The organism is Massilia endophytica (genome assembly GCF_021165955.1).
GTDB lineage: Bacteria > Pseudomonadota > Gammaproteobacteria > Burkholderiales > Burkholderiaceae_D > Rugamonas > Rugamonas endophytica.
Map to the genome: position 1 here is coordinate 171488 of NZ_CP088952.1, position 56072 is coordinate 227559.

54 protein-coding genes and 1 riboswitch (2 of these 55 running past the window's edge) are annotated in these 56072 nt (G+C 64.7%); of the genes, 40 read left to right on the forward strand and 14 right to left on the reverse strand.

Features of this window, described 5'->3' with window-relative positions; translation table 11 throughout:
- A protein-coding gene (locus LSQ66_RS00815) for a methyl-accepting chemotaxis protein (RefSeq protein WP_231767928.1) crosses the window boundary here: on the forward strand, nt 1–899 show its 3' portion. 691 nt of this gene lie to the left of the window's left edge; the window shows 899 of its 1590 coding nt (coding positions 692–1590); its start codon lies beyond the left edge, outside the window; its stop codon occupies nt 897–899.
- A gap of 1 nt (nt 900) precedes the next feature.
- Here the strand turns inward: LSQ66_RS00815 and LSQ66_RS00820 are convergent, their stop codons facing one another.
- The 3 genes from LSQ66_RS00820 to LSQ66_RS00830 form a co-directional block, all read right to left on the reverse strand.
- Nucleotides 901–1317, reverse strand: coding sequence for a DUF3597 domain-containing protein (locus LSQ66_RS00820; RefSeq protein ID WP_231767929.1), 417 nt, complete (start codon nt 1315–1317; stop codon nt 901–903).
- A 73-nt stretch (nt 1318–1390) separates the two neighbouring features.
- A complete protein-coding gene (locus LSQ66_RS00825; RefSeq protein WP_231767930.1) occupies nt 1391–4960 on the reverse strand; it encodes an ABC transporter permease/M1 family aminopeptidase in 3570 nt (1189 codons plus the stop codon).
- Nucleotides 4961–4970: 10 nt separating this feature from the next.
- On the reverse strand, nt 4971–5864 hold the full coding sequence (locus tag LSQ66_RS00830; protein ID WP_231767931.1) for an ABC transporter ATP-binding protein: 894 nt from the start codon (nt 5862–5864) through the stop codon (nt 4971–4973).
- A 297-nt stretch (nt 5865–6161) separates the two neighbouring features.
- Between LSQ66_RS00830 and LSQ66_RS00835 the strand changes: the two genes are divergently transcribed.
- From LSQ66_RS00835 to LSQ66_RS00860, 6 genes are all read left to right on the forward strand, one after another.
- Nucleotides 6162–6614 carry a hypothetical protein gene (locus LSQ66_RS00835; RefSeq protein ID WP_231767932.1) on the forward strand — a complete coding sequence of 151 codons (453 nt, stop codon included), beginning with the start codon at nt 6162–6164 and terminating at the stop codon, nt 6612–6614.
- A gap of 45 nt (nt 6615–6659) precedes the next feature.
- On the forward strand, nt 6660–7301 hold the full coding sequence (gene coq7 / locus LSQ66_RS00840; RefSeq protein ID WP_231767933.1) for a 2-polyprenyl-3-methyl-6-methoxy-1,4-benzoquinone monooxygenase: 642 nt from the start codon (nt 6660–6662) through the stop codon (nt 7299–7301).
- A gap of 63 nt (nt 7302–7364) precedes the next feature.
- Nucleotides 7365–8435 carry a non-hydrolyzing UDP-N-acetylglucosamine 2-epimerase gene (gene wecB, locus LSQ66_RS00845; RefSeq protein WP_231767934.1) on the forward strand — a complete coding sequence of 357 codons (1071 nt, stop codon included), beginning with the start codon at nt 7365–7367 and terminating at the stop codon, nt 8433–8435.
- A 75-nt stretch (nt 8436–8510) separates the two neighbouring features.
- On the forward strand, nt 8511–9506 hold the full coding sequence (locus LSQ66_RS00850) for a hypothetical protein (RefSeq protein WP_231767935.1): 996 nt from the start codon (nt 8511–8513) through the stop codon (nt 9504–9506).
- 2 nt (nt 9507–9508) lie between these two features.
- Entirely contained in the window at nt 9509–10504 is a 996-nt protein-coding gene (locus tag LSQ66_RS00855; RefSeq protein WP_231767936.1) for a hypothetical protein, read from the forward strand.
- 102 nt (nt 10505–10606) lie between these two features.
- The gene (locus tag LSQ66_RS00860; protein WP_231767937.1) at nt 10607–11023 is read left to right on the forward strand and encodes a hypothetical protein; all 417 of its coding nucleotides are present in this window, start codon (nt 10607–10609) and stop codon (nt 11021–11023) included.
- A gap of 54 nt (nt 11024–11077) precedes the next feature.
- Here LSQ66_RS00860 and LSQ66_RS00865 read toward each other — a convergent pair whose 3' ends face one another.
- Genes LSQ66_RS00865 through LSQ66_RS00880 form a run of 4 tightly spaced genes read right to left on the reverse strand, consistent with a single transcriptional unit; the run spans nt 11078 to nt 14900 of the window.
- Nucleotides 11078–11500 (reverse strand): OsmC family protein, encoded by a 423-nt coding sequence (locus LSQ66_RS00865; protein WP_231767938.1) that lies wholly within the window; start codon nt 11498–11500, stop codon nt 11078–11080.
- A gap of 56 nt (nt 11501–11556) precedes the next feature.
- Nucleotides 11557–12741, reverse strand: coding sequence for an ABC transporter permease (locus LSQ66_RS00870; RefSeq protein WP_231767939.1), 1185 nt, complete (start codon nt 12739–12741; stop codon nt 11557–11559).
- Complete coding sequence (locus LSQ66_RS00875; RefSeq protein WP_231767940.1) at nt 12738–13472, reverse strand: ABC transporter ATP-binding protein; 735 nt, start codon at nt 13470–13472, stop codon at nt 12738–12740. Before LSQ66_RS00875 ends, LSQ66_RS00870 begins: the two co-directional genes overlap by 4 nt.
- Before the next feature lie 12 nt (nt 13473–13484).
- Nucleotides 13485–14900 carry an alpha/beta fold hydrolase gene (locus tag LSQ66_RS00880; RefSeq protein ID WP_231767941.1) on the reverse strand — a complete coding sequence of 472 codons (1416 nt, stop codon included), beginning with the start codon at nt 14898–14900 and terminating at the stop codon, nt 13485–13487.
- 220 nt (nt 14901–15120) lie between these two features.
- Here LSQ66_RS00880 and rplM point away from each other — a divergent pair, with 220 nt between their 5' ends.
- From rplM to erpA, 5 genes are all read left to right on the forward strand, one after another.
- Nucleotides 15121–15549: a 50S ribosomal protein L13 gene (gene rplM, locus LSQ66_RS00885; RefSeq protein WP_231767942.1), complete on the forward strand. Its 429-nt coding sequence runs from the start codon at nt 15121–15123 to the stop codon at nt 15547–15549.
- Nucleotides 15550–15558: 9 nt separating this feature from the next.
- Nucleotides 15559–15951, forward strand: coding sequence for a 30S ribosomal protein S9 (rpsI, locus tag LSQ66_RS00890; protein WP_107140763.1), 393 nt, complete (start codon nt 15559–15561; stop codon nt 15949–15951).
- A 148-nt stretch (nt 15952–16099) separates the two neighbouring features.
- Complete coding sequence (argC, locus tag LSQ66_RS00895) at nt 16100–17137, forward strand: N-acetyl-gamma-glutamyl-phosphate reductase (protein WP_231767943.1); 1038 nt, start codon at nt 16100–16102, stop codon at nt 17135–17137.
- A gap of 10 nt (nt 17138–17147) precedes the next feature.
- The gene (locus LSQ66_RS00900) at nt 17148–17831 is read left to right on the forward strand and encodes a DUF6776 family protein (RefSeq protein WP_231767944.1); all 684 of its coding nucleotides are present in this window, start codon (nt 17148–17150) and stop codon (nt 17829–17831) included.
- Nucleotides 17832–17944: 113 nt separating this feature from the next.
- Nucleotides 17945–18307, forward strand: a complete 363-nt coding sequence (gene erpA, locus LSQ66_RS00905) for an iron-sulfur cluster insertion protein ErpA (protein WP_231767945.1) — start codon at nt 17945–17947, stop codon at nt 18305–18307.
- A gap of 185 nt (nt 18308–18492) precedes the next feature.
- On the opposite strand, the gene LSQ66_RS00910 is transcribed toward erpA, so the two are convergent.
- Together LSQ66_RS00910 and LSQ66_RS00915 are read right to left on the reverse strand one after the other, a co-directional pair.
- Nucleotides 18493–19593 carry an anhydro-N-acetylmuramic acid kinase gene (locus tag LSQ66_RS00910; RefSeq protein WP_231767946.1) on the reverse strand — a complete coding sequence of 367 codons (1101 nt, stop codon included), beginning with the start codon at nt 19591–19593 and terminating at the stop codon, nt 18493–18495.
- A 162-nt stretch (nt 19594–19755) separates the two neighbouring features.
- Nucleotides 19756–21141, reverse strand: coding sequence for a M23 family metallopeptidase (locus LSQ66_RS00915; RefSeq protein ID WP_231767947.1), 1386 nt, complete (start codon nt 21139–21141; stop codon nt 19756–19758).
- A gap of 146 nt (nt 21142–21287) precedes the next feature.
- Here LSQ66_RS00915 and tyrS point away from each other — a divergent pair, with 146 nt between their 5' ends.
- From tyrS to LSQ66_RS00975, 12 genes are all read left to right on the forward strand, one after another.
- Nucleotides 21288–22544 (forward strand): tyrosine--tRNA ligase, encoded by a 1257-nt coding sequence (tyrS, locus tag LSQ66_RS00920; RefSeq protein WP_231767948.1) that lies wholly within the window; start codon nt 21288–21290, stop codon nt 22542–22544.
- Nucleotides 22541–22996 (forward strand): D-aminoacyl-tRNA deacylase, encoded by a 456-nt coding sequence (gene dtd, locus LSQ66_RS00925; protein ID WP_231767949.1) that lies wholly within the window; start codon nt 22541–22543, stop codon nt 22994–22996. The genes tyrS and dtd overlap by 4 nt, the downstream gene beginning before the upstream one ends.
- On the forward strand, nt 22993–23616 hold the full coding sequence (locus LSQ66_RS00930) for a YbhB/YbcL family Raf kinase inhibitor-like protein (protein WP_231767950.1): 624 nt from the start codon (nt 22993–22995) through the stop codon (nt 23614–23616). Before dtd ends, LSQ66_RS00930 begins: the two co-directional genes overlap by 4 nt.
- Nucleotides 23616–24257 (forward strand): histidine phosphatase family protein, encoded by a 642-nt coding sequence (locus LSQ66_RS00935; protein WP_231767951.1) that lies wholly within the window; start codon nt 23616–23618, stop codon nt 24255–24257. Before LSQ66_RS00930 ends, LSQ66_RS00935 begins: the two co-directional genes overlap by 1 nt.
- 149 nt (nt 24258–24406) lie before the next feature.
- Nucleotides 24407–25423 (forward strand): tRNA dihydrouridine synthase DusB, encoded by a 1017-nt coding sequence (dusB, locus tag LSQ66_RS00940; protein ID WP_231767952.1) that lies wholly within the window; start codon nt 24407–24409, stop codon nt 25421–25423.
- Between the two features lie 43 nt (nt 25424–25466).
- Complete coding sequence (locus tag LSQ66_RS00945; RefSeq protein ID WP_231767953.1) at nt 25467–25700, forward strand: helix-turn-helix domain-containing protein; 234 nt, start codon at nt 25467–25469, stop codon at nt 25698–25700.
- A gap of 93 nt (nt 25701–25793) precedes the next feature.
- Nucleotides 25794–27380, forward strand: a complete 1587-nt coding sequence (purH, locus tag LSQ66_RS00950; RefSeq protein WP_231767954.1) for a bifunctional phosphoribosylaminoimidazolecarboxamide formyltransferase/IMP cyclohydrolase — start codon at nt 25794–25796, stop codon at nt 27378–27380.
- Nucleotides 27381–27502: 122 nt separating this feature from the next.
- Nucleotides 27503–28039: a crossover junction endodeoxyribonuclease RuvC gene (gene ruvC, locus LSQ66_RS00955; protein ID WP_231767955.1), complete on the forward strand. Its 537-nt coding sequence runs from the start codon at nt 27503–27505 to the stop codon at nt 28037–28039.
- A 27-nt stretch (nt 28040–28066) separates the two neighbouring features.
- Entirely contained in the window at nt 28067–28642 is a 576-nt protein-coding gene (gene ruvA / locus LSQ66_RS00960; protein ID WP_231767956.1) for a Holliday junction branch migration protein RuvA, read from the forward strand.
- A gap of 37 nt (nt 28643–28679) precedes the next feature.
- Nucleotides 28680–29135, forward strand: a complete 456-nt coding sequence (locus LSQ66_RS00965; RefSeq protein ID WP_231767957.1) for a YciI family protein — start codon at nt 28680–28682, stop codon at nt 29133–29135.
- A gap of 25 nt (nt 29136–29160) precedes the next feature.
- Complete coding sequence (gene ruvB, locus LSQ66_RS00970) at nt 29161–30213, forward strand: Holliday junction branch migration DNA helicase RuvB (RefSeq protein WP_231767958.1); 1053 nt, start codon at nt 29161–29163, stop codon at nt 30211–30213.
- Nucleotides 30204–30962: a glutaminyl-peptide cyclotransferase gene (locus tag LSQ66_RS00975; protein ID WP_231767959.1), complete on the forward strand. Its 759-nt coding sequence runs from the start codon at nt 30204–30206 to the stop codon at nt 30960–30962. Before ruvB ends, LSQ66_RS00975 begins: the two co-directional genes overlap by 10 nt.
- Here the strand turns inward: LSQ66_RS00975 and LSQ66_RS00980 are convergent, their stop codons facing one another.
- The gene (locus tag LSQ66_RS00980; protein ID WP_231767960.1) at nt 30963–31694 is read right to left on the reverse strand and encodes a substrate-binding periplasmic protein; all 732 of its coding nucleotides are present in this window, start codon (nt 31692–31694) and stop codon (nt 30963–30965) included.
- Between the two features lie 216 nt (nt 31695–31910).
- Between LSQ66_RS00980 and LSQ66_RS00985 the strand changes: the two genes are divergently transcribed.
- The 3 genes from LSQ66_RS00985 (at nt 31911) to LSQ66_RS00995 (ending at nt 34682) form a co-directional block, all read left to right on the forward strand.
- On the forward strand, nt 31911–32609 hold the full coding sequence (locus LSQ66_RS00985; protein ID WP_231767961.1) for a hypothetical protein: 699 nt from the start codon (nt 31911–31913) through the stop codon (nt 32607–32609).
- A 922-nt stretch (nt 32610–33531) separates the two neighbouring features.
- Entirely contained in the window at nt 33532–33864 is a 333-nt protein-coding gene (locus LSQ66_RS00990; protein ID WP_267871889.1) for a transposase, read from the forward strand.
- Nucleotides 33861–34682 (forward strand): IS3 family transposase, encoded by an 822-nt coding sequence (locus LSQ66_RS00995; RefSeq protein ID WP_231766975.1) that lies wholly within the window; start codon nt 33861–33863, stop codon nt 34680–34682. The genes LSQ66_RS00990 and LSQ66_RS00995 overlap by 4 nt, the downstream gene beginning before the upstream one ends.
- A gap of 86 nt (nt 34683–34768) precedes the next feature.
- Here LSQ66_RS00995 and LSQ66_RS01000 read toward each other — a convergent pair whose 3' ends face one another.
- Nucleotides 34769–35206, reverse strand: a complete 438-nt coding sequence (locus LSQ66_RS01000; protein WP_231767962.1) for a DUF2147 domain-containing protein — start codon at nt 35204–35206, stop codon at nt 34769–34771.
- Nucleotides 35207–35498: 292 nt separating this feature from the next.
- On the opposite strand from LSQ66_RS01000, the gene LSQ66_RS01005 reads away from it, so the two are divergent.
- Nucleotides 35499–36092, forward strand: a complete 594-nt coding sequence (locus tag LSQ66_RS01005) for a hypothetical protein (RefSeq protein WP_231767963.1) — start codon at nt 35499–35501, stop codon at nt 36090–36092.
- On the opposite strand, the gene LSQ66_RS01010 is transcribed toward LSQ66_RS01005, so the two are convergent.
- Nucleotides 36037–38838, reverse strand: a complete 2802-nt coding sequence (locus LSQ66_RS01010; RefSeq protein WP_231767964.1) for a valine--tRNA ligase — start codon at nt 38836–38838, stop codon at nt 36037–36039. The two genes, LSQ66_RS01005 and LSQ66_RS01010, sit on opposite strands and share 56 nt — an antisense overlap.
- A 159-nt stretch (nt 38839–38997) precedes the next feature.
- Between LSQ66_RS01010 and LSQ66_RS01015 the strand changes: the two genes are divergently transcribed.
- Entirely contained in the window at nt 38998–40455 is a 1458-nt protein-coding gene (locus tag LSQ66_RS01015) for a DUF4214 domain-containing protein (protein ID WP_231767965.1), read from the forward strand.
- Here LSQ66_RS01015 and LSQ66_RS01020 read toward each other — a convergent pair.
- Nucleotides 40437–41093: a hypothetical protein gene (locus tag LSQ66_RS01020; protein WP_231767966.1), complete on the reverse strand. Its 657-nt coding sequence runs from the start codon at nt 41091–41093 to the stop codon at nt 40437–40439. The genes LSQ66_RS01015 and LSQ66_RS01020 overlap by 19 nt on opposite strands.
- A gap of 88 nt (nt 41094–41181) precedes the next feature.
- A riboswitch (TPP riboswitch) is annotated at nt 41182–41284 on the forward strand.
- A 77-nt stretch (nt 41285–41361) separates the two neighbouring features.
- On the opposite strand from LSQ66_RS01020, the gene thiC reads away from it, so the two are divergent.
- The 11 genes from thiC (at nt 41362) to LSQ66_RS01075 (ending at nt 55130) form a co-directional block, all read left to right on the forward strand.
- A complete protein-coding gene (thiC, locus tag LSQ66_RS01025) occupies nt 41362–43242 on the forward strand; it encodes a phosphomethylpyrimidine synthase ThiC (protein WP_231767967.1) in 1881 nt (626 codons plus the stop codon).
- Between the two features lie 10 nt (nt 43243–43252).
- The gene (gene thiS, locus LSQ66_RS01030; protein WP_231767968.1) at nt 43253–43456 is read left to right on the forward strand and encodes a sulfur carrier protein ThiS; all 204 of its coding nucleotides are present in this window, start codon (nt 43253–43255) and stop codon (nt 43454–43456) included.
- A gap of 15 nt (nt 43457–43471) precedes the next feature.
- On the forward strand, nt 43472–44257 hold the full coding sequence (locus LSQ66_RS01035; protein ID WP_231767969.1) for a thiazole synthase: 786 nt from the start codon (nt 43472–43474) through the stop codon (nt 44255–44257).
- A complete protein-coding gene (gene thiD / locus LSQ66_RS01040) occupies nt 44254–45003 on the forward strand; it encodes a bifunctional hydroxymethylpyrimidine kinase/phosphomethylpyrimidine kinase (protein WP_231767970.1) in 750 nt (249 codons plus the stop codon). The genes LSQ66_RS01035 and thiD overlap by 4 nt, the downstream gene beginning before the upstream one ends.
- 10 nt (nt 45004–45013) lie before the next feature.
- On the forward strand, nt 45014–45628 hold the full coding sequence (gene thiE / locus LSQ66_RS01045; RefSeq protein WP_231767971.1) for a thiamine phosphate synthase: 615 nt from the start codon (nt 45014–45016) through the stop codon (nt 45626–45628).
- Between the two features lie 67 nt (nt 45629–45695).
- Complete coding sequence (locus tag LSQ66_RS01050) at nt 45696–46325, forward strand: ANTAR domain-containing response regulator (protein WP_231767972.1); 630 nt, start codon at nt 45696–45698, stop codon at nt 46323–46325.
- A gap of 176 nt (nt 46326–46501) precedes the next feature.
- Nucleotides 46502–46924, forward strand: coding sequence for a response regulator (locus LSQ66_RS01055; RefSeq protein ID WP_231767973.1), 423 nt, complete (start codon nt 46502–46504; stop codon nt 46922–46924).
- A 69-nt stretch (nt 46925–46993) separates the two neighbouring features.
- Nucleotides 46994–48100: an S-(hydroxymethyl)glutathione dehydrogenase/class III alcohol dehydrogenase gene (locus tag LSQ66_RS01060; protein WP_231767974.1), complete on the forward strand. Its 1107-nt coding sequence runs from the start codon at nt 46994–46996 to the stop codon at nt 48098–48100.
- A gap of 318 nt (nt 48101–48418) precedes the next feature.
- The gene (locus LSQ66_RS01065) at nt 48419–50683 is read left to right on the forward strand and encodes a M56 family metallopeptidase (protein ID WP_231767975.1); all 2265 of its coding nucleotides are present in this window, start codon (nt 48419–48421) and stop codon (nt 50681–50683) included.
- Between the two features lie 122 nt (nt 50684–50805).
- Nucleotides 50806–52038, forward strand: a complete 1233-nt coding sequence (locus tag LSQ66_RS01070) for an ATP-binding protein (RefSeq protein ID WP_231767976.1) — start codon at nt 50806–50808, stop codon at nt 52036–52038.
- A complete protein-coding gene (locus LSQ66_RS01075; RefSeq protein ID WP_231767977.1) occupies nt 52035–55130 on the forward strand; it encodes a tetratricopeptide repeat protein in 3096 nt (1031 codons plus the stop codon). The genes LSQ66_RS01070 and LSQ66_RS01075 overlap by 4 nt, the downstream gene beginning before the upstream one ends.
- On the opposite strand, the gene LSQ66_RS01080 is transcribed toward LSQ66_RS01075, so the two are convergent.
- Nucleotides 55120–56072, reverse strand: partial view of a UvrD-helicase domain-containing protein gene (locus tag LSQ66_RS01080; protein ID WP_231767978.1) — the final stretch only. The gene runs 1351 nt beyond the window's last position; only the last 953 of its 2304 coding nucleotides appear in the window; its start codon lies beyond the right edge, outside the window; its stop codon occupies nt 55120–55122. The genes LSQ66_RS01075 and LSQ66_RS01080 overlap by 11 nt on opposite strands.

The following is a 56072-nucleotide window of genomic DNA, read 5'->3' on the forward strand; positions in this document are numbered from 1 at the left end:
TGCGCAGCGAGATCGTGGCAACGAGCCGCGACGAAACGGGCCGCCTGCTGCGCGCCCTGCGCACCATGAACGACGGGCTGGCCCGCGTGGTGGGCGAAGTGCGCAACACCACCGAGAGCATCAGCACCGCCTCGGCGCAGATCGCCGCGGGGAATATGGACCTGTCATCGCGCACCGAGCAGCAGGCGGGCGCGCTGGAGGAAACTGCGTCCTCGATGGAAGAGCTGACCTCCACCGTGAAACAGAACGCGGACAATGCGCGCCAGGCCAACAAGCTGGCGGAGCAGGCTTCCGAAGTGGCCGTGCGCGGCGGCGACGTGGTGGGGCTGGTGGTGCAGACCATGGAATCCATCGATGCTTCCGCGCGCAAGATCGTGGACATCATTTCCGTGATCGACGGCATCGCCTTCCAGACCAATATCCTTGCGCTGAACGCGGCGGTGGAAGCGGCGCGCGCCGGGGAGCAGGGCCGTGGCTTTGCCGTGGTGGCCTCCGAGGTGCGCAACCTGGCGCAGCGCAGCGCGGCGGCAGCGAAGGAGATCAAGGTGCTGATCAACGACTCGGTCGAGAAGGTGGGCGCGGGCAGCAAGCTGGTGGAGCAGGCCGGGTTCACGATGGGCGAAGTGGTGGACAGCATTCACCGCGTGACCGATATCGTGGGCGAGATCACCACCGCCAGCGTGGAGCAGAGCGGCGGCATCGAGCAGGTGAACCAGGCCATCGCCGACATGGATGGCGTGACGCAGCAGAACGCGGCGCTGGTGGAGGAGGCGGCGGCCGCTGCGGCCTCGCTCCAGGACCAGGCGGAATCGCTGGCGCGCATCGTCAGCGTATTCAAGCTGGCGGATGCGGCGCCACGCATTGCGCGCAACGCCGCGCCGCTTCGCCTGGCGGCGTAAGCTAGTCCTTCAAATCCGCAGGAACCTTGCCGCCATTGGCGGCAAGCTTGTTCATCACCTGCCGGTGCAGCCAGATATTCATCTTGGCCGAATCTCCCATATCCCCCGTGTAGTGCAGTTCCTGGGCCAGCTCCTTGCGTGCCTGCAGGCTGCTGTCCAGGTCCAGCAATTTCATCAGGTCGACAATCGAGGTGCGCCAGTTCAGCGGCTGGCCTGCCTGCTGGGCCTTGGCGTTGAGAATGGCTTCCACGTCCACCTGTTCCATGGCGGAAGGAGGCGTGGAGGGCGATGGCGCCGGGCCGGCAGGCGCGGGGGCTGCCGCCGCTGGCGCAGGCTGGGGCGCGGGAGCCTGCGTTTGCGCCACCGCGGGATGCGAAGAAGGGAAGATCTTCCGGAAGATATTGCTCAGAATGCCCATGCTGTTCTCCTGTTCGGTCATCAGGAGAACAGCTTAGGCGTCCCCGGCGGAACGCTCTGTACGCGGCCTAACGCTATTCGACCTTGATCATGTTGTCGTTCGGCTTGCGGTCGATCAGCTTGTTGTCCGGATCGATGCCCGCCTTGGCGGGACGGCCGTTCACCACCAGGGTGTAAGTGCTTTCCTTCTGCGAGATCAGCTTGCGCTCGCGCAGCAGGGGCCTGCCATCCTTGTCGTCCACGCCGATGTCGATCAGGTCCTTCATCGGCACTTCCTGTTCCGCCCCCAGCTCGTCCGCGCGCAGCTTGGAGGCATGGACTGTCAGCGTGATCTCGTACTTGCCGTCGCCGCGCTTGCGGGAGGTGGCGGACAGCGCCCGGTTATCGTGCAGCACGATGCTGTTGAACAGATCATCGATCAGGTAGGCCTGCTCCGGCGGCGTGACCTTGCGCAGGGCATCCACCAGCACTGTCACGCTCGGATACGGGCCGGTGCTGTAGGAGTAGCGTTTCAGCAGCTCGTTCAGCACCGTGTTGATCTTTCCTTCGCCGATGATGTCCTGCAGCAGGTACATGGCCAGGCTGCCCTTGCGGTAGTGGATGTAGCTCTGGTCTTCATTGTCCGCCAGCGGCAGTTCCTTCTTGTTCTCCACCGCGCGGCCCATCAGGTACATCTCCAGGTCGTAGCGCAGGAAGCGGCGCATGCGATCGGGGCCGAAGGTCTTCTTCATCACCATCAGCGCCGAGTATTCGGACAGGGTTTCGCTGAGCACCGTGGCGCCGCGCGTGTTCCCGCCCACCAGCTGGTGGCCCCACCACTGGTGCGCCACTTCATGCGCCGCCACGTAGTAGGGATAGTCGATATCCTTCGCGTCCTTGTCGTCCACCTTGGCGATGAAGCCCATCGCTTCCGAGAAGGGAATGGTGTTGGGGTAGGACTGGGCGTACTTGCGGTAGCGCGGGAACTCCACGATACGCACGATCTTGTGCTGGTAGGGACCGAAGTTCTTGCTGTAGTAGTCCAGCGAATTGCGCACGCCGGCCATCATGCGGTCCAGGTTGTACTCGTGGCCGGGGTGGTAGTAGATCTCCACGCCGACGTCCTGCCACCAGTCGTGCTTCACTGCGTAGCGGGCGGACTGGAAGGCGTAGAAGTTCAGGATGGGCTTGTCCATCCTGTAGTGGAAGTAGCGGCGGCCGTTGCGGGTCCATTCGCCTTCCAGCGTCCCCGGCGCCACGGCGATCTGGTCGGGGCTCGTGCTCACGGTGGCGTCGAAGGTCACCCAGTCCGCGTCCGTGCCCAGGAAGTTGTTGGCCAGGCCCTTGGGGTCGTCGCGGCCCAGCATGCGCTCCTTCGCGGGCAGGTTGTGGCGCTTGCGGTCGCGCGGGTCGCGCAGTTCGGCGTCCTCCTGGTAGCCGATGTGCGGCAGCACGGAGCTGTTGAAGAAGGTGCCGTTGGCGATGACGGGCGTATCCTTGCCCAGGCCCAGGATGCCCTTCGGGGTATAGGAGATGTCGAATTCCATCGGCAGCTTCGCGCCCGGCGCCAGCGGCGTGGCCAGGGTGTAGCTGTAGAAGCCCAGTTCCTTGTCGTTCAGCGAAAGGCGGGTCTTCGCGCCGAAGCGCAGCGGGCGCATGTCGGCGTCCGGATCCTGGCGCACGTAGATGGTGCTCACCGGCTTGCCGCTGCGGTTCTCCAGCAGGTAGCGCCCGCGCACCGCCAGGCTGCGCTGCTCGGGCATGATGTCCACGTTCAGCTTCACATCCGCGATGCGGGGCTGGGCCACGTCCGCCACGGCCTTGTACTTGCGCTCGTAGTCGGCGCGCAGGGCATCGCGGCGGAAGGTGGACTTGTATTCGTTGGCGATATTGAGGTTGTAGTACACCACGCCGCCCGCGCCCAGCACGAACAGCAGGCCGATGCCGAAGCTGGCCAGCACGGGAGCGGTGAGGGCGTGGCGCGCCAGTTGCAGGCGGGTGCGCCACTCGCTGTTGGCGCCGCGCGGCCAGAAGATATTGGACAGCACCACCAGCATCAGGGCCGCGCCGCCCCAGTAGAGCTCATACCAGCGTTCGCGCAGCAGGTAGTGGCCGTAGCCGTTCATGTCCGAGTAATGCAGCGGCGGCGTGACGGCGTACATGACCAGCGGATGATCCAGGCCGCGCGTGGCCAGCGTGATGGTCACCCCGTAGTAGATGATCATGATGAAGTAGGCCAGGTACTTCTGGTTGACCAGCACCTGCACGGCGATCGCCAGCACGGCAATCTGCATGTAGTAGGGCAGGTGGATCAGGAACAGCGTCTGCAGATAGAGTTCCGGCTGCAGGTTGAAGTAGCCGCGGAAGACCTGGATCGACATCCCGCACAGCATCACCACCACCATCAGCAGGGCCTGCACGCCGATCAGGGCGAAGAGCTTGGCCAGCAGCGGCAGCCAGCTCGGGACAGGCATCGCATCCAGCATGAGGGCCATCCGGTGCTCGCGCTCGCGCCACACGAGCTCTCCGGCATAGAAGGTGGTAATGGCCAGCATGAAGAGGGCGAAGGTTTCGCTCACCAGCTCCAGCACCTTGTAGGTGACGGGATAGGTCACGGTGCCGAACATGGAGCCCATGTCGAGCGAGCTCACATACATGATGAGCACACCGGCCAGCACCAGCACCACGAAGTACACGTTCTTGACGGTTTCGCGCAGGTTCAGCCACACCTGCGTAAGAAGCAGGGCGCCCAGGCTGCGGCGCTGGAAGTCCGGCTCCTCGGTGGTGTCGGCGGCGGCGGCCGTCATGCGCAGCGGGACCTCGCCTTCGCCCAGGGCGGCATGCACGCCGCTGTCGATGGTGCCCACGAAGTGGAAGCGCCAGTAGCCCAGGAGCAGCGCCACCAGCGCGATCGAGGACCAGATCAGGCGGTTCAGCAGGTAGACGCCTTCCGGCAGCACGAGCCGGGCGTTGCGCTCGGCGATGGGCCAGTATTCCGTGAGGCGGATGGCGGCGGCATTGCCGAAGGGGTCGATCAGGGCCGCCAGGGTCTTGAAGTCCAGGTCGCGCGCCAGGCTGGGGGCGGCGATATAGCCGATCAGCATGACCACGCTGCTCACGTACACCGGCAGCATGCGGCGCGTGAGCGCGGCCAGCACGAAGAAGATGGAGCCGAAGATGAAGAGGTTCGGCAGGATCGTGATCAGGTAGGGAATGGCATAGGCCTCCAGCACCAGGGGGCCGATGCGTTCGGGGTCGATGCCCGGCAGCCAGGCGCCCAGCATGGCGCCGAAGATCACGCTGGAGAACACGAAGGCCAGCACGGCCCAGGCGCCGAGGAAGCGGCCCAGCATGTACTGGTACTTGCGTATGGGGGCGCTGAAGAAGAAGTGGTGCATGTCGTACTCGAAGTCCTGCTGGACCGAGCGCCCCATCATGGCGGCGACGACAATCACGCCAACGCTGGCGATATAGCTCACGGTGAACATCACCGAGCGCGGGGAATTGATCAGGATCTTGCTGCCGAAGACAACGTAGACTTCCTTGAACACGCCGCCCGCCGCGGCCATCCACAGCATGGTGAGGCCGAAGAAGAGGGCGAAATAAACCCAGGTCGAGAGCAGCTTGAGCCGCTGCCGCGCTTCGAACAGTGCGATGGCGAACATGGGGCGCCTCTCAGTCGCAGTTGTCGGAAGGGTTGTGGCGGCCGGTGATGGTGGCGAAGTACGCGTCCTCCAGGTCGCCGATCGCTTCCTCGAAGCCGTCGCCCGGATCGTGGTCGCTGTAGACGTGGATCAGGGTGCGGCCCGACAGCAGGCGGGTGGAGATGACGTTGTGGCGCTGCTGGAAGGCGGACAGCTCCCTCTTGTCCACGAAGCGCGCCCAGATCTTGCAGCTCACATCGTCGATCAGCTGCTGGGTGGAGCCCGTGAGCAGCAGGTGGCCCTTGTTGATGATGGCCATGTTCGAACAGAGGTCCGCCACGTCGCTCACGATGTGGGTGGACAGGATCACCGTGCGCTCGTCGCCGATTTCCGACAGCAGGTTGTGGAAGCGTACGCGTTCCTGCGGGTCCAGGCCCGCCGTGGGCTCGTCCACGATGATCAGCTTCGGGTCGCCGAGCAGGGCCTGGGCGATGCCGAAGCGCTGGCGCATGCCGCCCGAGAAGGTGCCAAGGCGCTGGTTGCGCACGTCGAAGAGATTGGTCTGCTGGAGCAGGCCGTCCACCACCTCGCGGCGGCGGGCGCGGTTGGACAGGCCCTTGAGCACCGCAAAGTGGTCCAGCATTTCATAGGCCGTGACCTTGGGGTAGACGCCGAAGTCCTGCGGCAGGTAGCCGAGGATGCGGCGCACTTCGTCCTTTTCGTCCAGCACGTCCAGGTCGCCGAAGAAGACCGAACCGGTGTCGCATTCCTGCAGCGTTGCCAGCGTCCGCATCAGGGTGGACTTGCCCGCCCCGTTCGGACCCAGCAGGCCGAACATCCCTCCCGGGATGGTCAGCGAAATATTGTCCAGAGCCACCACGCCATTGGCGTAGGTCTTGGACAAGTTGCGGATGCGTAATTCCATGCTTACTCCTGAATCTTTCGTGTTGCGGTGCAGCATGGGGCGCTCCGGCGCCCGCCATCACTGCTCTTTTCACATGATGGCATTGTATTGAATGCGCGACACATCGGTTGCCGCATTGCGATAGTCGGCAAAATCCCTGCGCCAGAGTGCGCAATCCGGGGAACGGAGCGTCGGCTTCGGGCAGGGGAAAATGGCGGCATTGGCGGGCTGGGCTGTTGGAAAGGTTTCAAGGGTAACAAGGTCGCTTGCGGGGCGCAAGGCGCAAAACTACGCAGTCATGCGCTATAGTGTTTCCCCATGAACCAGGAAAATGGCAAATTGGATACGGTGCTGCAGGAACAGATCCTGGCGGTGACGCGTTGCGGTCTTAGCAAGAGCGAGGCTACGGGCTTCTTCCGCACGGCCCTGGGCCTGTGCTACCTGGCCGGCCTGATGACCAAGGAAACCCTGGACTTCAAGAAGCTGGACAAGGAATTCAACAAGTTCATCTACCGCTCCATCGGGCCGGGGCACAGCATCACCAGCATCCTGCAGTACATGAGCGGGGAGCGGGTGATCAAGGTGGTGGAGTCGGAACGCTTCCTGCGCGCCTTCGGCGACTATTGCCCCCACGTCCCGGTGGAGTCCATTCCTTTCCTCCTGGGCCTAAACCTGGGCGTGGCCAAGGATCTTTCGGGCATCGACGTGCGCGGCCCGGTGGCCGACTGGATCGAAAAGCAGCGTATCCGGCGCGAGGAAGCGGGTGGCTAGGCCTATAATCATGGTTAACTGAACAAGATTTCGCAGGCAGACACCATGAGCAGCAAGCACCACAACCCCATCGACCGTTTCATCGCCAGCGCCGACAAGGCCCTGCGCGTGATCTCCGGCGTGGCCTCGGCCTCGCGCCCCACGCCCGCCTGCCATATCCCGGACACCGAAATGACCGAGGCCGAAATGAAGCACAGCGCTGGCCTCATGCGGGTGGACCATGTGGGCGAGGTGATGGCGCAGGCCCTGTACAACTCCCAGGCCCGTTTCGCCAGGACCGAGGAAGTGCGGGCCCAGTTCGAGCGCGCCAGCCGCGAAGAGGAAGACCATCTCGCCTGGACCGCCGAACGCCTGAAGGAGCTGAACTCGCAGACCAGCATTCTGGCGCCCCTGTTCTACGCCGGAGCCTATGCGCTGGGCGTGGCGGCGGCGAAGATGGGCGACGCCACCAGCCTTGGCTTCGTGGTGGAGACCGAACGCCAGGTGGAGAAGCACCTGGACGGCCACCTCCTGAGTCTTCCGCCCAACGACGCGCGCTCGCGCGCCATCGTGGAGCAGATGCGCATCGACGAAATCGCCCACGGCAAGGCGGCGCAGGACATGGGTGCTACGCAGACGCCGATGCCGGTGCAGCTGGCGATGAAGGCCATGTCCAGGGTGATGACCACCACCACGTACCACATCTGATCTTCCTCACGGTCCCGCCGCGCGGGATGTGCTCAGATAACCCGTTACACAGGGAGATCTGTCATGCCCATCCTCTACCTGGTGGCGGGCGCCCGCCCCAACTTCATGAAGATCGCACCGATCGTGCGCGCCCTGCATGCGCACGGGAGGCTCGATTTCCGCATCGTCCACACCGGCCAGCACTATGACCGCGAGATGAACGAGGTCTTCTTCGAAGAACTCGGCATCCCCGCGCCGGACGTGTTCATGGGCGCGGGCGGCGGCAGCCACGCGCAGCAGACCGCGCGCATCATGGTCGCATTCGAGGAGCTGTGCACCGCCACGCGGCCGGACGCCGTGCTCGTGGTGGGCGACGTCGATTCCACGCTGGCCTGCGCCATCACGGCGAAAAAGCTGCGCATTCCGGTCGCCCATGTGGAGGCGGGCCTGCGCAGCGGCGACATGGGCATGCCGGAAGAGATCAACCGCCTCGCCACGGACAGCATTTCGGACTGGTTCTTCGCCACCGAGCCCAGCGCCGTGGGCCATCTGCGGCGCGAGGGCAAGCCGCGCTCCGCGATCCATTACGTGGGCCACGTCATGGCGGACAATGTGCTGTACCAGGCTTCGAAGCTGCCGCCGGGCGGGCCATCGGAGCGCTACGGCGTGGTGACCCTGCACCGCCCCGCGAACGTGGACGACGAGGCGGTGCTCTCGCGCCTGGCCTCAGTGCTGCGCGAAGTGTCGGGACGGCTGCCGCTGTTCTTCCCGGTGCATCCGCGCACGCGCGCCAGGCTGGAGCAGTTCCGCATCGACCTGGGGCCGCGCGTCTGGCTCACCGCTCCCCAGCCGTATATGGCCTTCCTCCAGCAGTGGCGGCACGCGGTGCTGGTGCTCACCGATTCGGGAGGGCTGCAGGAGGAAACGACGGTGCTGGGCGTGCCCTGCATCACCCTGCGCGACAGCACGGAGCGTCCCGTAACGGTGGAAGAAGGCAGCAATGTACTCGCGGGCACCGATCCCACGGCCATCTTTGCCGCCGTGGACAAGGTGCTGCGCGGAGAGGGCAAACGTGGCCGCCGCCCCGCCCTGTGGGACGGCCGCGCGGCGCAGCGCATTGTGGAGATACTCGTAAGGGGGCTTGTGGATTGTTGAGTGAATATTCAAGGATTCAAAGAACTACCTGCGCGCAGTAACATTTCTCGAAGGCCAAATATTTAGGGAGGATAAATGAGAGCGAACATTTCTTTACTGCTGGAGTGTTTTTTGCTAGTTACTTCTCCACATGTTCTTGCCGATAATATGTTGACTCGGGACCAAATTCTTATAAATGGCGGGTCGCGAACATCAACCAACGGCAGATACACTCTCATTATGCAGAATGACGGTAGCTTAGTCATGTACCGATCCGATGGATCGGTTCGTTACTCCATGGAAAAATATGGCTACTATGCCAAAATGCGATCAGATGGGAATTTTGTTGAACTAAACCGTAATAATGCAATAATTTGGCAAACCAAGACTAACAATGGATTAAACAATTTTTTGCTGGTTCAAGATGACGGTAACTTAGTTGTCTATACACCAGGTCCTAGTTCCTGGGCGGTCTGGAGCATTGGCGTAGATCCTGGGCCGAATGACCCAAAGGCAATAGGTGATATCGTAGGCCGTGATCTCGCGTTCACGGGGGCTGGATATCTGGGACACGTGGCACTGTGGGACGGGGGGCAGATCGCGCAAGCGGTTTTGCCCAGCTCCGGGAACAATGCCATTCATTACACTACACTTACTGCATTCAAAAACACGCCGACAAGCACAGGCGGCATTGCTGCTTACTGGGGAACGGCTCGAACGCCGATTGCCGATGGAATCGTCCAGTCTTGTTACTCGCCGACATTTTGCGACTATTGGTGGCCGAACGCCACAACCGAAACAACCACCGCTCGCGTAGCAGTGGCCAAACGCGCGCGACAGGCATATTTGATCGGTGCCGATTACACCTCGACCGCGTATTGGATTTCGGCGCTACCTCGGAGGCCGACGGCACCTGCCCAGCGAGGCCAATATCGTTGTGACACCTTTGTCGTGGATATGTTGAAAGAGAGCCGACAGAATGCTTCGCGTTTTCCTACAGCGGAGCAGCAATTGTGGGCCCAGCGCTGGTCTACGCTAACTGAGACTATTACGCCCGGCACGACTTTCAACAAAATTAAAGCTTGGGAGTGAAAATGGAGAACAAATATTTGCTTCGTTGGATAAGAATTCCCGTGCTCGTGGGCACAGTCTTGTCGGTGCAACTTGGGGTAGCTGCAGATAGGACTGCTGCGCAGGCTCTAAGTGAATACCAAAACCTTCGGCAGAGCACTGCGATTGAACGGCTGTCACTGCTAGGAGAGGCTCGTCAACGCGGACTGGAGAGGAACAAGGGTCACGTCCGTGACTTGCTCGCAATGTTGAAGCGCTCGCAAACGGAGGAGGAAAGCGCAGCCCTGATAGGGTTGCTTCAAGGTCAATACAAAATCGGTGATCAGGATGAGGTCAATACCGAAATCGCACAAGCGTTGAAGACGTACGCCAACTCGCCCGTCAAACGGGTGGCGGCCGCAGCCACTTTTGCATATTCAAGACTAGGATACTTCTTGGACACAGAGGATGTTCTGTTAGCCGCACTTAACCGCCGGGTGTTCGATAACAATGACTACTTCGGGGAACTTGCGCATGTGGGGTGGTTGGCGGAGCCTCGTGCTGCGAGCGCCATATTTGAGCGCATTGGCAGGTCAAAAAACCGATATGCTCTCCAAATCCTTGCTAGCACTTTCCAGGAAGGTAGTAGTGCCTTGAAAATTGATAGGGCAGCATTGACTGCTGCCCGAGAAGCGCTGCTGAAAGCGCCTCCCAAATTCAATCCTGCAGTTGGCGAATTTAGTATCGCAGACTCTCTTGAGTACACAGACTGGTTATTTGCTGTAGCACAGCTCAATTCTCGGGTTGATGGCACGGCCGTGGCGACAACCTTGACCGAGCACATACCGCAGATGAGTGGGAAAAAGATCCTCGCTCTCATGATTACCGACGAGGGACGTGCTTATGCCAAAGAATTTTCTCCATCTACCATTGCACAGATGAGAACTGAGGTCGACCAGTTGCTCATGCACCAGCCTTATCCACGCAATCAGGATGTAAGCCGGATCGCGAATGAGGTGCTATCCTATTTGGTACCTTAGCGGGAACTTCCTGCCGCCTCTGCTGGCGTGATATCGGGGCGGAAGGGCGTCGTCAGGCATCCTTGCTGTTCTCACTAGGGAAGCGACCACGGTAGAGTCTCTATGCTGTCATTCCTGATACTTGAGTTCGGAAGCATCGTCGTGGTTTGGCTATGGGCGATCACCAACATGGATGGCGGCTTATGGCCGTTTGTGTTGGTTGTGGTCAGTGCGATAAACATCGCGGTGGCCGCTATACTCACGTTTCTTCACAAGCGTTTTGATACTTCGCAAACGCATTTGGCTCTTTATACTGGCGCAGCCACATTTGTTCTGACGGCTGTTCAAAGTATTGGCGCTGCTCGAAATCTTATCCCCTCATTTGAAGCTGTCCTACCTGGATCACTTCTCGACATTGCGAGCTGTGACGCAGCATTGCCAACTCTGTACGTTGCAATATGTGTGGGATATTTTCTGCTCGCTGGCTCGTGGCCCCGACAAGGCAGCAAGACTGACGACGAGCACACTGCAAGAACGTAAGCTGTACTTTTCGGTGTCAGACTGTCGTCTCTGCATGGATCTCGTCACAGGTGTTTAGACCTCGATGATCTCGAAGCTGTGCGTGATCTCGGCCGTCTTCGCCATCATGATGCTGGCGGAGCAGTATTTGTCGTGAGAGAGCGTGATGGCGCGATCCACGGTGGCGGGCTTGAGGCCCTTGCCGGATACGATGAAGTGGAAGTTAATCCTGGTGAACACCTTGGGATCGGTGGCGGCGCGGTCAGCCTGCAGCGTCACTTCGCAGCCGCGCACGTCTTCCCGGCCGCGCTTCAGAATGAGCACCACGTCATAGGCCGTGCAGCCGCCCGTCCCGAGCAGCACCATCTCCATCGGGCGCGGGGCCAGATTGTGGCCGCCGCCTTCCGGCGCGCCGTCCATCATCACCATGTGGCCGGACCCGGTCTGGGCCCGGAAGCTCATGCCCGAAGGGCCGTTCCAGCTGACTTTCACTTCCATTGCATTCTCCGTATTGCGTCTGTCGGTCCATTGTAAAGGAGCAGGAAAGAACCTGCTCAGACCGACATCATGTAGCGTTCGGATTTCATGCGCCGCTCGGTGAACCAGACGAAGGCGAGGGCCAGGGCCAGGCTGCTGGCGAAGGTGAGCACGAAGGGCAGCGGACCCACCGCCTGGCCCTTGGCCAGCTCGCGCAGCAGGTTCTGGTGCCCCATCACGGGCACCAGGTACATCCAGTTCGCCGTGTTCAGGTTCAGCATGGGCACCACGATCACGGGAATCATGGGAATGAGCAGCGCGAAGCTGGCCGTGGTCTGGGCTTCCTTGAAGGACTTGGCGTTGATGGCCAGCGCGATCAGGATGGCGGAGGCCAGCAGGGGCAGGGACACCGATGCCGCGCACACGGCGGCCAGGTCGATCCACGACATGCGCCAGGACATGCCGATCTCCTCCAGCGGCAGCCACTTCAGCGTGCCGTGGGCGATGCACAGCTCCAGCACGAGGCCTGCGAGGGCGAGCGCCGCCGCGGCCAGCCACTTTCCGGCGATGAGATCGAGGGGCCGCGCGGGCTGGGCCAGCAGCACCTCCAGCGAGCGGCGTTCGCGTTCGCCTGCCGTGCTGTCGAGCGCCGTGCTGAGGGCGAAGAAGAAGGCGGGCACGAAGAACATGCCCAGCATGCCGCCGATAACGCTGGCCGAACGCGCGGCGCTGGTGCCGGTATCGAACTTCTGCAGCCGCACAGGCGCCAGGGTCACGGGCGATACGCCGTGCGCCAGCAGGCGCGCGCTGGCGATAGTGGTGCTGTAGTTCTGCAGCACGTGCTCGATGTCGTCGATGCGGCGGCGGTTTTCGCTGGAGGAGTCGTACCACAGGTCGACGCGCGCCGGGCGCATGCTGCGGTAGTTCTCGGTGAATTCATCGCTGATGCCCAGCACCGCCGCCACCTTCTGCTTGCGCAGCAGCTCGGCGATCTCCTCCTCCGGCATCGCCTTCGATTCGGTAATGGTGATGTTAGCCTGCTTCAGCTGCGCCATGAGGGTGGGCGCCTGCGCGGCGCCGATCACGGTGAGCTGGATGCCTTCACGCTCGGGCTTGAGCGCCTTGTGGATCTGCTGCTGCAGGATGCCGCCCACCAGAAGGGGATAGAGCAGCACGAACATGGCCAGCATGCCCACGGCGCGCCTGTCGCGCAGGGTTTCGCGCAGCTCCTTTGCCATCACCACCCAGAACACGGGCTTCATACGGAAATCCCTTCTTCAGTACCTACCAGTTTGACGAATGCATCTTCCAGGCTGGCGATGCCGGTGCGTTCGCACAGCGATTGCGGCGTGCCCTGCGCCACGGTGACGCCGTTGGCGATCACGATCACGTCGTCGCAGGAGTGGGTGACCTCCTGCATCACGTGGGTGGCCATGATGACGCAGCAGCCGTCCTCGCGCAGCGCCGCCAGGGCCTTGCGCAGGGCGCGCGTGCTCATCACGTCCAGTCCCCGGCTCGGTTCGTCGAGCAGCAGGTTGCGGGGACGGTGCAGCAGGGTGCGCGCCAGCGCGACCTTGATGCGCTGGCCCTGCGAGAAGCCCTTGCCGCGGCGGTCGATGATGTCCTGCAGGGAGAGCAGTTCCGTCACCTCCTCGGTGCGCTGGCGGATGGCGCGCTTGTCCATGCCGTTCAACTGGCCGAAGTAGTCCAGGTATTCGCGCGTGCTGAGGCGCTCGTAAAGCCCGAACTGGTCCGTGAGGAAGCCGATGTTGCGGCGCACGGCCATCGGGTCCTTGCCCGGGTCCACGCCATCGACCAGGATGCTGCCGTGGTCGCGGTGCATCAGGCCAACCAGAAGGCGCAGCAAGGTGGTCTTGCCTGCGCCGTTGGGGCCGAGCAGGGCGGTCACCTGGCCGTCGCGCGCCGTGAAACTGGCGCCGCCAAGCGCCTGCACCGGGCCGAAATGTTTTTTGACGTCGTGAGCTTCGATCATGGCTTTGCGGTCTCAGGGTTGCGGGCCAGCGCTGTCGAGCTGGAAGGTGGGGGCGGGAATTTCCTTGATGCAGGCGGCGGCCAGCGGCTTGGCCGGCGCATCGAGGAACTCGCGCATCAGGCGTGGCACGCAGCCCAGCATGGACACGATATGTCCGCCGTTCTGCACCACGATGTGCTGGGCGGCCTGCATCGATTTGCCGGCCGCTTCGGCGCGGCGCGGCGGCGTCACCGGGTCCTGGGCGCCGGAGAGCATCAGCACCGGCGCGGCGATGGGCGCCGCCTGCTGCGGCGCGATGGGCTTCACCTTCATCAGGGGACACATCTTGGCCAGCTGCTGCGCCTGCGGTGAGCCCATGAAGGAGCCTTTCGCGTCTTCGTCCTGCAGCTGCTGCGTCATGCGCGGGAAGTCCTCGGCGCAGATCACGGAGAGATAGAGGGGGCCGGACATGGTGCCGTCCACAGAATAGTCGCTGTCACGGTTGCTGCGCGCGACGAAGGGCTGCCAGCGGCCCTGGTAGGCGCCGTGGATCAGGAAGGGCAGGGTGCGCGCGTCCGCCTGCGAATACAGGGCGCGGTGAACGGTGCCGAGGAAGCGCTGGCTGCTGATGGTGACGGGACGCAGCGCGGCCGTGCGCGGGTCCTGCATTTCCACTTTCACGGGCGCCTTGGCCAGGCTGGCCAGCAGGCTCGCGAACTCGGTGCGCAGGGCGGGGAAGGTGCGCGCGCAGGCGGCGTTGGCCTCGCACTGCCGGAAGGTGGTTTCCAGCGCGGCCTGGGCGTCGTGGCCGCCGAGGGGAATGACCTGGTCCGGCGCGGCCACGCCGTCCAGCACGAGGGCGCGCACGCTGGATGGATAGAGGCGGGCGTAGTGCTGCGCCAGGCGGGTGCCGTAGGAGCCGCCCCAGATATTGATCTGGCCATAGCCCAGGGCGCGCCGCACATTCTCGATATCGCGGGCGGCGGCATCGGTGGTGTAGAGGTGGTAGGGCGCGGCGATCTTCTCGATGCACTTGCGCAGCTCGGCCTCGAACTGCTCCTCGCTCATGGTGTCGATCTCGGGCGGCGACTTGCAGTCCAGGCGGCCGGACAGGCCCGTGCCGCGCTGGTCGATGAGCACGATGTCGCGCGTGGCGCGCACGCGGCGGAAGGCGGCGTTAAGGATGGCGAGGTAGTCGCTGCCTGCCTGGCCTGGGCCGCCCGCCAGCACGAACAGGGGATCGGGACGGGCCGCCTCGCGGAAGGCGGGGGCCACGGTGACGTGCAGGCCGAGGGTCTTGCCCGGCTGGGCGTAGTCGAGGGGCACATCCACCTTGACGCAACGAACGGTTTCCTCGGTGCCGGGCAGGTGGCAGCTCTTGCCGGGCGCCGCCTGGGCGGCGAGGGCGCCCAGCAGCAAGGGCAGGGCGAGGCAGAATCGTTTTCTCACTAGCAACTCCATGGAAGGCGAAGGGCAATAGTAGCCAGCTCTTGTATTTCAGGCAATGGGTCTCGGCAAGGAATTGGGCGGCTTGACCGGTCCAGTCAGGCCGGGCTATAATCGTCAGCTTTCCGTTCGCTCAGGAAAAGCTATAACAAGGCTGCGTCCGCTGATTCAAGGGCGGAACCACCATTTGAGCGTTTTTAAATCTTCTATTAGGAAGTCAAACATGAAAACTTTTTCCGCTAAGGCTCATGAAGTCCAGCGCGACTGGTTCGTGATTGACGCGACGGACAAGGTCCTCGGCCGTGTTGCCAGCGAAGTGGCACGCCGACTGCGCGGCAAGCATAAGCCAGAATTTACTCCTCACGTCGACACCGGCGACTTCATCGTCGTGGTGAACGCAGGCAAACTGCGTGTGACCGGCACCAAAGCCACCGAGAAGACCTACTACCGCCACTCCGGCTATCCGGGCGGCATCTACGAGACCAACTTCCTGAAAATGCAACAGCGTTTCCCAGGCCGCGCTCTCGAAAAGGCAGTGAAGGGCATGCTGCCGAAGGGTCCTCTGGGCTACGCCATGATCAAGAAGCTGAAAGTGTACGCCGAAGGTTCGCACCCGCACGCTGCTCAGCAACCTAAAGCACTCGACTTCTAAGGAACTGACATGATCGGTAACTACAACTACGGCACCGGCCGTCGCAAGAGTGCAGTGGCTCGCGTGTTCATCAAAGTGGGCACTGGCCAAATCATCGTTAACGGCAAGCCAGCGTCCGAGTACTTCTCGCGCGAAACCGGCCTGATGGTGATCCGCCAGCCGCTGGAACTGACCGGCAACGTCGAGCGTTTCGACATCAAAGTGAACGTGCATGGCGGCGGCGAGTCCGGCCAGGCAGGTGCAGTGCGCCACGGTATCACCCGCGCCCTGATCGACTACGATGCAGGCCTGAAGGGCGATCTGGCCCGCGCCGGCTTCGTGACCCGCGATGCTCGTGAAGTCGAGCGTAAGAAGGTCGGTCTGCGCAAAGCACGCCGCGCAAAGCAGTTCTCGAAGCGTTAATTCCGCTTCCGTTCCGGTCTTTGGCCGGAGCCCCGAAAAGCCGCTGGTCCGCCAGCGGCTTTTTTGCTTTTGGGCTAGGGTAAACAGCATGTTTACAGTGCTGATAAAATACATTCCCCTCATTTAATTTATTGGCAAGGAAGAGAACATGATCAAAGTTGGCATCGTCGGCGGCACCGGCTACACCGGGGTTGAACTGCTGCGATTGTTGGCAGTCCATCCCAACGTGCAGCTGACCGCCATCACGTCGCGCAAAGAGGATGGCCTGCCCGTGGCCGACATGTATCCTTCCCTGCGCGGCCGCGTGCCGCTGGCCTTCTCGGCGCCGGACAAGGCCGACCTGGGCCAGTGCGACGTGGTCTTCTTCGCCACCCCGCACGGCGTGGCCATGGCCCAGGCGCCCGAGCTGCTGGCCAAGGGCGTGAAGGTGATCGACCTGGCGGCGGACTTCCGCATCAAGGACCGCGCCGTCTTCGAGCAGACCTACAAGATCGACCACACGGCGCCCGAGCTGCTGGAAGAGGCCGTGTACGGCCTGCCCGAGCTGAACCGCGAAGAGGTGAAGAAGGCGCGCCTGATCGCCAATCCGGGCTGCTATCCCACCACCATGCAGCTGGGCTTCGTGCCGCTGCTGAAGGCGGGCCTGGTCGATGCGTCCAACCTGATCGCCGACTGCAAGTCGGGCGTATCCGGCGCTGGGCGCAAGGCCGAGATCGGCATCCTCTTCTCCGAGGCGAGCGACAACTTCAAGGCCTACGGCGTGGCGGGCCACCGCCACACGCCGGAAACCTCGGCCCAGCTGCAGCGCTTCAGCAAGGACAAGGTCGGCCTCATCTTCACGCCGCACCTGGTGCCCATGATCCGCGGCATGCACTCGACCCTGTACGGCCGCCTGACGCGCGAGGTGAGCAACGAAGAGCTGCAGAAGCTGTTCGAGGACGCGTATGCCAACGAGCCGTTCGTGGACGTGATGCCCTTCGGTTCGCACCCCGAGACCCGCAGTACGCGCGGCGCCAATGTGCTGCGCCTGGCGCTGCACCGTCCGGGCAACGGCAACACCGTCATCGTGCTGGTGGTGCAGGACAACCTGGTCAAGGGCGCCTCCGGCCAGGCCGTGCAGTGCATGAACCTCATGTTCGGGCTGGACGAAGGTACCGGCCTGAACAACATCGCGCTGCTGCCTTGAGCGGCGGCCGATGAGCCGTCCCGAAGGGGTGGTCGAGCAAAAGGCGCCGCTGGCGGTGCGCATTGGCGGCGTGGCCGTCGTGCTGGCGCTGGCGGGCGGGCTGCTGATGTGGGGGCTGGACCTGGGCCAGCGCCTGATCGGCGCCAGCCGCGCGCCCGCGCCCACCGTGACCATCGAGCATGAACCGGCGCCTGCCGCATCTGCGGCCGCGTCTGCCCCTGCTGCCACCCCGGCCGTGGCATCCGTGCCCGCCGCCCCGGCACCGGCCCCTGCCACGCCGGCAGAAGCGGCAAGCGGCGAGAGCGGCCAACTGGCCGCCGATCTCGCCCTGCTGGAAAGCATCCTGCCACCGGTCAAACCCGGCGCCGGGCTCGTCATCCGCGGCATGCAGGCGCGCATGGCCACCCCGCGCCAAGTTCACTACACGGTCCTGCTGGGTTATGGCCCAAAGAAGGGGCAGGCGGCCTTCGAAGGCCAGCTCAGCCTGGTCCTGAGCGGCAGCAAGGACGGCAAGCCCGTGCAGCTGCGGTTTCCCACGGACGAGGGCGCCGAGCGCTATCGGCTGAGCGTGGAAGACTACCAGCGGGTAGACGGCACGCTGGACCTGCCTGAAGGGCTGACGGCTGCCGCACTGGAAGTAAGCCTGAGCCGTGAGGGCAAAGTGCTTGCCACTCAGTCAACATCCATAAAATAGACACTTGAAATGCAGCAAAAAGGCCGCATAAACAGAAGCGAAATGCGGACGGTCAGAGCATGCGCGTCGGCAAAGGTCTATAATGGACTAACGATTTTTAGTAGGAGTACCAAATGAATGCAGTAGCCGAAGCACAAGACGTGATTCCCTCGCCGATCATCTTTACCGACAGCGCGGCCGAGAAAGTGGCGCAGCTGATTGAAGAAGAAGGCAATCCCGACCTGAAGCTGCGTGTCTTCGTGCAGGGCGGCGGCTGTTCCGGCTTCCAGTACGGCTTCACGTTCGACGAAATCGTCAACGAAGACGACACCACGATGGTAAAGAACGGCGTCCAGCTGCTGATCGACTCGATGAGCTACCAGTACCTGGTAGGCGCCGAGATCGACTACAAGGACGACCTCGAAGGCGCCCAGTTCGTGATCAAGAACCCGCAAGCCACCTCCACCTGCGGCTGCGGCAGCTCCTTCTCCGTCTAAGCAAGTCCATCCCGAAGCGGCGGACAGCCCCAGGCTGCTCCGCCGCTTTGCCGTTTACAGCCGCGCTCGTGTCCACTTCTGGTGCCAGGGAAGAAAAATGGACACGAACTCAGCGCTAAGTTGCTAGGGCCGAGCTCGTGTCCAAAAATCTTCCCTGGCACCAGAAGTGGACACGGGCTGGACTGTTAGCGGGGGTAGAGGGCGCCGAGGATGCGGTCGCCGCGGGCGCCTGTCACCGCGGGGAGGTTGCCCGCGCGGCGTTCGTCGAAGCGGTGGGCGAGCCAGGCGAAGGCCATCGCTTCCACGTGGTTCGGCGGTACACCCAGCGCTTCCGTGGACTTGACTTTCACCGTGTCGCCGAGCTCGGCGGACAGCATGCCCTTCAGCGTGCCGTTGTAGGCGCCACCGCCACATAAATACACGCCGTCCACTCTGCCGCTCGAGGCGGCCTTGATGGCGTCCGCCAGGGTCAGCGCCGTCAGCCGCGTGAGGGTGTGCATCACGTCTTCCGGGGCCGCGCTTTCGAAGCCTTTCAGTTGCTTGTCGAGCCAGGTAGCGTGGAAGAGGTCGCGGCCCGTGCTCTTGGGCGCGGGCTGGGCGAAGTAGGGCTCGGACAGCAGGACCTGCATCAGCCCCGGCACTTCCTTGCCGCTCGCGGCCCAGGCGCCATCGGCATCGTAGTCCTGCCCTTTGTGGCGGCCGATCCAGAGGTCCATCAGGACGTTGCCCGGGCCGGTGTCGAAGCCGCTGACGCCGCCGTCCGCGCCCAGCACCGTGATGTTGCCGATGCCGCCGACGTTGGCCAGCACCCGCGTCTTGCCCTTTTCCCCGAACATGTCCTGGTGGAAGGCGGGGACCAGGGGGGCGCCTTGCCCGCCGGCCGCAATGTCGCGGCTGCGGAAGTCGGCGATGATGTCGATGCCGCACAGCTCGGCCAGCAGGGCGGGGTTGTTGGTCTGGCGCGTGAAGCCCAGCTCGGGACGGTGGCGGATGGTCTGGCCGTGCACGCCCGCCGCCCGCACGTCCGCCGCCTTCATGCCGCCCTTTTCCAGCAGCAGGCGCACGCATTCGGCGTAGACCTTCGCCAGCTCGTTGGCGGCCAGGCCTTCACGCTCCAGCTCGTTCTCCGAGGCGGCCTGCAGGGCCATCAGTTCGGCCCGCAGCGCGGCCGGGAAGGGCAGGTGGGCCGACGACATGGTGCGCGTGGCGCCCGCCCAGAAATCGACCAGCACGCCGTCGACACCGTCCAGGCTGGTCCCGGACATCATTCCGATAAATAAGCTCATGGTTCTCCACCAGGGTTTGCTGTGGCTATTGTGCCACTATCAACAGAGTGTTAGCCAGCGAACAGTCCGCTATTTTGTTGCTGGATATGATGGAGTCATGGTGAGGGAGGAAGAAAAACGGCGCCCGCGAGGGCGCCGCTATTCACCAGCGAACCGGACAGCTTACTTGGCTGCCAGGACGCCGTTGTTCGAGCCGCCCGCAGGACGCAGCAGCGCGAAGCGGTGGATCATTTCGCCCGAAACGGTCTTGAAGCGCGACATTTCGGCGGCCGTCAGCGGGGCCTGGGGCGCGATGTTGAGCTTGCCCGGATCCTGGGCCTGGCCCGCCACGCGGAACTCGTAGTGCAGGTGGGCGCCGGTGGACCAGCCGGTGGTGCCGACATAGCCGATCAGGTCGCCCTGGCTGACCTTGCTGCCCTTGCGCACGCCCGGCGCGAAGCGGCTCATGTGGGCGTAAGCCGTGGTGTAGTTGTTCCAGTGCTTGAGCACGACCACGTTGCCATAGCCGCCCTGCACGCCCGCGAAATCGACCACGCCGTCGCCCGCCGCGCGGATCGGGGTGCCGGTCGGCGCCGCGAAATCGATGCCCTTGTGCGCCTTCCACTGGCCCGAGATCGGGTGCACGCGCATGGAGAAGCCGGAGGAAATACGGCTGAATTCCAGGGGCGACTTCAGGAAGGCCTTTTTCAGCGCCTTGCCGTCGAAGCTGTAGTAGCCGCCGCCGCTCTTGCTGGCAGGGTCTTCAAACCACACGGACTGATAGGTCGTGCCGCGGTTGGTGAATTCGCCGGCCAGGATGCGGCCTGCGCGCACGAACTCGCCGTCCTGCCAGAAGGTCTCGTACACCACATTGAAATGGTCGCCGCGCTTCAGGTCGGAGCGGAAGTCGATATTGGTCGAGAACATCTCCACGATCTGGCGCACGATGGAATCGGGCAGGCGGGTGCCGTCCTGGCTCGAGTCGGTGGCCGCGAACAGGCTGGTGGTGATGGTGCGCGCGTGCATCTCGACGCGGCGCTCCAGTTTCGCCGCCGTTTCTTCGGCCACGAAACTATCTCCCTTGCGGGTGATCGAAATATTCTTGACGGGGATGTCCTTGCCGTCGACCACGGTGGCGCGCAGCCACAGCAGGTTGCCTTCCTCGTCCGTCTGGGCCTGCACGCGCTTGCCGGTCTTGAGCTGCATCACCGCCTTGGCGACCTGGTCCTTCTTGATGAAGGTCTCTGCGGCCTCGTCTTCAACGCCCAGGCGCTGCATCAGGGTGGCCAGGGTGTCACCGGCGCGGATGCGCTCTTCGTGCACGTATTTCTGGCTGCCGTCCTGTGCTTCGAGGGCCGCAATCTGGGAGGAGAGGTTGGGCAGCTCGATATTTTGGGAGATCGTTTTAACGGGCAGATCGCTCGCATCGGGGGCGAGCGGCGCGACGCCGGCAGCACCGAAGGTGCATACCGCGAGTGCCAGCGCCGAGGCGCTGATGATGCGGGCCTTGCGTGTCGAACCTAGCAGATTGTACAAGCGCGAGCTTGTGAACTTGTTTATAGGGTTCATGCAATCAGTTAAAATTTGCCGCTTGAACTTAAGGAATTATTGCTGTTTTGTTCTAAGTCGTTGATTTCATTGGGCAGGATTGATGGGATCGGGCATTATAGCAAAGTCCGCCGCCCTGCCAACACTTCGAGAAAATTTCGCTATACATGGATACAAATTCCCAGCCGGGCAAGAAAGTTGTGACGCCGGTCCTCCCGCTCAGCGACAAAGTCCAGGAGGCGCTCGCCATCGCCAAACGCGGCGTGGACGAGTTGCTGATCGAAAGTGAGTTCGCCCAGAAACTGGCGCGCTCCGAGCAGTCGGGCGTGCCCCTGCGCATCAAGCTGGGCCTGGACCCGACGGCGCCCGACCTGCACCTGGGCCACACGGTGGTGCTGAACAAGATGCGCCAGCTGCAGAACCTGGGCCACCAGGTGATCTTCCTGATCGGCGACTTCACCTCCATGATCGGCGACCCGTCCGGCCGCAACGTGACCCGCCCGCCGCTCACCCGCGAGCAGATCGAGCTGAACGCCCAGACCTATTTCAAGCAGGCCTCGCTCGTGCTGGATCCGGCGAAAACGGAAATCCGCTACAACTCCGAGTGGTGCGACCCGCTGGGCGCGCGCGGCATGATCCAGCTCGCTTCGCGCTACACCGTGGCGCGCATGATGGAGCGCGACGATTTCGCCAAGCGCTTCAAGAATGGGACCCCCATTTCGGTCCACGAGTTCCTCTATCCGCTGATGCAGGGCTACGATTCGGTGGCCTTGAAGGCCGACCTGGAGCTGGGCGGCACGGACCAGAAGTTCAACCTGCTGGTGGGCCGCGAGCTGCAGAAGGACTGGGACCAGGAGCCGCAGTGCATCCTCACCATGCCCCTGCTGGAAGGCCTGGACGGCGTGGAGAAGATGTCCAAGTCCAAGAACAACTACATCGGCATCACCGAGCCCGCCAACACCATGTTCGCCAAGGTGATGAGCATTTCGGACACCATGATGTGGCGCTACTACGAGCTGCTGTCCTGGAAGTCCATCGACGAGATCGCCGCGCTGAAGCAGGCCGTGGATGGCGGCGCCAATCCGCGCGACGCCAAGGTGGCCATCGCCCAGGAGATCGTGGAGCGCTTCCACTCGCGCCAGGCGGCCGAGGATGCGCTGGCCGACTTCGTCAACCGCTCCAAGGGCGGCATTCCGGACGACGTGCCGGAAGTGGCCGTGGGCGGCGCGCCGGTGGGCATCGCCAGCCTGCTGAAGCAGATCGGCCTGTGCGCCTCCACCTCGGAAGCGAACCGCATGATCGACCAGGGCGGCGTGCGCCTGGACGGCGCTGTCATCAGCGACAAGGGCCTCAAGGCCGAAGCCGGTACTTTCGTGCTGCAGGTGGGCAAGCGCAAGTTCGCCCGCGTGACCTTGTCGGCATGATCGGCCTGCTGCAGCGGGTCAGCCAGGCCAAGGTGGTGGTGGAGGGCGAGACGGTGGGCGCCATCGAAGGCGGCCTGATGGTGCTGGTGTGCGCCGAGCGCGGCGACAGCGAGAAGGAGGCCGATGCCCTCCTGGCCAAGCTGCTGTCCTACCGCGTGTTCGCCGACGAGGCGGGCAAGATGAACCGCAGCGTGACGGATGTGGCGGGCGGCCTGCTGCTGGTGCCCCAGTTCACCCTGGCGGCCGACACCAAGTCGGGCACCCGGCCCTCCTTCACGCCCGCCGCGGCGCCGGAGGAGGGCCAGCGCCTCTTCGATTATTTCGTGCGCCAGGCAAAGGCGAAGCATGCTCAAGTAGAGACCGGGCGGTTCGGGGCGGACATGAAGGTGTCCCTGACCAACGACGGCCCGGTCACCTTCTGGCTGCAAGTCAATCCAAAGGCACCCACATGAGGATCTGGAGCGATTCGTTCAAAAATGGGGCAAGCATGCCCGGCCACCTGGCTTTCGCAGTCAAGGACGCGGCCACCCACGTGCGCTTCGCGGGCAACCGCAACCCCCACCTGGCCTGGGACGAGGTTCCCAACGGCACCGAATCGCTCATCCTCTTCTGCATCGACGGCGACGCGCCGCAGGACGGCACGGACGTGAACAAGGAAGGCCGCACCGTGCGCGCCAGCGTGCCGCGCGGCGACTTCTACCACTGGACCCTGGCCGATATCCCGCCTTCCATGGGCAGCATTGCCGAAGGCCGCTTTTCGGACGGGGTGACCCCGCACGGCAAGCCCGGCCCGGCCATTGCCAACGGCGGCAGTTCCCTGCGCCACGGCCTGAACGACTATACGGGCTGGTTCGCGGGCGACCCGGACATGGCGGGCGACTATTTCGGCTACGACGGCCCCTGCCCGCCCTGGAACGACGAGCGCGTGCACCATTACATCTTCCGCATCTACGCCCTGGACGTGGCCCGGCTGCCCGTGGAGGGCCGCTTCACCGGCCCCCAGGCCATGGCCGCCATGCACGGCCATATTCTCGACGAAGCCCAGCTCATCGGCAGCTATACCCTGAAATAATGAGCACCATCCTGCTGATACGCCATGGCGAGACCGCCTGGAACGCCGTGCGCCGCCTGCAAGGCCATATCGATATCGACCTGAACGAGGAAGGGCTGCGCCAGGCCGCCGCGCTGGGCCGGGCCCTGGCCGCCGAGCCGCTGGACGCGATCGTGTCCAGCGACCTGAAGCGGGCCCAGCAGACGGCCCAGGCCATTGCCGCCCACCATGAGCTGCCCCTGCACACCGACCCCGGCCTGCGCGAGCGGGCGTATGGCGCCTTCGAAGGCCTCCTGTATACAGAGATCGCGGAACGCTACCCTGAAGACTTTGCCGACTGGCAGGCGCGCAAGGTGGAAACCGTGATGCCCGCCGGCGGCCGCCTCGCCGAAAGCTTCCACCAGTTCTACGACCGCTGCGTGGCAGGCCTGGTCCGCTGGGCCGGAAAGCATCCCGGCCAAACGATTGCGGTGGTGGCCCACGGCGGCGTGCTGGAGTGCGCCTACCGGGCCGCGACCGGCATGTCCCTGGACTCGCCGCGCAACTTCCAGGTGAAGAATGCAAGCATCAACCGTTTTACATTTGAGAACGGAAGATTGCTGCTTCGTCAATGGGGAGAAGTGGCGCATCTCCAGCCTGCAACGCTGGATGACATCGTTTAGCACACCCGTCCGCAATTTTTCCCTAGGAAAAGACTGTTTCATAACCGCCAAGCTGCACAAGGACTTTTTTCAGACAAAATAGTGCTTATTATTTGAGCAGTCCTTCGGTTAGAATTGCAGACCCTGTGCTCGACTTTGGAAACCGCTCCGTGCAAATCGGCCCTCATACACTCCGCAACAACGTCTTCGTCGCCCCCATGGCGGGCGTGACGGACCGTCCCTTCCGGCAACTGTGCAAGGAGCTGGGCGCGGGCTATGCGGTGTCGGAAATGGCGGCCTCCAACCCGAAGCTGTGGGCCAGCGAGAAAAGTTCGCGCCGTACGGACCATGAAGGCGAAATGGAGCCGAAGGCGGTGCAGATCGCAGGCGCCGACCCCCAGGACCTGGCCGACTGCGCCAAATTCAACGTGGACAAGGGCGCGCAGATCATCGACATCAATATGGGCTGCCCCGTCAAGAAGGTGTGCAACAACTGGTGCGGCTCGGCCCTGCTGCAGCACGAGGACCTGGTCGAGCGCATCCTGCACGCCGTGGTGGGCGCGGTGGACGTGCCCGTGACCCTGAAATTCCGCACCGGCTGGAACCGCGAGAACAAGAATGCGCTGCGCATAGCGCGCATTGCCGAGCAGGCAGGGATCCAGATGCTGACCCTGCACGGCCGCACCCGCGCCGACGGCTACAGCGGCGACGCCGAATATGAAACGATTGCGGCCGTGAAGGCCGAGGTGAAGATTCCCGTGGTCGCCAACGGCGACATCACCACGCCGGAGAAGGCGCGCTACGTGCTGGAGCGCACGGGCGCCGACGCGGTGATGATCGGCCGCGCCGCCCAGGGCCGCCCCTGGATCTTCCGCGAAATCGATTACTACTTGCGTACAGGCAATCACTTGCCGCCGCCACTGGTGGCCGAAGTGCGCCAGCTCATGGACGAACACCTGCGCGCCCACTACGCCTTCTACGGCGAGTTCGTGGGCGTGCGCACGGCGCGCAAGCACATTGGCTGGTATGTGCGCGACCTGCCGGGCGGCGAGGAATTCCGCCAGGCCATGAACCGCCTGGAATCGACGGACGAGCAGCTGCGCGCGGTGGACGGCTTCTTCGAATCGCAATGGAAGTACGGGGAACGGTTACAATACCGCCTCCCCGAGGAAATGCTGGCCGCTTAAGCGGTGGCTGGTGGGGCATGTAATTTAGCAGAATGATAAAAAAATGAGCAAAGAAAGTATCCAGGAAGTCGTCCAGAAAAGCCTTGAAGACTACTTCAACGACCTGGGCGAGCAACCGGCTTCGAATATCTACGACATGGTGGTGCTGACGGTCGAGAAGCCTATCCTCGAAGTGGTGATGACGCGCGCCGACGGCAACCAGTCGCACGCCGCCCAAATGCTCGGTATCAACCGCAACACGCTGCGAAAAAAATTACAGGAACACGGCCTGCTGTAAGGCCCTTCGACCGTCCGGCTATCGAGTGGCTGTGACCGGCCGCTGCGGCCGGCGGTTCTGTACAACCAGAATTTTCACTACCTCCAATCAGCCATGATCAAACAAGCTCTCATCTCCGTTTCCGACAAGACCGGCGTGCTCGATTTTGCGCGCGCCCTGTCGGCGATGGGCGTCAACATCCTGTCCACCGGCGGCACGGCCAAGCTGCTCGCCGATAACGGCGTGCCCGTGACCGAGGTGGCCGACTACACCGGCTTCCCGGAAATGCTGGACGGCCGCGTGAAGACGCTGCACCCGAAGGTCCACGGCGGCATCCTGGCGCGCCGCGACTTCCCGGAGCACATGGCGAAGCTGGATGAGCACAATATCCCGACCATCGACATGGTGGTGGTGAACCTCTACCCCTTCCAGGCGACCGTGGCGAAAGCCGAGTGCTCGCTGGAAGACGCCATCGAGAACATCGACATCGGCGGCCCGGCCATGCTGCGCTCCTCGGCCAAGAACCACAAGGACGTGGTGGTGATCTGCGATCCGTCCGACTACGGCCGCGTGCTGGCCGAGATGAAGACCACGGACAATGCGCCGGGCTATGTGAGCTACGAAACGCGCTTCATGCTGGCCAAGAAGGTCTACGCCCACACGGCGCAGTACGACGGCGCCATCGCCAACTACCTGAGCAGCCTGGGCCCGGACCGCGCGCACGCCACGCGCAGCGCCTATCCGCAGACCCTGAACACCCACTTCGAGAAGGTGCAGGACATGCGCTACGGCGAGAACCCGCACCAGACGGCCGCCTTCTACCGCGACCTGTCGCCGGTGGCGGGCGCGCTGGCGAACTACCGCCAGCTGCAGGGCAAGGAGCTTTCGTACAACAATATCGCGGACGCGGATGCGGCCTGGGAATGCGTGAAGAGCATGGGCGGCTTCGACCAGGCCGCAGCCTGCGTCATCGTCAAGCATGCCAATCCTTGCGGCGTGGCGCTGGGCGTGTCGGCCGTGGAGGCCTACCAGCGCGCGCTGCAGACCGACCCGACGTCGGCCTTCGGCGGCATCATCGCCTTCAACGTGGAAGTGGATGCGGCGGCGGCCACCGAGCTGGCCAAGCTCTTCGTGGAAGTGCTGATCGCGCCGTCCTTCACGGACGAGGCGAAGCAGATCATGTCGGCCAAGCAGAACGTGCGCCTGCTGGAGATTCCGCTGGGCGATGGCGTGAACGGCATGGACTTCAAGCGCGTGGGCGGCGGCCTGCTGGTGCAGTCGGCCGATTCCAGGAACGTGCTGATGGCCGACCTGAAGGTCGTCACCAAGAAGCAGCCGACGCCGCAGCAGATGGCGGACCTGATGTTCGCCTGGCGCGTGGCCAAGTACGTGAAGTCGAACGCCATCGTCTTCTGCGCGAACAACATGACCCTGGGCGTGGGCGCGGGCCAGATGAGCCGCATCGACTCCGCGCGCATCGCCTCCATCAAGGCGCAGAACGCGGGCCTGACCCTGGCCGGTTCCGTGGTGGCGTCGGACGCCTTCTTCCCCTTCCGCGACGGCCTGGACGTGGTGGTGGACGCGGGCGCGAGCTGCGTGATCCAGCCGGGCGGCTCCATGCGCGACCAGGAAGTGATCGACGCGGCCGACGAGCGCGGCGTCGTCATGCTCTACACCGGCACCCGCCACTTCCGCCACTAAGAACGGCAGGGGACGGACCCCGCTTTCGGCGCAGCCGAAACCGGGGTCCGTCCCCGGTGGGAAATCCGCCACTGAACACAGTCCGCCTTGCCCGCGCAGCCGAGACTGCATACAATCAGGCAATGATCATCCTCGGCATCGACCCCGGCCTGCGCACCACAGGCTTCGGCGTCATTCACAAGCAGGGCAGCAAGCTGCGCTACATCGCCTCCGGCACCATCAAGAGCGGCGACGGCGACCTGCCCGCCAGGCTGAAGGTGATCCTCTCCGGCGTGAGCGAGCTGGCCGCCACCTACCAGCCCGACTGCGCGGCGATCGAAAAGGTCTTCGTCAACGTCAATCCCCAATCCACACTGCTGCTGGGCCAGGCCCGCGGCGCCGCGATCTGCGCGCTGGTCACGCATGACCTGGCGGTGGCGGAATACTCGCCCACGCAGGTGAAGCAGGCCGTCGTGGGCACCGGCCGCGCCGCCAAGCCGCAGGTGCAGGACATGGTGGCGCGCCTGCTGGCGCTGCCCGGCCTGCCCGGCACCGATGCCGCCGATGCGCTGGGCGTCGCCATCTGCCACGCCCACAGCAACAGCACGCTGTCCGTCATCAGCAATATTGCGCCGAAGCTCGCCGGGCTGCGCATGCGGCGCGGCCGCCTGGTCGGCTAAACTGTCTCTTTTTCTCAGGTTAATTCCATGATCGGACGACTCTCCGGGGTGCTGCTCGAAAAGAACCCGCCGCAATTGCTGGTGGATGTCCAAGGCGTCGGCTATGAAGTCGACGTCCCCATGAGCACTTTCTACAACCTGCCCGGCACGGGCGAGCGCGTGGTGCTCTATACCCACCTCACCGTGCGCGAGGACGCCCACCTGCTGTTCGGCTTCGGCAACGCGGAGGAGCGGGCCGTGTTCCGCCAGCTCATCAAGATCAGCGGCATCGGCGCGCGCACGGCGCTGTCCATCCTGTCCGGCATGTCCATCGGCGACCTGGCGCAGGCCGTCACGCGGCAGGAGGCGGGGCGCCTGGTGAAGGTGCCGGGCATCGGCAAGAAGACGGCCGAACGCCTGCTGCTGGAGCTGAAGGGCAAGCTGGGCGCCGATATCGGCGCCGGCCCGCACCCCGTGGCCGATTCGCAGACCGATATCCTGAACGCGCTGCTGGCGCTGGGCTACTCGGACAAGGAGGCCCTGCTGGCGCTGAAGACCGTGCCCGCGGGCGCCAGCGTGTCGGACGGCATCAAGCAGGCCCTGAAGGCGCTGTCCAAGGGCTGAGCATGCTAGTATTTTTGAAAACCATCCCGGGGGAACCATGAAGAAGCTCTGCGCAACCTTGCTGCTGGCCGCCACATCCTTCATGGCCCAGGCCCAGACGGCGCCCGTGTACGACGCGGAACTGGCGAAGTCCCTGGGCGGCTCGGACCAGGGCATGCGCCGCTACGTTTTCGTCATCCTGCGCACGGGCCCCAACAAGATTCCGGCCGGGGCGGAGCGCAACGAGATGTTCGCGGGCCACATGGCCAATATCCAGCGCCTGGCCGACGAAGGCAAGCTGGTTTATGCGGGCCCGCTGGACGGCGTGGACGGCGCGCGCGGCATCTTCATTTTTGCCGTGGAGACCATCGAGCAGGCCAGGCCGCTGGTGGAAACCGATCCCGTCATCATCAAGGGCGAAATGGTGGCGGAATACCACACCCATTTCGGCTCCGCGGGGCTGATGATGGTCAACCGTGTGCACCCGAAAATCATCAAGCCAGCCGCCAAGTAAGCCGCAGACTGCGTACAATGCTGGCATGAGCATCCAGACCGACAATTTCACCGAACAGCGCATCATCGATGCGGCGCCGTCCTCGCCGAACGAGGAGGCCATCGAGCGCGCGCTGCGGCCCAAGCATCTCGATGAATACGTCGGGCAGGCGAAGATCCGCGACCAGCTGGAGATCTTCATCTCCGCCGCGCGCAAGCGCAGCGAAGCACTGGACCACACCTTGCTGTTCGGCCCCCCGGGCCTGGGCAAGACCACGCTGGCCAACATCATCGCCCGCGAAATGGGCGTGAACCTGCGCCAGACTTCCGGCCCCGTGCTGGAGCGCCCGGGCGACCTGGCGGCCATCCTCACCAATCTCGAAGCGAACGATGTGCTCTTCATCGACGAGATCCACCGCCTCTCGCCGGTGGTGGAGGAGATCCTGTATCCGGCGCTGGAGGACTACCAGATCGACATCATGATCGGCGAAGGCCCGGCGGCCCGCTCGGTCAAGCTCGATCTCCAGCCCTTCACCCTGGTGGGCGCGACGACGCGCGCGGGCATGCTCACCAATCCGCTGCGCGACCGCTTCGGCATCGTGGCGCGCCTGGAGTTCTACACCACGGAAGAACTGGCGAAGATCGTCACCCGCAGCGCCGCGCTGCTGAAGGCGAACATCGACGACAGCGGCGCCGTGGAGATCGCGCGCCGCGCGCGCGGCACGCCGCGCATCGCCAACCGCCTGCTGCGCCGCGTGCGCGACTACGCGGAAGTGAAGGGCAATGGCGACATCACCAAGGCGGTCGCCGATGCGGCCCTGCGCATGCTCGATGTGGACAGCGTGGGCTTCGACGTGATGGACCGCAAGCTGCTCGAAGCGGTGCTCTACAAGTTCGGCGGCGGCCCGGTCGGCATCGGCAATCTCGCCGCCGCCATCGGCGAGGCGGCGGACACCATCGAGGACGTGCTGGAGCCCTACCTGATCCAGCAGGGCTACCTGCAGCGCACGCCGCGCGGCCGCGTCGCCACGCCCGCCGCCTACCAGCACTTCGGCGCGACGCCGCCGCGCACCAATCCGAACGGGGAACTATGGGACTGAAGCTCGCCGCCGCCGCGCTGCTGTTGTGCGCCGGCGTGGCGCAGGCCGCCGCACCCGTGTACGGCTACAAGGTCAAGCGCAGCTTTCCGCACGATCCCACGGCCTTCACCCAGGGGCTCTTCTACCGCAACGGCATCCTGTACGAGAGCACGGGCCTGAACGGCCGATCCTCGATCCGCAAGGTGGCGCTGGAAACGGGCAAGGTGCTGCAGCGCATCGACATTCCGGAGCAGTATTTCGGCGAAGGCATCGCGCCTGTCGGCAATGCCCTGATCAGCCTGACCTGGACCAGCCAGACGGGCTTCGTGTTCGACATCGACACGCTCAAGCCGCGCGGCAGCTTCTCCTACCAGGGCGAGGGCTGGGCCCTCACCACGGACGGCGAGCGCGTCTACATGAGCGACGGCACGGCCTATATCCGCGTGCTCGACCCGAACACCATGCAGGTGCAGCGCCGCATCCGCGTGAGCGCGGACGGTTCGCCGCTCACGCAGATCAACGAGCTGGAATGGGTGGACGGGGAAATCTACGCGAACATCTGGCAGACCAGCCGCATTGCGCGCATCGATCCCTTCAGCGGCCAGGTACGGGGCTGGATCGACCTTACAGGTTTGGCGGAGCAGGCGGGCATCAAGCAGGGTTCGGACAATGTGCTGAACGGGATCGCCTGGGATGCGGCGCAGCGCCGCCTCTTCGTCACCGGCAAGCTCTGGCCGCGCCTCTTCGAAATCGAAGTGGTCAAGCGCTGATCACTGCGGCGGCTTCAGGCCGTAGCTGCGCAGCACCCGCGCATAGGTGCCATCCTTGACGATTCCCTTCATCGCCGCCTGCAGGCGGCTTGCCACGGCGTCGCTCACGTCCGTCGAGCCGCCCAGCCAGGTCTCGGTGGTCACTAGCGGGTCGCTGATGGCGTAGCGCATGTCGGGGAAGAACACGTGGGCGGTACCGCTGATGATGTCCTGGTCGCCGAACACCGCGTCGGCAATGCCGGTGCGCACCAGCCGCACGCCGCCCTGCACCGTGGTGGTCTCCAGCAGTTTCGTGAAGCCCTGGCGCTTCAGGTTCTCCATCTGCACCGAGCCGCGCAGGATGGCGATGCGCTTGTTCTTCAGGGCGGCGATGTTGCGCACATCCGTCTTGCCCTCCTCGGCGATGAAAACGAAGCGCTCGTAGTGCAGGGGCACCAGCCAGCGGTAGACCTTTTCCCTCTCGGGCGTGCGCGTGATGGGGAAGATGGCCGTATTCGGCACCGTGGACACCAGGAAGAGCGCGCGCTTCCACGGCACATATTCCACCTGTATCTCCACCTCGGCCCGCCGCGCCATCTCCCTCACCAGGTCCACCAGGGCGCCGGGCCGCGCCGGCGAGTTGGCAATGGCCAGCGGCGGAATATCGCTGGTCACCACGCGCAGGGGCGCCGCAGCGGCGAGGCTGGACAGGCTGGCGGCGCAGGCCAGGAGGAGGCGGAGCAGGATGTGCATTGTCGAGATTGTATCAAGCCGCGCGGAACGGCCCGGGCGGGACATATGCCATCTCGACAATTCATTACAAATTTGAGGAAACTTCACTGAATCCCTGCGAGAAATCGCTCGGCATAATGCACGCAATCGAATAACACAGGCAGGAACATGAAAGCTCTCCGGATTTTCGCTTTGACGTGTGCAGTGGCTGCGGCCCCCGCCGCCAATGCGCAATTCATGGACATGCTGAAGAACGCCGTCGGCAACGCCACCGCGAACGCGGTCGCCAACGCCGCCACCGGCGCCGTGACCAAGGCGCTGTCGGGCGACAAGGCCGCCGAGAAGCCTGCCGACGCCCAGCCCGCAGCGGAAGAACAGTCGCCGCTGGCCGCCGCGGCCGCAGCGCTGATGCCCGCGCAGGCCGCCGCGAAGCCTGCGCTCAAGCCGGGCTGCGAGAAGGTCTACGGCAAGCCCCTGGCGCCGCTTGGCGAGCGCCCGGAGTCCTTCCCCGAGATTCTGTGGCCTGAAAACTCGGGCTGCGATGTCGCCAAGTTCGCGGACTACAAGTTCGAAGCCGCGAAAAAGAAGAAACAGGAATTCGTCAACGCCAGCGCAGTGTCGTGCAGCGACTGCGAGGGCGGCAAGGCTTACGACGCATGGGCTCAGCACGCGATTGGCAAGAGCGGCGTCTCCTCGGATAAATTCACTGAAATGCTGGTTGCCCTGAAGCCGGGCGAGAGCATCAAGTGGAAAGGCTCGAAGTTCAGCGGCACGATTGTGCTGAGCGGCGAGCAAGCAATTGGAAGTTTCCCCTGCAAGCAGTTCCACTGGACGCTCAAGGACAAGGCGAACAAGGTCGCCGCCGAGCGCGAAGGGCTGTACTGCGAATGGCAGGGGGGCTATTCCGCAAGCGCCAAGTGGCAGGAAGTGTTGTAATTTGGGGCTCCCTCCTCGGGGGGAGCCCGTTTTTTCCGCCAAGCCGAGAAGGCACAGCATGAAGAAAAAGGACCGCGAATGCGGTCCTTTTTTTATTGGCCGAACCGACTAATTGAAGGTGTGGACGCTTTGTTTCAGCTGAACACCCTGGGCTTTTGCCCACCTGTTGCTCTGCCGGACGGTCAAAGTGTATTCTCCGGTGCCAAGCACTATGCGGCAAGACATATGTTGAGTGATTGGTCCGTCATTCCATTCAGTGAGCCGTCCATCAGAGTCAAGGCATTCGGCCGAGCTGAACCTATGCGCTTGCCCGTCATTCCAGCGTGCGCCTCGAATTTCGGCGCGAGTTTCTATCGCTGGGCGTTTCTCAGGCTGTCCGTACGCCCTTGATTGAATATCAAAAACGAGCGTTTGAACCTCACGCAGCACCACTTTGCATTCCATCTCACTGTTGTTTAGTGTTCTGCACGCAGTGTTAGGTCCATTTCGCTCCCAGTCCTTCGTCAGTTCGGGCGCTGCGTCGATACGGTCCCATACGGAGGGAGTCTTCGGAGCCTGCTGCGGAACTGGCCAACTGCCGCCATCACTTCCATCGGACTTGCAGGTGCAAGGAGTGCAGGTCACCGAACCGCACCGGGTTCCATCCGAATATACCGGCTGTGAACAACTGGTTTGCTTACGAGCTCCATTAGAGCAAGCTGAACACTCGGCATTCCAGCTCTTCGTATAAGGGCATGATTGTGAGCGCGCTTGTCCACAGGTCGCAAACAGACCGAGTAGCAAAACAATGGTACCGATTCGAGACATGGCTGCCTCCTTGATTCGGAAGAGGTATATGTCATCCTATCTTGCACGCTCTTAGCCCAATAAGTCGTGTCATTGATCAAATGTAATGACCCAGTGAATTCCTGCTCAGGTGATAATACAGAAAGGACATCACGTGAGCATGGTCATGGAAGAGGAAGTAAAACGTTGGACGGCGAAGCGCAAAGCGGCGCTGGTCACTGAAATCATTCAAGGTAAGACCACCGTGGCAGAGGCCAGCCGGGCCTTTGATATGCCGCCTTCGGAGATCGAAGAGTGGGTGGATGAAGCCAAGCGGGGCATGGAGAACGCCTTGCGGGCAAAACCGCTCGACGTCCGCGAGCAGTACGAACGCCAGATCAAAGAGCTTCAGGAAGCCTACGGTGAGGCGATGCTGGAACTGCGTGCCAGAAAAAAGCTGGCGTCCCTGCTGGGCGAGGAAGAGAAGTGATCGAAACGATCCGCCAGGGACTAGCAGAAGACGGATTCAAAGTTTCGATCAATAAGCTGTGCCAGTGGTTCGACATGCCGCGCCGGACGGTGTACTACAAGTCCGTCAAGGCGGCGCCGAAGGTGCAGCCGCGCTTTGCCGAACCAATCAAGGCCATGATCAACGAGGAGCCATCGTTCGGCTATCGCACCGTGGCGGCCCTGCTGGGCTTCAACAAGAACACCGTGCAACGCATCTTCCAACTACGTGGCTGGCAAGTGAAGAAGCGGCCGATCGGCTTTCGTCCGCGTGTGCAGGCCTTGCCTTCGGTGGCGACGGCTCCGGACCAGCGCTGGGCGACCGACATGTGCCGCGTCTGGGCTGGGCGCGATGGGTGGTCAGTGCTGGCTTTGGTGATCGATTGCCATACCCGTGAACTACTGGGCTGGCATCTTTCCCGCTCCGGCAAGGCTAAAACGGCGGAGGCGGCCTTGGAACAGGCCCTTATTGCCCGCTATGGCACCCTGGGCAAAGTTACAGCGCCATTCTTGTTAAGGTCGGACAACGGCTTGGTTTTCACCAGCCGCAGCTACACCAGATTGGTGCGCAGCTATGGCCTGCGCCAGGAATTCATCACGCCTCACTGCCCCGAGCAGAATGGCATGGTGGAGCGCGTCATCAGGACGCTGAAGGAGCAGTGCGTACATCGGCACCGCTTCGAAAGTTTGCAGAACGCCAGCCGGGTCATCGCCGACTGGATTGGCTTCTACAACAACCGGCGCCCGCATCAGGCGCTGGGCATGAAAACACCCGCTGAGGCGTTTAGATTAGCGGCTTAAGTTGAGCAGGAACCGCTGGGTCATTACACAAATGCCTCGGATGGGCAGGGTGTTCAGAGCCACTCCAGCCCATTGCATTGCGAGTCTTATTCCTGGCGCAGCCAGGTTTGAGAGCGGCCCAGGAAAGGCGTGCCGATGTAGGCGCGCACTTCCAGCTTCTTGCCGCCGTCCGCCAGTTTCATTTTGGTGCGGTAGGTCTTGCCGCTTTCCGGGTCCATGATGGTGCCGTTGGCGTATTCGTCGCCGTCCTTGCGCACACCCTTGATGATGGTGAGGCCCACCATGGGCTGGCCCTTGTCCGCGCCTTCGCAGGCTTCGCATTTGGGGTTCTGGTCCTGGTCAGCGGGCCGCAGCAGCTTTTCGATCCTGCCCTGGTAGACGCCGTCCGCCTCGCTGATGCGGATCATGGCTTTCGGCTTGCCGGTCTTGTCGTCGATGTTCTTCCACAGGCCAACGGGCGAATCGTCGGCCGCCCAGGCCGCGGCGCTGGCCATGAGCAGCGCTGCATGAATCAGGTAACGCATAAGGTTTTGCCTCCGGTATGGTTTTTGTGAAACGAGTGTAGCAAAACACTTTAGAGGCGGTCGTCCAAAGAAGCCTGGGGTGGGTGTCCGATTTTTCGGCTTTTACTAAAACCTGCGATTTCTAACTAATTCGCTCTTGTTTGCCCCCTCCGGGAACTAAAAACACCCAAGCCACCTCTAATCATTACGCGCCAGTCGACACGAAAATTTTAGAAAACTATAGCGCGAGGTAGAACGTTGTAGAAAGACTTAGCAGCTTTTAGAGAAAACCGCTTTTCAGGAGGACCCCACCATGTCTTCTGGTGTCACTATGCCGCTTCGTGTGCCCGCCGAGCTGCTGGAAGAGCTTGGCAATTTCACTGGCTACTTCTGGTCGGATTTCCGGCTGGAGCCAATCATCTGCGATGCGATCCGCGCATATATGATGGCCGCCCCGGGCGCGTCGGTGCAATCGGCGGCGCCAAGCGAACTGGGATACCAATGGAAGGAGCTGTTTCTTCCGGAAGGAACCAGGCTGCGGGCATCTTTCGGCGGGCAGCCGTATTTCGCGGCGGTGGAAGGGATAGAAATCAAGTACGGCGAACAGGCGATATCTCCGTCCCGCTTTGCGAATCTGCAAGGCTGTGGCAATCGCAATGCCTGGAAAGCCATCTGGCTGCGTCTTCCCGGACGCGATGAGTGGCTGCTTGCCGACGTATACCGGTCGGCGCGAAAAGCGGCGATAGCGCGCCTGCGGGCCGGCGGGGAATCTGCGGCTGGCATCGGACAGGTGGAGCAGCCAAAAGAAAAGCCGCTGCAGGGGCAGCGGCTTTCCATGGGCATGAGCTGGATCAGGCGGCGGGCAGCTTGGCGAATTGCTCGCGCAGTTTGTCGATGGTGGCGGTGAAGTTGGCCAGGCGTTCCTTCTCCTGTTCCACCACGGCCGCGGGGGCGCGGGCCACGAAGCTCTCGCTGGACAGCTTGCCGCTGGCCTTGGCGATCTCGCCTTCGATGCGCGCGATTTCCTTCGACAGGCGCTCGCGCTCGGCCTTCACATCGATCTCCACCTTCAGCATCAGCTTCGTGGTGCCGACCACGGAAACGGCGGCCGGGGATTCCGGCAGCGCGTCCACGATCTGCACTTCGGAGAGCTTGCCCAGCAGCTGGATGTAGGGCGCGAAGGCGGCCATGCGCTCCTTGTCCGCGCCCGTGGCTTCCACGATCAGCGGCACGCGCAGGGAAGGCGCCAGCTTCATTTCGCCGCGCAGGTTGCGGGTGGCGTCCGTCAGGCCTTTCAGCTCGGCGATCCAGGCTTCCGCGGATTCGTCGATCAGGGCTTCGTTCGGCAGCGGATAGGGCTGGGTCATGATGGAGTTGCCAGCGCTGTCGCCCTTGCCCGCCAGCGGAGCAACGGTCTGCCACAGCTCCTCGGTCACGAAAGGAATCACCGGGTGCGCCATGCGCAGCACCACTTCCAGTACGCGCAGCAGGGTATGGCGGGTGGCGCGCTGCTGGCCCTCGGTGCCGCTTTGCACCTGCACCTTGGCCAGTTCCAGATACCAGTCGCAGTACTCGTCCCACACGAACTTGTAGATGGTGCTGGCGATGTTGTCGAAGCGGTAATCGGCGAAGCCTTTTGCCACGTCCTGCTCGGCCCTTTGCAGCAGGGAGATGATCCACTTGTCGGCCATGGACAGGTCGGCGTCGCTGGCGCTGCAGTCCTTGCCTTCGGTGTTCATCAGCACGAAGCGGGTGGCGTTCCACAGCTTGTTGCAGAAGTTGCGGTAGCCTTCGGCGCGGCCCAGGTCGAAGTTGATGTTGCGGCCGAGGGAAGCGTAGCTGGCCATGGTGAAACGCACTGCGTCGGTGCCGTAGGCCGGGATGCCTTCCGGGAATTCCTTGCGCGTGGCCTTCTCGATCTTCTCGGCCTGCTTCGGATTCATCAGGCCCGTAGTACGTTTTGCCGCCAGCGCGTCCACGCCGATGCCGTCGATCAGGTCGATCGGATCCAGGGTATTGCCCTTGGACTTTGACATCTTCTGGCCCTGCGAGTCGCGCACCAGGCCGTGCACGTACACGGTCTCGAACGGCACCTTGCCGGTGAAGTGGGCGGTCATCATGACCATGCGCGCCACCCAGAAGAAGATGATGTCGAAGCCCGTCACCAGCACGGAGCTTGGCAGGAAGGCTTTCAGGTCGGGGGTTTCTTCCGGCCAGCCGAGGGTGGAGAAGGGCACCAGGGCGGAGGAGAACCAGGTATCCAGCACGTCGCTGTCGCGCGTGAGCGGACCGGTGCTGCCTGCGGCCTGCGCCTTGGCCTGCGCCTCGGCTTCGTTCTTCGCCACGAAGATATTGCCCTGCGCGTCGTACCACGCGGGGATCTGGTGGCCCCACCACAGCTGGCGCGAGATGCACCAGTCCTGGATGTTGTTCAGCCACTGGTTGTAAGTGGTGGTCCAGTTCTCCGGCACGAACTTGATCTCGCCGCTCGACACTTTTTCCAGCGCCACTTCGGCAATCGACTTGCCCGGGTTGAAGGTGCCTTCCGGCGCGGGCTTGCTCATGGCGACGAACCACTGGTCCGTCAGCATCGGCTCGATCACGACGCCCGTGCGGTCGCCGCGCGGCACCATCAGCTTGTGCGGCTTGACCTGTTCCAGCAGCCCTTGTGCTTCCAGGTCCGCCACGATCTGCTTGCGCGCGGCGAAGCGGTCCATGCCGCGGTAGGCGGCGGGGGCATCGTCCGTGATCTTCGCGTCGAGCGTGAGGATGGACGGCATGGGCAGCTTGTGGCGCTGGCCCAAGGCGTAGTCGTTGAAGTCGTGCGCCGGGGTGATCTTCACGCAGCCGGTGCCGAAGGCCTTGTCCACGTAGGAGTCGGCAATGACGGGGATCTCGCGGTCGCACAGGGGCAGCTTGAGCATCTTGCCCACCAGCGCGGTGTAGCGCTCGTCGGTCGGGTCCACTGCCACGGCCACGTCGCCCAGCATGGTTTCGGGACGGGTGGTGGCCACGGTGAGCGAGCCGCTGCCGTCGGCCAGCGGGTACTTGATGTACCACATGGAGCCGTCTTCTTCCTCCGACACCACTTCCAGGTCGGAGACTGCGGTGCCCAGCACGGGGTCCCAGTTCACCAGCCGCTTTCCGCGGTAGATCAGGCCCTGTTCATAGAGGCGCACGAAGACGTCCATCACCACCTTCGAGCGCGGCTCGTCCATGGTGAAGTACTCGCGCGCCCAGTCGGGCGACGTGCCCAGGCGGCGCATCTGGCCCGTGATGGTGGAGCCGGACTTCTCCTTCCACTCCCACACTTTTTCCAGGAATTTTTCGCGGCCCAGGTCATGGCGCGAGATCTTCTGCGCGTCGAGCTGGCGCTCCACCACGATCTGGGTCGCAATGCCCGCATGGTCGGTCCCCGGAATCCAGGCCGTGTTGTGGCCCAGCATGCGGTGGTAGCGCGTCAGGCCGTCCATGATGGTCTGGTTGAAGGCGTGGCCCATGTGCAGCGTGCCCGTCACGTTCGGCGGCGGCAGCTGGATGCTGAAGGAGGGCTTGGAGAGGTCCATGGACGCGGCGTAGTAACCGCGCTTTTCCCACTCGCTGCGCCAGAACTGTTCAATGTCGGCAGGCTCGAAAGACTTGGCTAATTCCATGATGGGGCGTGAATTTTTGGCGAAAACCTCCATTATAAGGGAGGCGTGGCCCCAAGCGGCGTTGCGGCCCCGGCCGCCTTGCAATTCTCACCAAATGTTGCATCTGGACAATGGCATTCTGCCAAGCTAAGCTGCCTGCTTTTCATCGCCGGAGCGTCCGTGGCCACCATCACCCTGATCTATTCCCAGAAAGCCGCCGACCGCGCGCACAGCATGGGCGTGCGTCCGGCCTCGGATGACCTGCTCGGCTTCGACACCCTGGCCGCCCTGGTCTCGGCGACCTCCCAGATGCCCGCCATCGGCGCCGACGGCGTGGGCGGCGTGATGATCGGCTCCTTCCTGAACTTTACGGAGTTCGAGGACTTCGCCACCATGACCCTGTCCGGCGTCAGCGTGCGCGGGGGAGGCAGGGTGCTGGCGACGGGACTCAAGGGCTTCCATCCCGGCCAGTCCAACTTCCAGCAGCAGGGCGATTACGCCATGACCGTCTCCGCCACAGGCGGCTCCATGGTCGTGCAGTCGATGAGCAGCACCGTCAACACGGCCTCGGTCGAAACCGTGAGGACGCCCGGCATGGCGGGCTACGACAAGGTGTTCGGCAACATGACGGGCACCCTGGCCGGCGCAATGAAAACCGATATCTCCGGCCTCATGAGCGGCAGCGTCACGCGGCTGACCCTCGCCACGCAGTACATCGTCAAGTCCGCGCTTATCGAAGGCCAGTTCTCCGTATCCGGGCACAACGGCGGCCTGGAGACCAGCGGTACTGCCAACCTGCACGGAACGCTCACTACCTACAGGAACGTGTACGACGACGGCAGCATCGAATCCATCGAAGGCGCGTCCATCGCCTACGACAGCCGGGTGAATTCGGCGCTGCTGCAAAGCGCCTCGAATTTTTCCGGCGACGACGTCTTCAACGTCAGCATGCCGGTGCTGCGGGATACGCTGCAGATCGCGGCGGGCGAGGGCAACGATGTCGTGACACTGGCGGGCGGCGGCGGAGGGCTGCACGTGGACGCGGGCTGGGGCAACGACATCATCAAGCTGGCCAGCGATACGCACTTCGTCGAAGGCGGCGGGGGCCTCGACACCGTGCTGCTGCCCGGCGCGGCGGCGGAGTATGCGAAGGGTGGCAGCGGCGGCCTGAAGACCTTTACCGACGGCGGCGGCGCCGTGGCAAGCCTGAGCGGCATCGAGCGCGTCCAGTTCAGCGACGCGGGCATTGCCTACGACATCAACGGCAATGCGGGCCAGGCCTACCGCATGTACAAGGCCGCCTTCGACCGCGCTCCCGACGCACTGGGCCTGGGCTTCTGGATTGCCAATCTCGATAAGGGCTGGACTCTGGCGCGGGTCGCCTCGGGCTTCCTCGGCAGCGACGAATACGTGGGGCGCTATGGCGCCGACGCGAGCGACAGCGCCTTTATCGACAACCTGTACCAGAACGTGCTGCACCGCGACCCCGAGGCCGGCGCAGCGGCCTACTGGACCACCCGCCTCGCCGCGGGCGCCAGCCGCGCCCAGGTCATGGTGGAATTCAGCGAAAGCCCCGAGAACCAGGCGCAGGTGATCGGCGCCATCCAGAACGGCATCGACTATCTTCCCTTCGGCTGATTCGGGCGGGGCGCCTCGCACTCCGCGCCCCAGGCCACGAACTCGTTGTGCAGCTTGCGCGTGGCGATGCGGGCGGTCCCGCCCTGCGAGCTCTCGAACACCAGCACATTCTGTCCATCCTTAGCGCGGTCAAGCCCCGTCAGGCGGAAGCCGTGGTTGCGCAGCGGCGCGCAGCGCGTATTGCCCGCCATGAGAAGGCGCGCGCTCCCCAGCAGCTCGGGATACTGCTGCAGCAGGCGCAGGGCGTCCATGTCCGCCACGGCCGCCAGCAGGCGCACGGCGTGCTCGGGCGGCGTGCCGCATTGCCCCGCATGATGGATCCACATCACCTGTTCCGCGTCGCCGCGCAGGCGCCAGCGCTGGGACGGGCGGCCCTGCGGCGAATAATCGAAGGTTTCGCGCGGGGCGCGGCACAGGGGCAGCACGGCGCGCTGGCCGGGGCCGTCCACGGTGGCGCTCAGCTGGCGCTTGCCGCCGCGCGGCCCGGTGCTGAAGGCGGGATTGGGCAGATGCGCATCCGGATGCAGGCTGCGGTAGAAGGCGTAGAAGGAATCCGTTTCGGCCTCGCTCACCTGCGCCTGCGCCGGCGGCAAGGCCGCGGCCAGTGCGGCGAGGGCCGCGCTTGTCAGTGCTCTCATGGGCCGATTATATCGCCGGGCCCGCGCGCCAGCGCGCGCCGCTTGAATTCCCGTCCGATGCGGTTATAATTCCTGCGCTGCCTCCGGGCAGCAACGCTAGGGGTCCTGCGCGGCGAGAGCGGCGCGGGTGAGAAATACCCTCCGAACCTGATCTGGGTAATGCCAGCGAAGGGAAGCTTGTGGAAACGCCGCGCCTTCACGCTCCGCCGTGCCGCGCGTGCGTCGCCTGAACTCCTTTGCTGGCTCCTGAAGCCGACAAAGGAGCCAAATGAACGCCAATCCCACCTTCCTCGCCGCCACGGCCGAGGTAGACAGCGCCGCCATCGCGCCGCTGCCCAACTCCCGCAAGATCCACGTCCAGGGCAGCAGGCCCGATCTGCGCGTGCCCATGCGCGAGATCAGCCAGTCCGACACCTCCGCCTCCTTCGGACAGGAGCCCAACCCGCCGGTCACGGTGTACGACACCTCCGGGCCCTACACCGATCCCGAAGCCCGCATCGACATCCGCTCCGGCCTCGCGCCCCTGCGCGCGGCCTGGATCGCCGAGCGCGGCGACACCGAGGAGCTGCCCGGCCCCACCTCGGACTTCGGCAAGGCGCGACTGGCCGATCCTGCCCTGGCCGCCCTGCGCTTCGGCCTCACCCGCCAGCCGCGCCGCGCGCGCGCCGGCGCCAACGTCACGCAGATGCACTACGCGCGCCGCGGCGTCGTCACGCCCGAGATGGAATTCGTCGCCATCCGCGAGAACCTGCGCCGCCGCGAATACGCGGCCTCCCTGCGCGCAGCGGGGCCGATGGGCGAACGCATGGCCGCCATGCTGGAGCGCCAGCATCCCGGCCAGTCCTTCGGCGCGGCCATTCCCGCCGAGATCACGCCGGAGTTCGTGCGCGAGGAGGTGGCGCGCGGGCGCGCCATCATCCCCGCCAACATCAACCACCCGGAATCGGAGCCCATGATCATCGGCCGCAATTTCCTGGTGAAGGTGAACGCCAATATCGGCAACTCGGCCGTCACTTCCTCCATCGGCGAGGAGGTGGAGAAGATGACCTGGGCCATCCGCTGGGGCGGCGACACGGTGATGGACCTTTCCACCGGCAAGCATATCCACGAAACGCGCGAATGGATCGTGCGCAACAGCCCCGTCCCCATCGGCACCGTGCCGATCTACCAGGCGCTGGAAAAGGTGAACGGCAAGGCCGAAGACCTGACGTGGGAAATCTTCCGCGACACTCTGGTCGAACAGGCCGAGCAGGGCGTGGACTACTTCACCATCCACGCGGGCGTGCTGCTGCGCTATGTGCCGCTGACGGCGAACCGGCTGACGGGCATCGTGTCGCGCGGCGGCTCCATCATGGCCAAGTGGTGCCTGGCCCACCACAAGGAGAACTTCCTCTACACGCACTTCGAGGACATCTGCGAGATCATGAAGGCCTACGACGTGTCCTTCAGCCTGGGCGACGGCCTGCGTCCGGGCTCCATCTACGACGCCAACGACGAAGCCCAGCTGGGCGAACTGAAAACCCTGGGCGAACTCACGCAGGTGGCCTGGAAGCACGACGTGCAGGTGATGATCGAAGGACCGGGCCACGTGCCCATGCAGCTGATCCGCGAGAACATGGACCTGCAGCTGGAGCAGTGTCACGAGGCGCCGTTCTACACCCTCGGCCCCCTCACCACCGACATCGCCCCCGGCTACGACCACATCACCTCCGGCATCGGCGCCGCGCAGATCGGCTGGTACGGCACGGCCATGCTGTGCTACGTCACGCCCAAGGAGCACCTCGGCCTGCCGGACAAGGACGATGTCAAGGAAGGCATCATCACCTACAAGATTGCGGCCCACGCGGCCGACCTGGCCAAGGGCCATCCCGGCGCCCAGATCCGCGACAACGCGCTTTCCAAGGCCCGCTTCGAGTTCCGCTGGGAAGACCAGTTCAACCTGGGCCTCGATCCGGACAAGGCGCGCTCCTTCCACGACGAGACCCTGCCCAAGGACTCGGCCAAGGTGGCCCATTTCTGCTCCATGTGCGGCCCGCATTTCTGCTCCATGAAGATCACCCAGGAAGTGCGCGCGGCGGCGGCCGAAGGCATGCGCGAGAAGGCCGTGGAGTTCGTGCGCAACGGCGCGGAACTGTACCGCAAGCTGTGAGGAGTCGGAAATGATCGGCATCGTATTGAACGGAGAGCCCCGCAGCGTGCCGCCCGGCCACGACCTGCAGGCATTGATCGACGGCCTCGAACTGGGCGGGCAGGCGCTGGCGCTGGCCGTCAACCGCCAGGTGGTGCCGCGCCAGAAGTGGCCCGGCTACCAGCTGCAGGCGGAAGACAGGATCGACATCGTGCGCGCCATCGGCGGCGGCTAAACCAAGGAGAACGACATGGAAAACAAGGACAGCCTGCTCACCATCGCAGGCAGGCAATACACCTCGCGGCTGCTGGTCGGCAGCGGCAAATACAAGGACCTGGCGGAAACGCGCGCGGCCACGGAGGCATCGGGCGCCGCCATCATCACGGTCGCCATCCGCCGCGTGAACATCGGCCAGGACCCGAACGCCCCAAACCTGCTGGACGTGCTGCCGCGTGAAATCACCGTGCTGCCCAACACGGCGGGCTGCTACACGGCGCGCGACGCCATCTACACCCTCCAGCTGGCGCGCGAGCTGCTGGGCGGCCAGAAGCTGGTGAAGCTGGAAGTGCTGGGCGACGAGAAGACGCTCTTCCCCAACATGCCCGAAACGCTGGCTGCGGCGAAGGAACTGGTGCGCGACGGCTTCGACGTGATGGTCTACTGCAGCGACGACCCGATCCAGGCGCGCATGCTGGAAGACGCGGGCTGCGCCGCCATCATGCCCCTCGCATCGCTGATCGGCTCGGGCATGGGCATCCTCAACCCCTGGAACCTCTCGCTCATCATCGAACAGGCCAAGGTGCCGGTGCTGGTGGACGCGGGCGTGGGCACGGCCTCCGATGCGGCCATCGCCATGGAGCTGGGCTGCGACGGGGTGCTGATGAACAGCGCCATCGCGGGCGCCCGCGACCCCGTGCGCATGGCGCGCGCCATGAAGCTGGCCGTGGAAGCGGGACGCGGCGCCTTCCTGGCAGGCCGCATGCCGCGCCGCTTCGCCGCATCGCCTTCCTCGCCCATGGCAGGGCGGGTGGCATGAAGCAGCGCCCCTGCGTGCTCGTCTTCGCGGGCTTCGACCCCTCCTGCGGCGCGGGCATCGCCGCCGACGTGCAGACCGTCACCGCGCTGGGCGGCCATCCGCTCGCCGTGGTGACGGCGCTCACGGTGCAGGACAACAACCGCGTGCACGGCGTGGAGCCCACGCCGCCGGAACTGGTGCGGCGGCAGGCGAGGGCGCTGATGGACAGCTGCGAGATCGGCGCCGTCAAGATCGGCATTCCGGGCAGCGCCGAAAACGCCGCCGCCATCGCGGAACTGATCGCCGCGCTGCGCCGCGAGCAGGGCGCCGCCCTGCCGGTGGTGCTGGACCCCGTGCTCGCCAGCGGCCGGGGCGACGCCCTCGCGCGCGGCGACGCCGCCACCGCCCTGCAGCCCCTGTTCGGCCAGGCCACGCTCCTCACGCCGAACGGCCCCGAAGCGGAAGCCCTGGCAGCGCGCGCGGGCGCCGTGCCGCACCTGCTGCTGACGGGAGGCCATGGCAGCGGCGCCAATGTCGTCAACACCTGGCGCCACGAAGGCCGCGAGCGCGAATGGAAGTGGCCCCGCCTGCCGGGCGAATTCCACGGCAGCGGCTGCACCCTGGCCTCGGCCGCCGCCACCCTGCTGGCCCAGGGCCTGCCCATGGAGCAGGCCCTGGACCGCGCCCAGGCCTTCACATTCGAGGCGCTGCTCGCCTCCTACGCCATCGCGCCCGGCCAGTGCATGCCGCTGCGCCGCGCCGCCTAAGGAGAACACCTTGCAAGGACTCTACCTCGTCACCCCCGACTGGGACGACACCGCCGCGCTGCTCGAACGCAGCGAGCAGGCCCTGCGCGCAGGCGTCGCCCTGCTGCAGTACCGCCACAAGACGGCGGACGAAGCGCTGCGCCGCAGCCAGGCCGGCGCGCTGCTGGAACTGTGCCGCCGCCATGGCACGCCCCTCGTCATCAACGACCACATCGCCCTGTGCCAGGAACTCGACGCGGACGGCGTGCACGTGGGCGGCACGGACGCCAGCGTGGACGAAGCCCGCGCCGCGCTGGGCGCGCACAAGATCGTGGGCGCCTCCTGCTACGGAGAGCTGGAGCGCGCCATCGCCGCCCAGCGCGCCGGCGCCAGCTACGCCGCCTTCGGCGGCTTCTACCCCTCGCGGGTGAAGCGCTACGACTTCGTCACCAGCCCCGAAATACTGGACCGCGCGCGCGTGATGCTGCGCGTGCCTTGCGTCGTGATAGGCGGCATGACGCCGGAGAACGCCCGGCCCCTGGTGGCGCGCGGCGCCCAGATGGTGGCCGCCATCAGCAGCGTGTACGGGGCGCCCGACACCGCGCAGGCGGTGGAGGCCTTCCGGGGCCTGTTCCATTCGCGCTGAGGCCTGCCCGGCGCTGGTCAATACGTCTATAATCGGCTCACGAGAACCGCATGAAAGGTGCCGAGATATGAACGCTGCCGCTCCGGTCAAACGACTGATCATGATCGTGGACGACGACCAGATCCTCGCCGAGTTCCTGAGCGAGGTGCTGCGCAACGCGGGCTACGACACGGTGCGGGCGCACGCCGCCGACGAAGCGCTCAAGCTGGTGTCCGAGCGCGAGCCCGACATGGCCCTGCTGGACATCCACATGCCCGGCATGTCCGGCATGGACCTGGCCAAGCAGCTCAATCGCCACACCACCGTACCCTTCATGTTCCTCTCCGGGCGCGGCGACAGCGACGTGGCCAAGCAGGCCGCCGCCTACGGCGCCGTCGGCTTCCTCGTCAAGCCCGTGGACGAAAAGCAGCTCATGCCTGCCTTCGAGGCGGGCCTGGCGCGGGCCGACGAAATCCGCGAGCTGCGCCGCACGGAAACCAACCTGAACGCCGCCCTGGCGGCCGGGCGCGAGACCAGCCTGGCTGTCGGCCTGCTCATGTGCAAATTCCAGACCGACCGCAATACCGCCTTCGAAGTGCTGCGCGACCATGCCCGCTCCAGCCGCCGCAAGGTGAACGAGGTGGCCGACCAGCTGCTGGCCGCCGAGGAAACATTGAATGGTTTGCATGCGGCATTTAACGCACGCCTGAAAAAATAGTGTTTCCCATGTGAATTAGAACCGGGTTACACTACCCCCATCTGCCGGGCCTCCAGCCTGCCCGGCACCTCTCTCCACAGCCGCCTGCACCCTGCCGCTGTAGCGCATCCTTCGGCCCAGCTCCGCCGACAAGCACTCAACCCTTGCAACGCGAGACCCCTCGCGCGGAGATCCGTATGAACATGACCGACGCCCTCCAGTCCCTCGCGCCCGGCGCGCACGCCGTGCCCAAGGTGCTGCATGTGGACCGTGACGAAACCGCCGCCCTCATCCTGGCCACCCTCATCGTGCCCGAAACCCAGGTCAGCCACGCCGCCAGCCTGGGCGACGCGGCCGTGGCCCTGGCCGAGGAGCACTATGCCCTCATCGTGCTCGACCCTGACCTGCCGGACGGCGACGGCTACGAGCTGGTGCGCAGCCTGCGCGCACGCGGCGACCACACGCCCGTGCTGCTCTACACGGCCACCCATCCCGATCTGCACCACGACGCCCACGCCTTCCTGCCCAAGCCCTGGACCTCGCCGCGCCAGCTGTGGCAGGCCGTGTCCTACCTGCTGAAACTGGAAGGTGCGCCCGCCGCGCTGGAGTTCGCTGCCTGAGGACCGCTTCGCGCATTGTTGGCCGCCTTGCTATGATGTCGGCTTTACCACATCACACGGGACAATGCGATGAAGACCAAGGCCGCAGTGGCATGGAAGGCGGGCGCACCGCTGACGATTGAAGAAGTGGAGCTGGGCGGCCCGAAAGAGGGCGAAGTGCTGGTCGAGATCAAGGCCACCGGCATCTGCCACACCGACTACTACACGCTCTCGGGCGCCGACCCCGAGGGCATCTTCCCCGCCATCCTCGGGCACGAAGGGGCGGGCGTGGTGGTGGACGTGGGGCCGGGCGTCAAGAGCCTGAAGAAGGACGACCACGTCATTCCCCTCTACACGCCGGAATGCCGCCAGTGCAAATTCTGCCTCTCGCAGAAGACCAACCTGTGCCAGGCCATCCGCTCCACCCAGGGGCGCGGCCTGATGCCCGACGCCACCAGCCGCTTCTCCCTGGACGGCAAGCCCATCTTCCACTACATGGGCACCTCCACCTTCTCCAACTACATCGTGGTGCCCGAGATCGCGCTGGCGAAGATCCGCGAGGACGCGCCCTTCGACAAGGTGTGCTACATCGGCTGCGGCGTGACCACGGGCGTGGGCGCCGTGCTGTTCACGGCCAAGGTGGAGGCGGGCGCCAACGTGGTGGTGTTCGGCCTGGGCGGCATCGGCCTGAACGTGATCCAGGCGGCGAAGATGGTGGGCGCGGACAAGATCATCGGCGTCGACATCAACCCGGGCCGCGAAGCCATGGCGCGCAAATTCGGCATGACCCACTTCATCAATCCGAACAGCGTGGAGAACGTGGTGGACCACATCATCCAGCTCACGGACGGCGGGGCCGACTACAGCTTCGAATGCGTGGGCAACACCACGCTCATGCGGCAGGCGCTCGAATGCTGCCACAAGGGCTGGGGCAAATCCATCATCATCGGCGTGGCGGCGGCGGGGCAGGAGATCTCCACGCGGCCCTTCCAGCTGGTGACGGGGCGCGAATGGAAAGGCTCCGCCTTCGGCGGCGCCCGCGGCCGCACGGACGTGCCCAAGATCGTCGACTGGTACATGGACGGCAAGCTCAACATCGACGACCTCATCACCCACAAGCTCCCCCTGGAGCAAATCAACGACGGCTTCGACCTCATGAAGCGCGGCGAATCCATCCGCTCAGTCGTCATGTACTAAGGCCCAGCCCGTGTCCAAATCTGGTGCCAGGGAAGATTCTTGGACACGGCCTCGGCCCTAACGGCATAGGGCTGTGCTCGTGTCCACTTTTCTTCCCTGGCACCAGATTTGGACACGGGCACGGCTGTAACGCCTGTCCCGGCTTTTTGCAGCCTGTTCCGCCGTTGCGGCGTCCTGTCGCAAACCGGCTCCGTTCTGCCAGCTCCCTGAGCTAGAGTGATCCTTGTCGAATCACCATGCCTTTATGTAGAAAAAAAGTTCTAGACACGAGGTTCTAGATCAATTATTCTACATTGGACCAACTCCTGGAGCCCTGCCATGAATACACTGTTGAACGCGCTTGTGCCTGCCATCGGCTGGTCCCTGCTGCATTTCGTGTGGCAGGGATTGCTGATCGGCTGTGCGGCCACCCTGGCCCTGCATCTGCTGCGCAATGCCCGGCCGCAGACGCGCTACGCCGTGGCCTGCCTGGCGCTGCTGCTGTGCGCCGTGGTGCCGCTGGCCAGCATCGCCTGGCGCTTGATGGATGCGCTGAACGGCGGCGCCCCTGCGCCGCTGCTCGATCCTCTGATCGGCGCCACCGCCCTGCCTCTGGCGGAGCAGGGCGTGCCGGTGCTGCTGCAGCCGGAGCAGCTGAGCAATTGGGAATACACGCTGCGCCGCCAGATTCCGTGGCTGGTGCTCGTCTGGGCGGCCGGTGCGGCCCTCATGACCCTGCGCCTGTCCATGGGCCTGCAGTGGGTGCGCCAGCGCACCCTGGCCGGGCATTTCCGTCCCGACCCCCAATGGCAGGCCACCCTGGAGCGGCTGGCGCGGCAATTCGGCATCGGCCGTACCATCCGCCTCGGCGTGTCCGAGGAGGACCTGGAAGGCCCCATGACCGCCGGCATCTGGCGCCCCATCGTGCTGCTGCCCGCCTCCATCGTCACCGGCATGCCGCCCCACCTGCTGGAGGCCCTGCTGGCCCACGAGCTCGCGCATATCAAGCGCCACGATTACCTGGTCAACCTCATCCAGAGCGCGATCGAGATTTTCCTGTTCTACCACCCCGTCGTGTGGATGCTGTCGCAGCGCATCCGCGTCGAGCGGGAACAGATTGCAGACGATTTGGCCGCAAGCACGCTCGGCGAACCGCGGCGCCTGGCCCTTGCACTTTCCGAACTGGACAAGTTCCAGTTCACCACCTCACATTTTGCCCCCGCGGCACACGGAGGAGATCTTATGTCCCGTATTAAACGCCTGGTCCGTCCCGACGCCCAGCCCCTGAGCTGGAAGATGGCGACCCCGCTGCTCGGCATCTTTGCCGCCTGCGCAGTGTTCTATGCCCATGCCAACCCGGCCGTCGTGGCCGATGCCGTGGACGCGGCAACGAAGTCCACGCAGTCCGCCGCCACCGCGCAGCAGGCGGCGGCCGCCGGCCGTGAAGCCGCCGCAGCTGGCCGCGAAGCGGCTGCTGCAGGCGTCGAAGCCGCTGCCGCCGCTGCCGAAGCAGCCCAGGCAGCCGCCGAAGCGGCGCGCGCCGCGTCCGACGCCACCTCCGGCGATTCCGGCGACGACACCAAGGGCTGGGATGCCGTGCCGCCCGAGCCGCCCAAGCCTCCGAAAGCCCCGCCTGCGCCTGCCGCGCCGATGCCGATGCCAATGCCAGCCCCGGCAGCCATGGCCGCCCCGGCGCTGCCAGCACTGCCTGCCGCCCCGGCCGCGCCAGCCGCCCCGGCCAGCATGCCGGTGCCGCCTGCACCCCCGGCGCCGCCCGCGCCGCCCGCCTGGCCCATGGCGCACAGCGTGCACCCCAACAAGTTCCACGGCATGATCCACATCGGCAACCGCCGCGGCGACAACAGCCAGGCCTACGCCCTCGTGCATGAGGGAGACGAGCGCCTGTTTGTCTCGGCCCACCGGGACGACCTGCAGGACATCAAGCGCGCCCAGCGCAATACGAAGGGCAACTTCATCTGGTTCCGCAAGGACGGCCAGACCTACCTGGTGCAGAACCCTGAGCTGATCGCCCGTGCCGACGCGGCCTGGGAGCCCGCCAACAAGTTGGGCGCGGAGCTCGATAAGCAGGGCCAGCTGATGAACAAGCACAGCAAGGTGATGGAAGAGCTGGGCGAGAAAATGGGCCACGCCGCGGCCGACCGCGCCGACCGCCAGAAGGACCGCGACATGGAACGCCAGGTGCGCGCCCTGTCGCGCCCCATCGAGCGCATCGGCCGCCAGATGGAAGAGCTGGGCCGCCGCATGGAGCGCGAGGACAGCGACGAGCGCCGCGACGCGCTGTCGAAGCAGATGGCCGAACTGCAGGCCAAGCTGGGCCCGATGCAGGAGGAGCTGAACAAGGCGGCGCGCGAGCTGTCCGAGAAGCTGCGCAAGGACATGCCCAACCAGGAAGCGATGCGCGACCTGCAGCGCCAGATGCACGCGGCCAGCGAGCCGATGCGTGAACTGGGCCGCAAGATGGGCGAGATGGGCCGCGAGCAGGGCCGCCTGAGCCGCGATGCCGACAAGACCATGCGCGAACTCATCGACGAGGCCCTGCGCAAGGGCCTGGCCAAGCCGCTTGAACAGAACAAGGCTGGCTGAGCCGTAACGATCCCGTGAAGCGCTTCTGCCCGCGCCAGGCGACTGGTGCGGGCATTTTTATTTGCCACTATAAAAATTTAGTGCTATATTTTCGCAGTGCTATAAAAATATAGTGAGCAATCATGGACAATATCGCAGGCTCCCCGGTCGAGGGCGCCAATTTTTACGGCCGGGAAGCCGATAGGGACCAGCTGGTCGAAACGCTCGAGAACGACGATGTGCTGCTGCTGGGCCCGCGCCGTATCGGCAAGACCTCCATCGCCCGCGCCGTCATGGCGGAGGTGCGCCGCAAGGGCTGGAATACCGTCGAGGTGCCCGTGGCGTCCTGCGTCAGCGAGGCGCAATTTATTTCCCGGCTGAACGCGGCGCTGCGGCCGGGCATGGCGGGACTGGGCAAGAAGCTGGGCTCGGCAATCCGCGACGGCTTCAAGGCGGTCGCCGGCAGGGTCAAGGGCGTGAAGGTCGGCGTGCCCGGCACAGGCGGCGTGGGCATCGAGCTCGGCACGGGCGAGGTAGCGGACTGGACCGTGGCAGGGGCCGAGCTGGTCGCGCTCATGGCCGGGAGCGAGGGCCGCTGGCTGGTCTATATCGACGAGCTGCCGATCATGCTCTTCAACATCATCGAAAAGGATGCCGCGAACGGGGTGCAGCGCGTGCGCCGCATCCTCGACTGGTTCCGCAACGACGTGCGGGCCGCCGACGGCACGCAGCACATCCACTGGCTCATCACCGGTTCGGTGGGCCTCGATACCCTGGTGCAGCAGCACGGCATGGCGGACACCATTAACAGCCTGGCCCACCGCAGCCTGCCGCCCTTCGATGCGAAGGTGGCGGCCGAAATGCTGATGGAGCTGGCAGGCCGCTACCAGCTGCCCCTGCTGCCGGCGGATGCCGGCGCCATGGTCGCCGCCATCCAGTGGCCCCAACCCTACTACCTCCAGATGGCCTTCCAGCACCTGCGCATGCTGTGCGCCGCCAAGCCCCACACTGCGCCTGGCGAGCTGATCGAAGAGGCCATCGACTGCATGTGGCAGCCTGACAGCGACAACGATTTCCACCACTGGGAGAGCCGCCTGGACCTGCAGCTGGGTCCCCAGCTCGGCGGCCAGGCGCTGGCCCTGCTCAAGCTGAGCGCGCGCGACCCGCTGGGCGCCAGCCCGGCCCTGCTGATGCTGACCCTGGGCCAGCGCATGCCCAACAGCTCGGACGAAGAGCTGGAGCAGCGCTTCATCCAGCTGCGCACCGTCCTCCTGCGCGACGCCTACTGGTGGCAGGACGAGAGCAGCGGCCAGCGGCGCTACCGCGTGCGCCTGGAACCCCTGCGCCGCTGGTGGGCTGCGAGGAGCACGGTATGAGCGCGGCGCCGCAGCACCACTACAATCCCGCCTGGCTGAGCGACGACGACCTGGTCAGCAACTTCGTTGCGCGCCAGGCCGATTTCGACTTCCTGCGCGGCGAACTGGCGCGTGCGCCCCTGCACGGCAGCGTCCAGCACTATCTGCTGGTCGGCGTGCGCGGCGCCGGCAAAACCACCATGCTGCGGCGGCTGGCCGTCGCCATCCGCCGCGATCCCGAGCTCAGCGATCACCTCATCGGCCTGTCCTTCCCCGAAGAACTGTACCAGGTGAAGAACCTGGCGGACTTCTGGTGGGCCGCCTGCGATGCGCTGCTCGACGAGTTGGACACGCTGGGGCAGGCCGACCGCGCCGACGCGCTGGCCGAGGAGATCGAACAGGCGCGGCGCACCCGGCAGCAGGACGACCCCATTTCCGGCGAGGGCTGCCAGCTCCTGCTGCGCTGCTGCGCCGACCTGCAGCGGCGGCCCGTGCTGCTGGTGGATAACCTGGACATGGTATTCCAGCGCATCGACAACAGCGGCCGCAAGCGCAGCAATCCGCAGGCGCCGGCCTACTGGGCCCTGCGCGAAGCGCTCTCCACGGCCGATTCGCCCGTCGTGGTGGGCGGTTCCGTGCGCCTGACCGAGGCGTTCACCAGCTACGACAAGGCCTTCTACGATTTCTTCATGCCCAAGCGCCTGGGCCGCCTGGAGCTCGAGGAGGTGCAGCGCGTGCTGCTGCGCCTGGCGGAGGCGCGCCAGCTGCCAGAGCTCGCGCAGCGCCTGCGCGAGCGGCCCGGCCGCATCACCGTGCTGTTCGAACTCACGGGCGGCAATCCGCGCGCGCTGGGCCTGATCTTCGAGCTCCTGCGCAGCGGCCCGAACGGGCGTGCCGTGGAGGACTTCGAACGCCTGATGGACCTTACCACCCCCTATTACAAGGCGCGGATCGAGGACCTCTCCGAACAGGCCCAGGTCATCATGCACGCCCTGGCGGTGCCCGCCACCAGCGACGGCCTCCAGTTCGGCGCCACGGCGGCCAGCATCGCCGCCTATGTCAACCTGCCCACCACCACCGTGTCGGCGCAGATGGCGGCGCTGGAAAACGAAGGCCTGGTCGAAAAATCCGCCGCCCACGGCCGCACCCAGTACCGCATCACCGAACAGCTGTTCCGCCTCTGGCTGCAGATGCGCGCCACCCGGCGCATCCGCCAGAACGTGCTGGGACTGACGCGCTTCTTCGAAGCCATGTACGAGCCGGACGAACTGCAGGAAGCCCTCAAGGAGCCCTGCGGCGCCAGCCATCTCGCCGAAGCCAAGTATGCGTTCGCCGTGGCGGGAGCAGGCAGCATGACCGAGGTGCAGCGCAAGGAGATCGAAACCTATGGCATGGGCAAGCTGCGCGAGCATCTCGCCGATCATGGCGGCGAGATGCAGGACTATCTGGCGGACAAACCCTCCGCCAGCGATGCACAGCAGGCCATTGCCACGGTCGCCATGGCCAAGGCGCTGGCCGAGCGGGGCGAGTTCGAGGAGGCCGAGCGGCGCTTCCGCAAGGCCATCGACCTCGACCCCCGCCTCACTTCCGCCTGGTTCGGCCTGGCTGACCTGCTGGACGATGGAATGCAGCGCTACGAAGAGGCTGAAGCGGCGTACCGCAAGGTGGCCGAACTGAATCCGGACATGGCCCTGTCATGGACCGTGCTCGCCATGTTCCTCGAAGACAAACGCTATCGCTTTGAGGAAGCGGAGCAGGCCTACCGCCGGGCGCTGGAACTGGAGCCGGGGGAAGGGGAGACCTGGATCCTGCTCGGCAATCTGCTGGCCGAGCGCCTTGGCCGCGCGGCCGAGGCGGAACCGGCCTTCCGCAAGGGCATGGCGCTGATCGACGCTCCCTGGCCCGCCATGATGCTGGCGCAGATCCTGGCGCTCCAGCTGAAGCGGCCCGCGGAAGCGTTGAAGGAGCTGGATGCCGCCCTGGCGCGCTATCCGGAGGACTCTTCGCTGTGGGCCACTTACGGCAGCATTCTTTCGGACCTGATGGGCGAGCCGGAGAAAGGCGAAGCCGCCATCCGCAAGGCCATCGCCCTGGATCCGGGCAACGCGGTCTTGCTCGGGGACTTGGCGGGCGCGCAGGCAAAGGACGGCAGGCTGGCCGAGGCCCTCGCTACCGTGGAAACGGCGCTGAAGATGGTTCCGGACGACGCGGCCTTGCTGGCCTTGAAGGGCATGCTGCTGGGCGAAACCGACCGCGCGCAGGCGGAGGCCGCCCTGCGCAAGGCGGTAGAGATCGATCCTTCCAGCGACTCGGGCTGGATCGAGCTGGCCAAGCTGCTGGGCGCCGAGGCGGAAGGCGCCGCAGAGGCGGAAGCAGCCTACCGCAACGTGCTGGAGCGGCGCCCCGGCGACGCTGCTGTATGGGGCGCGCTTGGCCATCTGCTCGTGCAGCATACGGACCGCTATGTGGAAGCAACGGAGATCTATCGCAAGGCGACCGAACTCGATCCCGCCAGCGCCGTGGCCTGGAACAACCTGGGCAACCTGCTGTGGGAATACGGCGGCGCGCCGGAGGAGGCCGAACAGGCCTACCAGCGCTCCATTGCCAGCGACGCCGGATACGCTCTGCCCTGGTGCAACCTGGCCCGCCTGCTGGAGCATGTGGGAAGGCTGGACGAGGCGCTGGAAGCGCACGGGCGCGCCAGGGCGATCCAGCCGGACCTCGAACCCTTCTGGGAAGGGCAGCGCCTGAAAGTGGTGACGCGCAAGGCCGTGGCCGCAGCCACCGAAGCCCTGGAGCGCAAGGACGCTGCCGCCCTGGCTGCAGCGATGGAGCCCATGTTCATGGAGTCCGAGCATATCGCCGCCATCGCGGTGAGCGAGGAGTTCATCGAAGGGCTCCTCGGGCCGGCGCTGGCGGTTCCGGAACGCGCAGTTCTCCTGCATGCGGAACTGAAGCGGCGCGGCTTCGACAGGCATGCCCGTCCGCTGCGGCTCGCCTTCGAAGCGGCGCTGACCGGTCAGGCCGCGCTGCTGGACGAGCTGGAGCCGGAACTGCAGGCCGCGACAAAGGCGATGCTGGCGCGGCTCCAGGCAACGCCGGTCAGCGGCTGATGCGTTCCAGCTTGGCGATGGAGAGGTCCAGCACCTTCATGCCAAAGCTGCCGAAGTTGATCTGGGCGCGGCAGTTGCTGCCGCTGCCCTCGATGTTCACGATCACGCCTTCGCCGAACTTGGTGTGCGCCACGGATTCGCCGATGCGCCAGCCGCTGCCGCCGGACTTCTGGGCGATGCGCTGGGCAATGGCATTGTCCGTGCCGCCTGCCAGCGTCACGTCGTCCCAGGCCGACTTCTTGTTGGCGAACCAGTGCGCCTGGACCTTGGGCGAGAGCCATTTCAGGGATTCTTCCGGCAGCTCGTCGAAGAAGCGCGACTTCATGTTGTAGCGCGTCTGCCCGTGCAGCATGCGGGTCTGCGAGAAGCACATGTAGAGCCGCTTGCGCGCGCGCGTGATGGCCACGTACATCAGGCGCCGTTCCTCTTCCACGCCGCCATCCTCCTTCGAGCTGCTCTCGTGCGGGAACAGGCCCTCTTCCAGGCCGGTGATGAAGACGTTGTCGAACTCCAGTCCCTTGGCCGAGTGCACGGTCATGAGCTGCAGCGCGTCCTGCCCGGCCTGCGCCTGGTTGTCGCCCGCTTCCAGCGAAGCGTGCGAGAGGAAGGCCGAGAGGGGCGACATCACCGTGGCCAGCGGCGCATCCGCGTCCAGGACCTCGATGCCGTCCGCATTCACGATGGCGCTGCCCGCCTGGGCCTGCGCCTGCGGCCCCAGGTGGGCGGGCGCTCCCTGGCCATAGCCTTCCTCGGACACGAACTGCGTGGCCGCGTTCACCATCTGCTCCAGGTTCTCGATGCGGTCCGCGCCTTCCTTCTCGTTCTGGTAGTGCTGCAGCAGCGTGCTGCCTTCGAGCACCACGCGCACCAGCTCCGGCAGCGCCATCTGCTGCGTCTCGAAGCGCATGCCTTCGATCAGCTTCACGAAGGCGGCCAGCGAGT

Bases quoted from the DNA above. Each gene is read 5' to 3' on its own strand.
- LSQ66_RS00820 (WP_231767929.1), bottom strand. From the start codon at position 1,317: ATGGGCATTCTGAGCAATATCTTCCGGAAGATCTTCCCTTCTTCGCAT.
- LSQ66_RS00825 (WP_231767930.1), bottom strand. From the start codon at position 4,960: ATGTTCGCCATCGCACTGTTCGAAGCGCGGCAGCGGCTCAAGCTGCTC.
- LSQ66_RS00830 (WP_231767931.1), bottom strand. From the start codon at position 5,864: ATGGAATTACGCATCCGCAACTTGTCCAAGACCTACGCCAATGGCGTG.
- LSQ66_RS00835 (WP_231767932.1), top strand. From the start codon at position 6,162: ATGAACCAGGAAAATGGCAAATTGGATACGGTGCTGCAGGAACAGATC.
- coq7 (WP_231767933.1), top strand. From the start codon at position 6,660: ATGAGCAGCAAGCACCACAACCCCATCGACCGTTTCATCGCCAGCGCC.
- wecB (WP_231767934.1), top strand. From the start codon at position 7,365: ATGCCCATCCTCTACCTGGTGGCGGGCGCCCGCCCCAACTTCATGAAG.
- LSQ66_RS00850 (WP_231767935.1), top strand. From the start codon at position 8,511: ATGAGAGCGAACATTTCTTTACTGCTGGAGTGTTTTTTGCTAGTTACT.
- LSQ66_RS00855 (WP_231767936.1), top strand. From the start codon at position 9,509: ATGGAGAACAAATATTTGCTTCGTTGGATAAGAATTCCCGTGCTCGTG.
- LSQ66_RS00860 (WP_231767937.1), top strand. From the start codon at position 10,607: ATGCTGTCATTCCTGATACTTGAGTTCGGAAGCATCGTCGTGGTTTGG.
- LSQ66_RS00865 (WP_231767938.1), bottom strand. From the start codon at position 11,500: ATGGAAGTGAAAGTCAGCTGGAACGGCCCTTCGGGCATGAGCTTCCGG.
- LSQ66_RS00870 (WP_231767939.1), bottom strand. From the start codon at position 12,741: ATGAAGCCCGTGTTCTGGGTGGTGATGGCAAAGGAGCTGCGCGAAACC.
- LSQ66_RS00875 (WP_231767940.1), bottom strand. From the start codon at position 13,472: ATGATCGAAGCTCACGACGTCAAAAAACATTTCGGCCCGGTGCAGGCG.
- rplM (WP_231767942.1), top strand. From the start codon at position 15,121: ATGAAAACTTTTTCCGCTAAGGCTCATGAAGTCCAGCGCGACTGGTTC.
- rpsI (WP_107140763.1), top strand. From the start codon at position 15,559: ATGATCGGTAACTACAACTACGGCACCGGCCGTCGCAAGAGTGCAGTG.
- argC (WP_231767943.1), top strand. From the start codon at position 16,100: ATGATCAAAGTTGGCATCGTCGGCGGCACCGGCTACACCGGGGTTGAA.
- LSQ66_RS00900 (WP_231767944.1), top strand. From the start codon at position 17,148: ATGAGCCGTCCCGAAGGGGTGGTCGAGCAAAAGGCGCCGCTGGCGGTG.
- erpA (WP_231767945.1), top strand. From the start codon at position 17,945: ATGAATGCAGTAGCCGAAGCACAAGACGTGATTCCCTCGCCGATCATC.
- LSQ66_RS00910 (WP_231767946.1), bottom strand. From the start codon at position 19,593: ATGAGCTTATTTATCGGAATGATGTCCGGGACCAGCCTGGACGGTGTC.
- LSQ66_RS00915 (WP_231767947.1), bottom strand. From the start codon at position 21,141: ATGAACCCTATAAACAAGTTCACAAGCTCGCGCTTGTACAATCTGCTA.
- tyrS (WP_231767948.1), top strand. From the start codon at position 21,288: ATGGATACAAATTCCCAGCCGGGCAAGAAAGTTGTGACGCCGGTCCTC.
- dtd (WP_231767949.1), top strand. From the start codon at position 22,541: ATGATCGGCCTGCTGCAGCGGGTCAGCCAGGCCAAGGTGGTGGTGGAG.
- LSQ66_RS00930 (WP_231767950.1), top strand. From the start codon at position 22,993: ATGAGGATCTGGAGCGATTCGTTCAAAAATGGGGCAAGCATGCCCGGC.
- LSQ66_RS00935 (WP_231767951.1), top strand. From the start codon at position 23,616: ATGAGCACCATCCTGCTGATACGCCATGGCGAGACCGCCTGGAACGCC.
- LSQ66_RS00945 (WP_231767953.1), top strand. From the start codon at position 25,467: ATGAGCAAAGAAAGTATCCAGGAAGTCGTCCAGAAAAGCCTTGAAGAC.
- purH (WP_231767954.1), top strand. From the start codon at position 25,794: ATGATCAAACAAGCTCTCATCTCCGTTTCCGACAAGACCGGCGTGCTC.
- ruvC (WP_231767955.1), top strand. From the start codon at position 27,503: ATGATCATCCTCGGCATCGACCCCGGCCTGCGCACCACAGGCTTCGGC.
- ruvA (WP_231767956.1), top strand. From the start codon at position 28,067: ATGATCGGACGACTCTCCGGGGTGCTGCTCGAAAAGAACCCGCCGCAA.
- LSQ66_RS00965 (WP_231767957.1), top strand. From the start codon at position 28,680: ATGAAGAAGCTCTGCGCAACCTTGCTGCTGGCCGCCACATCCTTCATG.
- ruvB (WP_231767958.1), top strand. From the start codon at position 29,161: ATGAGCATCCAGACCGACAATTTCACCGAACAGCGCATCATCGATGCG.
- LSQ66_RS00975 (WP_231767959.1), top strand. From the start codon at position 30,204: ATGGGACTGAAGCTCGCCGCCGCCGCGCTGCTGTTGTGCGCCGGCGTG.
- LSQ66_RS00980 (WP_231767960.1), bottom strand. From the start codon at position 31,694: ATGCACATCCTGCTCCGCCTCCTCCTGGCCTGCGCCGCCAGCCTGTCC.
- LSQ66_RS00985 (WP_231767961.1), top strand. From the start codon at position 31,911: ATGGACATGCTGAAGAACGCCGTCGGCAACGCCACCGCGAACGCGGTC.
- LSQ66_RS01000 (WP_231767962.1), bottom strand. From the start codon at position 35,206: ATGCGTTACCTGATTCATGCAGCGCTGCTCATGGCCAGCGCCGCGGCC.
- LSQ66_RS01005 (WP_231767963.1), top strand. From the start codon at position 35,499: ATGTCTTCTGGTGTCACTATGCCGCTTCGTGTGCCCGCCGAGCTGCTG.
- LSQ66_RS01010 (WP_231767964.1), bottom strand. From the start codon at position 38,838: ATGGAATTAGCCAAGTCTTTCGAGCCTGCCGACATTGAACAGTTCTGG.
- LSQ66_RS01020 (WP_231767966.1), bottom strand. From the start codon at position 41,093: ATGAGAGCACTGACAAGCGCGGCCCTCGCCGCACTGGCCGCGGCCTTG.
- thiC (WP_231767967.1), top strand. From the start codon at position 41,362: ATGAACGCCAATCCCACCTTCCTCGCCGCCACGGCCGAGGTAGACAGC.
- thiS (WP_231767968.1), top strand. From the start codon at position 43,253: ATGATCGGCATCGTATTGAACGGAGAGCCCCGCAGCGTGCCGCCCGGC.
- LSQ66_RS01035 (WP_231767969.1), top strand. From the start codon at position 43,472: ATGGAAAACAAGGACAGCCTGCTCACCATCGCAGGCAGGCAATACACC.
- thiD (WP_231767970.1), top strand. From the start codon at position 44,254: ATGAAGCAGCGCCCCTGCGTGCTCGTCTTCGCGGGCTTCGACCCCTCC.
- LSQ66_RS01050 (WP_231767972.1), top strand. From the start codon at position 45,696: ATGAACGCTGCCGCTCCGGTCAAACGACTGATCATGATCGTGGACGAC.
- LSQ66_RS01055 (WP_231767973.1), top strand. From the start codon at position 46,502: ATGAACATGACCGACGCCCTCCAGTCCCTCGCGCCCGGCGCGCACGCC.
- LSQ66_RS01060 (WP_231767974.1), top strand. From the start codon at position 46,994: ATGAAGACCAAGGCCGCAGTGGCATGGAAGGCGGGCGCACCGCTGACG.
- LSQ66_RS01065 (WP_231767975.1), top strand. From the start codon at position 48,419: ATGAATACACTGTTGAACGCGCTTGTGCCTGCCATCGGCTGGTCCCTG.
- LSQ66_RS01070 (WP_231767976.1), top strand. From the start codon at position 50,806: ATGGACAATATCGCAGGCTCCCCGGTCGAGGGCGCCAATTTTTACGGC.
- LSQ66_RS01075 (WP_231767977.1), top strand. From the start codon at position 52,035: ATGAGCGCGGCGCCGCAGCACCACTACAATCCCGCCTGGCTGAGCGAC.